Below are 55259 nucleotides of genomic sequence, written 5' to 3'. Positions count from 1 at the left end.
TCACCCTCAGCTACGCCGGGTTCCTCGTGCTCGCCGGCGCCTTGCTGCTCGCCGCCATCGGGTGGTTCCTCCTGGAAGAGGGGTGGTTGCAGACCAACGAATCGGGCCGGTGGCGGATGACTCCGGGCACCACCTTCATCCGCGGCTTCGCACCGCTGGCCGCCCTGGTCATGCTGTTCCTGCTGGTGTTCGGCCTCGTCGGGGGATGGATCCTCGCCGGCCGGATGCTCGCCCCCCTCACCCGGATCACGGACGCCGCGCGCATGGCCACGCACGGATCGCTCTCCCACCGGATCCGGCTGCCCGGCCGTGACGACGAGTTCCGCGAACTCGCCGACGCCTTCGACACGATGCTCGCGCGGCTCGAGGCGCACGTCGCCGAGCAGCGGCGCTTCGCGGCCAACGCCTCGCACGAGCTGCGCACACCGCTGGCGATCTCCAAGTCGCTCCTTGACGTGGCCCGTGCCGACCCGGCCCGCGACATCGACGAGCTGCTCGACCGGCTCAGCACCGTCAACACCCGGGCGATCGACCTGGCCGAGGCGCTGCTCCTGATGAGCCGCGCCGAGCAGCGGACCTTCACGCCGGAGGAGGTCGACCTGTCCCTCATGGCCGAGGAGGCGTGCGAGACCCTGCTGCCCCTCGCCGAGAAGCGGGGCGTGACGGTGGAAACAAGCGGCGAGATCACGCGCACGACCGGTTCACCGGCGCTGCTCGGGCAGTTGGTGGTGAACCTCGTGCACAACGCGATCGCCCACAACCTCCCGGACGGGGGCTCCGTGTGGATCACCACGACGGCGCGCCCGCACGCCGCGGAGCTCACCGTCGAGAACACCGGTGAGCTGCTCTCCCCCGAGCTGGTCGCCACCCTCACCGAGCCGTTCCAGCGCGGCACCGAACGCGTCCACGGCGACCACGCCGGGGTCGGCCTCGGTCTGGCCATCGTGGAACGGATCGTCCAGGTGCACGACGGCACCCTCACCCTCAGGCCGCGCGCCGAAGGCGGCCTTCACATCCGCGTACAACTGCCCGCGGTGCACGCGCAGGGGCAGTGGCAGGCGCAGTCGCCGGCGCAGCCGGGCAAGCAGTGGCCTGCAGTCCAGAAAGACGATCAGTGAGTGAAGCAAGCAGTGAGTGACACGATCAAGGGAGTCGCGCAGGCGCGGGAGTTGGGCGTCCCGGAGGCACAGGAGTTGGGCGAACCGGAGGCGCATGAGCGGGGCAGGGACCGGGCCGAAGCGGGCACGGACAAGGCCCCGGACACGGAGCGCCGGCCGGGTCCGTGGCGGCGCGGTCTCGTGCTCGCCGTGTGCGCGCTGCTGCTCGGCCTGCTCCTGCTGCTGCACGACCACCTCACGGACCGAGCGGGGCTCGGCAGCCTCGTCGAGACGTTCCTGCCGTGGTGCGGCCTGTTCGTGCCGGTGCTGCTCGCCGCCGCGCTGTGGCGCCGTTCCGCCTCCGCGGTGGTCGCGCTGCTCCTGCCGGCCTTCGCGTGGGTGAGTCTCTTCGGCGGGCTGCTCCTGGACAAGTCCGAGGCGGGCGGCGATCTCACCGTGGTCACCCACAACGTCGCCGCCGAGAACACCGACCCGGCCGGCACCGCGCGACAGCTGGCGCGCTCGGGCGCCGACTTGCTGGCTCTGGAGGAACTGTCCGACGAGGCCAGGGGCACGTACGAGAAGGAGCTGGCGCAGGCCTACCCGCACCACACCGTGCAGGGCACGGTCGGCCTGTGGAGCAAGCTGCCGCTCTCGGACACCCGGCCGGTCGACGTGCTGCGCGGCAACGTCGGACCGGCGGCGCAGAAGCGGCAGCGGGAACACCCCGAGCAGGTGCCCGTCGATCCGCCCCGCGCGCTGCGCACCACGGTGGCCACGAAGAAGGGCCCGCTCGCGGTGTACGTGGCACACCTGGGCTCCGTACGGGTCATGCCGCGCGGCGGTTTCTGGACCCAGTCCCGCGACGCCGGGGCGACGAAGCTCGCGCAGGCCGTCGCCGACGAGCAGCTCGAACGCGTCGTGGTGCTCGGCGATCTGAACGGCACCACGGACGACCGCGCCCTGTCCGGCCTCACCTCCCGGCTCACCTCGGCCCAGGCGGACGCGGGCGACGGCTTCGGCTTCAGCTGGCCGGCCGCGTTCCCGATGGCCCGTATCGACCAGATCCTGGTCAGGGGCCTCGACCCGAAGAGCGCCTGGGTCCTCCCGGAAACGGGGAGTGACCACCTTCCGGTCGGAGCCCGCCTGAGCTGGTGAGGCCCCCTCACTCACTCCGGGAGCCCCTCAGTCCAGGAACCCCCTCAGTCCAGGAGCCCCTCAGTCCGGGAGCCCCGCACCTCCCGCCGCAGCTCATACCCCACCCCCGCCAGCCACAGCCGCCCCGCCAAATCCGCGTGGCAGCCGTCCCGTTCGGGCTGGCCGCGCAAGAGGGCTACGGCGGGGGCGGTGAGGCGGAGGGTGCGGGAGGTCAGGGAGGGGCCGGCGGGGCGCACGGTGACGCCCGGGAGGGCCGTCAGGTGGGTGGCCCAGGAGCGGGGGACCTTCACCGTGTAGGTGGTGTCCGTGCCCGTGGACTGTTCCAGGGCGTAGAGGACATCGCCGTAGCGGGCGTGGGCGAGGGCCGAGCGCAGGGCCGACTCCGGGCTCCACAGGCCGGAGTCCACCTGGTCGCAGGCGAAGATGCGGCCGGGGCGTGAGCGCGCGTACGCGAACCAGGTGCCCGCACGGGAGGGCAGCGCGTAGCCGATCGGGTAGCCGCCCGGGAGGCCGTCGCGTACGCAGAGGTAGATGGCGCCCGTCGCGTCGCCTTCGTCCTGGGTGAGGAAGAGGCCGCGAGCGGACAGGAGGTCCGTCAAAGAGGTGCCGTCCGTGATCGTCAACTGGCTGCTTCCTTCCGGGAGTCGGGGCGCGATGCGCGGCGGCCGCGTCCCCCGGTGCGGCCGCCGCGCTTGCATACCGTCGCGGAAGGCGTTGCAATGCCGATGAAATTCCGATGATGCGCGCGGGGACGGGAGGGGCGGCGGGTGAGTCTGCGGCTGGCCGTGCTCGGGCCCGTGCGGGTCACGCGCGGCGGTACGCCGGTGCCCCTCGGGCCCGCGCGGCAGCAGGCCGTTCTCGTGGCGCTCGCGCTGCGGGCTGGTCAGGTCGTCCCGCGGGAGCAGCTCCTCGACGGGGTGTGGGGCGAGCGACCACCACCGACCGGGGTCAAGGTGCTGCCGAGCTATGTGTACGGGCTGCGCAAGCGGCTGGATCCGCCCGGGACCGGTCCGGAGGATTCGGTCATCCGAGGCGAGGCGGGCGGATACCGGCTGCATGACGGTCACATCGCCTTCGACAGCGCTGAGTTGGAAGCACATTTCGGTGCCGCCCGGGCGGCCGCGGCGCCCGCCGACGCCCTCGCGCACCTGGACCGCGCGCTCGCCCTCGTCCGCGGCGATCCGCTCGCCGGGGTGCCGGGCCCCTTCGCCGAGGCCGAGCGTGCGCGGCTGCGGCTGCGGATCCGTGCCGTACGGCTACAGCGGCTCGAAAGTCTCCTGGACATACGGAAGTTCGCGGAGGTCGTGGACGAGCTGGCGGGTCTCGCGGCCGACCCCTGCGACGAGCAGCTCGCCGCCCTGCGCATCCGCGCCCTGCACGGCGACGGGCGGCAGGCCGAGGCCTTGCAGGTGTACGAGGAGCTGCGGGGGCGGCTGCGCGAGGAGCTCGGCGTCGATCCGGGTGCCGAACCGCGCCGGGCGCATCTGGCGGTGCTGCGGCAGACAGGCCCAGGGCCGAGACCGGGCCCCGACCCGCAGCACGCACCCACCGCAGCCCTCGCCCCACGCCCCGTCAACACCCTCCCCGGTGACTCAGGGCATCTCGTCGGCCGTGACGCCGAACTCGCCGAGCTCATCGCCCCGTTCACGCCGGGCGCCGTCACGGTGACCACCGTCCACGGGCCCGCCGGGGTCGGCAAGAGCGCCCTGGTGGTGCGGGCCGCGCGGGAGCTGAGCGCCCAGTACCCCGACGGCTGCCTGTTCGTGGATCTGCGCGGGCACAGCACCCAGCGCCGCCAGACCCCCGAACAGGCGCTGCAGCGACTGCTCAGGTCGCTGGGCGCGTCCAAGGGGGAACTCCCCAGTGATCTGCAGGAGTTGACCGAGGCCTGGCGCGCCGCGACCAGTGCGCTGCGGCTGCTCCTCGTCCTCGATGACGCGCTCGACGCCGGGCAGGTGCGGCCTCTGCTCCCGGCCGGCGCCGGCAGCCGGGTCCTGGTGGCCGGGCGGCACCGGCTCGCGGAGCTCGACGCCGAGTGGCGGGTGGGCCTCGAACCCCTGGAGAGCGCGCAGGCCGTCGCGCTGCTCACACATCTCATCGGCGAGGAGCGCGCCGCCGAGGAGTCCGCCGCGGCCGAGCAGCTCGCCCGGCTCTGCGACGGGCTGCCGCTCGCGCTGCGGATCGCCGGTTCGCGGCTGCAGAGCCGTACCGCCTGGAGCGTGGAGTACCTGGTCGGGCGGATGGCCGGGGACGGGCGGCTGCTCGGGGAGCTGAGCGTGGGCGACCGCAGCGTGGAGGCCGCGTTCCGGCTCTCGTACGACCAGCTCGGCGCGGAACAGCAGCGCGGTTTCCGGGCGTTGGGGCTCGCGCCGACCGTCGAGTTCGATGTGCGCACCGCAGCGGCGATGCTCGGCTCGTCCCCGTACGAGGGCGAGGACCTCCTGGAGAGCCTGGTCGACGCCAGCCTGGTGCAGCAGCCGGGACCGGGCCGCTACCGGCTGCACGATCTCGTCCGGGTGCACGCCCGGCGCCTCGCCGGGACCGCGCCGGAGGAGGCCGCCGCCGTACGGAAACGGGCACTGCGGCTGCATCTGGCGGCCGCGCGGACGGCGAGCAACTGGGGAGCGGCCGGCTTCCCCGGTGGGCCGTACGACGAAGCAGCGACCGGGCCGCCGGGCGAGGGCAGCCGCTTCCGCGGCTGGCGCGAGGCCGAGGCCTGGCTCGACTCCTTCGGCGGCGAACTGCCCGATGTCGTCGGGCACGCCGTCGCCTCCGGCGAGTACGACCTGGCGTGTCGGCTCGCGGAGGCGTACACCGACTACTTCGTACGGCAGGGGCGCTACCACGAGAGCCAGACCGCGCTCGAACTCGCCCTGCCCCACGCCGGCCGTTCCGGCGATCCGCGGATGCCGCTCGCCCTCCGCAATTGCCTCGGATACACCGCCATCTATCAGCGCCGCTACACCGAGGCCCGCGCCCTGTGCACGGAGAGTCTCCAACAGGCAAGGATGCAAGGCCAGAGGGGCGAGGAGGCGCGCGCTCTCACCGGTCTCGGCGCCATCGCGCTCAGCGTCGGCGACGGGCGCCGCGCCCTTGAGTGTCTTGCCGAGTCGGCCGTTCTGTGCGAGGCCCGGCAGGACCACTGGCTCGGGTCGGTGACGCGGCTCGTGCAAGGTCTCACGCACCAGTTCAGGGGCGACGGCGACGCCGCGCTCGCCGGCTTCGCCGCGGCCCGCCGGCACGCCGAGGCGAGCGGCCGCCCCCACTGGCTCGGCCGCATCCTCAGCAGCAGCGCCGACATCCATCTGCACCACGGCCGCTACGCGGAGGCCGCCCGGCTCCTGACCGACGCGGTGCGCCTGGTGGACGAGGCCGGGGATGTGTTCCTGGCGGCCCAGAGCCTGTCGCGGCTCGGCACGGCGGTGCACGGGCAGGGCGATCCCGGCGCGGCGATCGCCCTGCACCAACAGGCCCTGCTTCAGCTGCGGTTGCTTTCTGACCGAACCGAGTTACGGCTGGCTCGAGATGGATATACGTAGCCGTCTCGGCGGTGCGTTCTTGGCGACGGGACGTATCGCCGAGGCCCTGCGGCAGTACGAAGGGGTGCTCGGCGCACCACGGCAGTCACGCCGGGGCACGCCGCGGGGCGCCAAGACCTCCAGCGACCCGGCCGTCTAGGACGCCCGCTCGTCCGGATACGCGGCATCCAGCTCGCGCGGCAGCTGCTCCGCCGCCGTGCTCGGCGTGAAGCGCGCCGCCCGCGCCCCCTCCCGCTGGAGCGCCCGGATCACCGGGCCCGACTGCAGCGGATCCGCGGGCAGCACATGTGCCGCGAACCAGCGTGCGGCCTCGGGCGACGGGGACGGATCGCTGAACTCCAGGCCCGCGTAGTCGTCCAGGGGCGGATCGTAGAGATAGCCCGTGACCAGGCCGTACCGGACCAGGCGGTCGGCCAGGACGTCCCGGTCGTGGACCAGGAGCGGTGCGCGGAACAGCGGGAGCGGGCCCTCGTGGGCGAGGTGTTCGCGCAGCGCCGGGGAGGCCCAGGTGGTGCCGGTCAGCTCGTCCACGCCCACGCGGCGGCGGGCCAGATCGCCGTCGAGCGCGGCGAGCCGCAGCGCCAACTGACCGCGTACGAGCGGTCCGTGGCGGTCGCGCCAGCTGTGCAGATCGACGCGTAACCAGGGGCTGTACGCGGGCAGGTTGGGCGCGCGGGTGCCGCACACGGCCAGGCGCGGGCCTTCGAGGGGCATCCGGTAGCCCGAGCGTTCGAGCAGGCCGAGGCGCTGGGCGGCGCGCCAGACCGGGCGCACCAGGTGCAGGGTGCGGACCGCCGAGCGGGCCAGCGGAAGCAGCGCGGTGGCCACGTCCTCACGCAGCCGCGCGGGCAGCAGCAGATCGTCGCGCAGCCGCTCCAGTTCGCGCCGTGTCCGGGCGTCGCCGACCGCGAGGAAACCGCCCGCCTTGCCCTGCACATGCTTGCCGAGACTGAACACGCCCGCCGTGCCGAAGGTGCCGACCGCCTGCCCGTCGACATGGGTGCCGATGGCGTGGGCGGCGTCCTCGAACAGTGGGATGCCCAACTCGTCGCAGCGCGAGCGCAGTTCGCGGATGCGATCGGGTATCCCGTACAGGTTGGTCGTCAGGACCGCGTCCACTCCGCGCCAGACGGTCTCGGGCACGGCGTCGGGGTCGATGTTCCCGTCCGCCGCCGAGACCGGCGCCTGCACCGGTCGCAGCCCGGCCGCGAGCACCACGAACAGGATCACGTCGTCGTTCACCGGCGACATGAGCACCCGGCCGCCGGGGCGGCACCAGCGGCGCAGCGCCAGATAGAGCGCGAGCCGCGCCGAGGGCGTGAACAGGCACTCCCGTCCCAGGCGCCGCGTCATGTCCGCGGCAAGTCTCGCTCCGTACGGCATGGGCCACTTCCTTCCGTAGAAGCTGCCGGTGCTCTCAGCGTCGGTGCGTGCTCAACGTCGGTGCATGCTCGACGTCGGTGCCTGCTCAGCGTCCGGTGCGAGCCGTCCTCAGGGAGCCCGCCGCCTTCAGGAGCCGGTCCGCGGGCTCGCGCAGGCGGGGGTGGGCGTTGACCGTGTTGCGCAGTCCGCGGACGGGGCGGCGCCACATCCTCAGGGCGGTGGAGACGGGGTGCGGGCGGGTCGCGAAGCCTTCGGCGACGCGCAGTTCACGGGTCTTCAGCCAGTCCTTGTACGTCTTGTCGCCGCGCCCGAAGTCCATGAGCTGCACACCTTGACGGCCTGCCGCTTCGGCCATCCGCAGATGCATCAGCAACCCCGGCGAGTAGTAGTGCAGTTCGGGGTCGTACGTGGTGAACCAAGCGGCGAACACGGTGCGCGAGGTGGGCCCGAAGTGCACGGCGACCGGCCGCTCCCCCGCGTAGAGCACGGACATGACACCCGTGAAGTGCTCCTCGCGCACCGCGAAGAGGTCCTCGACGAGGGCCACGATCCAAGGCTTGGCGAACCGGTCCATCCGGCCGGTCCTGCGGTACTGCGCCGACTTCCAGTCCATCAACTGCCGCAGCATGACCGGATCGCGCTCGTCGTACACGAAGCGCAGCTCACCGTGGTCGCGGGCGAGCCGCCGCTCCTTCTTCAGGGTGGTCTTGGCGAGGCCGGGGTAGGTGGCGCGCAGCCATTCTGCATACGTGCCGTCGCCGGCCTTGAGGTCGACGACGGGCGAGGCGAAGGTGCCGGTGACATAGGGCCCGAACGGCCGCTGCCCGTCGACGAGATGGTCGAACTCGAGGACGGCGAGCCCGCATTCGCGCAGCAGCTGCCGCGCGTTCCAGGTCACGCCAGGGCGGTGCACGAGGCCCTGGCTGTCGGAGAGCCCGAGCCCGATGGCGCGGCCGACGCCGAAGGCGCCGCGTTCGTACGGGAGAAAGCCGACGGCCTCGTTCTTCTGGTGCAGCACCGCGACCCGGGCGGAGGGGCGGTGGCGGCCGATACCGGCAGCGAACTCCGGTGCCAGAAAGGGATTCGCATAGAGCGGCGACTCGTCCATCGCCTTGTGCCAGGCCTTGCGGAGCTCGTCGTTCAGCTCCTGCGGTCTGTGGATCGATATGTCCACGCGGTCCGCCCTCCACGGGTGAGACCGGGGGCGGGCCCAGTGTTGGACACGGCCGAGCAGCGGCGGCCGCCCCCCAGTTCCCCCGGCCCCTGCCGGGCTCAAACGTCGCGAAACCGCATGCAGCCTGTCAAGGCTCTTGAACGCAATGGATTGGCCATGAACAGGCAACGCCGGGCGAAACCGACAGGTGGGGCAGGCGCGGCCGCCTCACGCAAGGAGCTCTTTGGTGAGCGGCGCGGGGAAGTTGACCCTCAACTCGCCCTGATCCAGAAGGGTTTGGAGCCCGTTCTGGGCGTCGTCGACGAGCGCCGCGCCATCGGCACCGGGGTCGGTGAACAAGCGCCGGACCACCTCGCCCGTGGGGCGCTGGGCCCAGGTGCCGACGATCCGGCCGTCGAGCCAGATCGTCGGACCGCCGTTGCCGGCCGTGTCGAAGAGCAGCGGGCGGTGGTCCGGGTCCAGGGAGAAGTCGCGGTGCCGCCAGCCCATCGTGGCGGGGTCGAGGCCGGGCAGGAACGCGGCCCAGGGGGTGACCTCGTCCGGGGTGCGCGGGTCGAGATCCCAGCCTGGCCCCGCCTCCCCCAGATCCACCTGTTCGGGTGCGATCCGCTCAAGCGCGCGCCGCACCTCGCGCAGGCTCCAGCCCGTCCACCACTTCAGGTCCGCCTCTGTTCCGGGTCCGTAGGCGGCGAGCCAGCGGCGCACCAGGTCGGCCTGGGCGTCGGCGGGGTCGAGGTGAGGGAGTCCGGGGGCCGGGTGGTAGCGGAAGCGGCTAGAGGTCCAGCCGCCGACCGGGCGGCCGCGGCGCACCTTGCCCTCCATCGCGAGCAGCCGGAGCAGTTCGCCGCCGATCCGCAGCGTGGACGCGTAGTGCTTGCCCGGGCTGAGCGTGATCGTCGTCTGCAACTCGGGGACGGCCTCCGTCAGTTCGGGTGCGGAGGCCTCACCCAGTCCGGCGAGTACGGTCAGCGCCTTGGCCGCCGTGTCGTCGAGCCAGCGGTCGTCGCGGGCGGGGTCGGCGGCGGCCAGGTGCCTGAGCAGCGTGGCGCGTTCACGCTCGGCCATCGCCTTCGGCGCGGCATGGAAGAAGACGGGGACGAGCTCCGCCGGCACGACGAACAGGGTGCGCCGCATGCAGTGCATCCGCAGCAGGGTGCGGTCCTCGTACAGCGCACGGTCCACATCGGCGGGCGCGGGCACCGCGAGCCGCGCGCAGGCGGAGAGGGTGACCGTGGCGGCATCCGTGGCGTGCAGGCCCACGAGGGCTTCCGCGACGTCCTCGGTCCGGCCCGCCCGGGCGGCGGGGTGCAGGAGATGCCGTACGGCGAGGCGGGCTCGGCGGTCGGCCGGGGTGACGCGGCGGAGGGCGGGCATGGGGGCAGGGTAAGCCGCCGGGCGGGCCCCGGAAGGGAGCAATTCAACGAGACGAGACGAACCGTCTTGTCAAACTGCTCCGTGTGCCGTACCGTCGTCCGCATGGGTTCCCTGTGATCACCGCCGACGCCGCCGCGTAGAGCCTCGCTCCGCGGCCGGCGCCCCGTGCCGTCATCTCGCCTGCCGCGACCCGAAGGGGCCCACGTATGCGTGCGCCATCAGCCCAGCTCTCCGTCCACGACGTCACCCACCAGTACGAGACCGGCACCCGGCCGGTCCTCGACAAGATCACGTTCACCGTCCGGCCCGGCGAGAAGGTCGGCATCATCGGCGACAACGGCTCGGGGAAGTCCACCCTCCTCAAGCTGCTCGCCGGCGAACTCGCCCCCACCACGGGCGAGGTGACCGTCGCCGCACCCGGCGGCGTCGGATATCTCGCGCAGAGCCTCGGCCTGCCGCCGGAGGCGACCGTGCAGGACGCCATCGACGCGGCGCTCGCCGATATCCGTTCCCTGGAACGGGAGTTGCGGTCCGCCGAGCAGTCCCTGGAACGGCTCCAGGGCCCGGACCTCGACACCGCGCTCCAGTCGTACGGAAGGATCCTCGCGCGCTTCGAGGCACGCGACGGATACCGGGCGGACGCCCGCGTCGACCTCGCCCTGGCCGGCCTCGGCCTGCCGGGCCCGGCACGCGACCGCCGACTCGGCACCCTGTCCGGCGGCGAACGCTCCCGGCTCGCGCTCGCCGCGACGCTGGCCGCCGAACCCGAACTCCTGCTGCTCGACGAACCCACCAACGACCTCGACGACCGCGCCCTCGGCTGGCTGGAGGACCATCTGCGCCGCGTGCGAGGCACGGTGGTCGCGGTCACCCACGACCGGGTGTTCCTGGAGAACCTGACCGGCACGATTCTGGAGGTGGACGAGGCGAAGGTGACCCGCCACGGGGACGGCTACCGCGGCTATGTCACGGCGAAGGCCGCCGAACGCCGCCGCCGTGTCCAGGAGTACGAGCAGTGGCGCGACGAGCTCGCCCGCAGCCGCAGACTCGCCGAGACCAACGTGGCCCGCCTGGACGACATCCCGCGCAAGGTGCCGCTCGCGGTCTTCGGGCACGGCGGCTTCCGGGCGCGCGGACGCGGGCACGGCGCGATGGTGCGGATCCGCAACGCCAAAGAGCGTGTGGCACGGCTGACGGCACAGCCGGCCGAACTGCCGCCGGATCCACTGAAGTTCACCGGGGAGATCCGGCGTCCGGAAGCGGAGCCGGCGGACGCGGTGACACCCTCGGCGGAGCTGTCCGGGATCCGTCTGCCCGGCCGGCTCGACCTGCCGTGTCTCCGCCTCGGACCGTCCGAGCGGCTCCTGGTCACCGGGCCGAACGGGGCGGGCAAGAGCACCCTGCTCGGGGTGCTCGCCGGGGAGCTCGCGCCCGCGGCCGGAACCGTACGGGTGCACGGCCGGGTCGGCCATCTGCGGCAGCACCAGGCGCCGTGGCCGGCCGCCTGGCCCGTGCTGCGCGCGTTCGCGTACGGCAGGACCGGGACGATCGCCGAGCACCGCGAACTGTTCCTGTCCCTGGGCCTGTTCGCCCCCGCGGACCTGCGGCTGCGGGTGGGCGAACTGTCCTACGGCCAGCGCCGCCGGATCGAACTGGCCCGTCTCGTCACCGAGGAGGTCGACCTGCTGCTGCTCGACGAGCCGACGAACCACCTCTCCCCCGCCCTCGTGGAGGAACTGGAGGAGGCGCTCGTCTCCTACGAGGGCGCGCTGGTCGTGGTCACGCACGACCGGCGGATGCGCGAGCGGTTCGCGGGGCGGCGCCTGGAGCTGGCGGACGGGAGCCCGGTGCTCGGTGCGTGAACCGGGCGCCGCCCGCCGACAGGGCTCAGCGGGCGGCGATCACCAGAGCCAGACCGATCAGCGCCGGAACGGTCTGGACGAAGAGGATCTTCCGGCTGGCCGTGGTCGCGCCGTATGCGCCGGCCACGGCCACGCACACCAGGAAGAACACCTTGGCCTGGAAGCCCACCGGGTCGGCTGCCACCAGGCCCCACACGAGGCCGGCGGCGAGGAAGCCGTTGTACAGCCCCTGGTTGGCCGCGAGCGCCTTCGTCTCGGCGGCGAAGGCGGCGGTGGTCCCGAAGGCGGCCCGGGCCCGCGGTCCGGTCCACAGGAACATCTCCAGGACCAGGATGTAGGCGTGCAGGACGGCGATGAGCGCCACCACGGCGTCAGCGATGATCGACATACGCATCAGGGTCACACGGGAAACGGCGCACCGCTCACCCGCCGCTCGGCCGGTGCTCAGCCGGTGCACCGCATGGTGCTCAGCCGGTGAACCTCCGTACGTACCGCTTCTGCCAGGGCGTCTCCACCGCGCGGCGGTCATAGCCCCGGCGTACGAAGGCCACGGCCTCGTGCGCCGGGACTCCGTCGAGCACGGCGAGACAGGCGAGCGCGGTGCCGGTCCGCCCCTTGCCGCCGCCGCACGCGAGCTCGACCCGTTCGCCCGCCGCGCGCTCCCACGCCGTACGCAGCTTCGCGGGCGCGTCCGCCGCGGGCAGCCAGAAGTCCGGCCACTTCAACCAGCCGCACTCCCAGGCGACTTCGGGCGGCTCCTTGCCGAGCAGATACAGGCCGTACGTCGGCTCCGGCCCGGCGGGCAGCGGGTTGCGCAGCCCACGGCCTCGCACCAGACGTCCCGACGGCAGTTCCAGCACCCCGGCCGTACCGGGCTCCCAAGACTCCATGCGGCCACGCTAAGGCGCGCCGCTTGACCTTGTCCCTGGGGTAAACCACAGGGTCGTCACCGCCGGGAGGAACCCCTCCCGGTCACGGAGGATGGGGCCATGACGGACCGCGACGGTGACGGGGAATGGGCCGGGGACCCGGACAGGGCCGAGGAGTGGCTGACGATCGGGACGTTCGCGTCCCGCTCGCGCCTGTCGGCGAAGGCACTGCGGCTCTACGACCGCCTCGGGCTGCTCTCGCCGGCCCGCGTCGACCCGGTGAGCGGCTACCGCTTCTACCGGCCCGCACAGGTCGAACGGGCACGGCTCGTGGCGCTGCTGCGGCAGCTCGACATGCCGCTCGCGACGGTCAAGGAGATCGTCGCGCTCGACGACACCCGGGCCGCGGAGGCGGTCCAGGCGTACTGGACCGGGGTCGAGGAGCGCGTCGCCGCCCAGCGGACGCTGGTGCACTTCCTGCGTGGACGGCTGTCAGGGAGGAGTTCGGAGATGTACGAGAAGTTCGAGATCCGCACGATGGAGGTGCCGGAGCAGTTCGTGCTCTGCGAGACCCGGCACACGCTCGCCGGCGATCTGCCCGCGTTCATCGGCGAGTCGCTCGGGCGGCTCGAGAAGGCCGCGCAGGAGTGCGGCGGCATCGCGGCCACACCGTTCGTGGCGTACCACGCCGAGGTCACCCAGGAGAGCGACGGCCCGGTGGAGAGCTGCGTCCCGGTCGCGGACGGGGCCGCCGCACGCGCCTGGGCCGGACACCAGGGCCGGGCGGTGACGGCCCGCACCGAGCCGGCACGGCGCCTCGCGTACACCCGTATCTCCAAAGCGCAGGTGGTGTATCCGCAGATCATCGCGGCGTACGAGGCGGTGGAACGCTGGATCGCGGACCAGGGCCTGACGATCGACGGCCCGTGCCGCGAGGTCTACTTCGCGGACTGGGACACCATCGGCCCGGACGACGAGGCGTGCGACATCGCGTATCCGATCGGCTAGCCGGCAGCCGACCGCATGCCGAAGGGGCCGCCGCGTCGCCGCGACGGCCCCTTCGTTCCTGCCGTCAGGAGATCCGCGTCAGCTTCGAGCCGAAGCCCGGCTCGACGAGATCGGACTGGAGCGCCACCGGTACACGGACCGCGTCACCGATGCCGTCGCCGACCGTGAGCACGCCCACCTGCGTACCCTCCTTCGCCGCGTTCGGGATCTTGCCGTCCGCGACGAGGTCGAGCTCGACCGTGAGGCCCGGCCAGCCGACCGCGTTGACGTCCTTGGTCGCGACGACCGGCGTCCTGCCGCCGAACCTGTCGTCCACGTACCCGACGACATCGCCCTTCTTGACGATCTTCTTCGAGGTGAGCGCGGCCTCCGCGGCCTCCATCAGCTTGCGGCTGTTGGCGGTCACCTCGTCGATGTTCGCGTTGGTGTGCTTCGCGAACTGCGCGAGCGCCGCGCCGATCACGATCTGCTCCTTGCCGTCGACGGTCTTGCGCGAGGCGAAGAGGAGGTTGCCGCCGGCCGCCGTGGTGGTGCCGGTCTTGATGCCGACGGCGACGGTCGGGACGAGGTTGTTGAAATTGCACCAGACCTTGCCGGCCAGCTCGGTTCCGGCCATGCAGTTCGGGTCGCCGCGCCCGTTGGTCGGCGTGTAGTACCGCTCCCCGACGATCTCCTTGAACACCGGGATCTCCATCGCGGCCCGGCCCAGCTTCACCAGGTCCTCGGCGGTCGAGACGGTGGTCTTGTCGAGACCGGAGGCATCCGTGAACGTGGTGTTCTTCATGCCGAGGTCCTTGGCGGCGTCGTTCATCTTCTGCACGAACGCCTTCTCGTCGCCGTCGGAGTCCCAGCGCGCGAGCAGCTTTGCGACGTTGTTCGCGGACGGCAACATCAGCGCCTGGATCGCCTCGCGCTCGGAGAGCGTCTCGCCCTCCTTGACGTCGACGACCGACTCGTTGTCGGCCTTGCCGGAGACGTAGTGCTCCTCGGCCTTCTTGTCGACGGGGATGTTCGCGCCCTTGCCCTCACCCTTGATCGGGTGCTCCCTGAGGATCACGTAAGCCGTCATGACCTTGGCGATCGACGCGATCGGCACGGGCTTCTGCTCACCGGACGTGCCGAAGGTGCCAACCCCTTCGACGTCGAGCGCGGCCTGGCCCTGGTCCGGCCACGGGATCTGCGGCTTGTCGCCCTCGAAGGAGACGGTCGACTGGGCGGTGAGGTTCAACTCCGGGGTCGGCAGCGGGCGTACGGCCTGTACGACTGCAAACACAATCGCGAGCAGCAGGACGAGCGGCGTCCAGATCTTGATCCGCCGGCCGACCGTGCGCAGCGGAGTCTCCGCCGGCGGCGGGGTGTTGGTCAGCTCGGCGAGCAGGTCGAGCGGCGCCTTGGGCGGCAGCGGCTGCTGCGCGGTCCGCTCGGGGCCGGCGTTCACCGGGGACGGCGCGCTCGCCGCGGCCGCCCGGGGAGCGGCCTCCGGCGCGCGGGTCGGGTCGGGCTTGGGTGCGGCGGGGGACTCGGGCCTGCGGGCGGGCCCGTCGAGCGGCTTCAGCGCGATGAACTTGCTGGTGCGCTCGGCGGGGGACTCGGGCTGGGCGCTCTTGGCGGGCGCGTCCGGCTTGGCGTCCGACTTGGGATCGGGCTCGGCGTCCGGCTTGGCGTCGGTGGGGGTGTCCGCCTTGGCTTCGGTGCTCTTGGCGTCCGGCTTCGCGTCCGGCCGTACGGTCCGGAACATGGCCGTCGGCTGGTCGACGGGGGGCGGCAGGGTCTTGAACACGGCCGTGGCCTGGTCGACGGGCGGCGCGGCATCCGCACCGGCTTCGTCCTCGGGCTCGGGCTCGGGCTCGGGCTCGCTCTTGCTGGCTGCGGGCTCGGGCTCGCTCTTGCCGGCTGCGTCCCCGGCTGCGGGCTCGGGCTCGGGCTCGCTCCTGCCGGCCGCATGATCGGCTGCGGCTGCGGCTGCGGCCTTGCCCTCGTCGCCCTCGTCCGCGCGCTCTGCCACGTCGGCGTCGGCGTCGGCGGGTCCGGCGTCGGCGTCGGCGTCGGCGTCGGCGGGTCCGGCGTCGGCGTCGGCGTCGGCGTCGGCGTCGGCGGACTCGACTTCGGGCTCCCCCTCGGGCTCCGACGCGGACTCAGCCTCAGGAGTGGCCTCGGCGTCAGCCTCAGCCTCAGCCGCGTCGTCAGACTCCGGCTCCGGCTCCGGCTCCGGCTCCGGCTCCGGCTCCGGCTCCGGCTCGGCAGCTTCCGCCTCCGCCTCGCTCTCCGACGCGGCCTCGGCCCCGCCACCGGGCTCGGACCCGGCAGCAGCCTCCGGCTCACGCTCGGACTCGGCATCGTCACCCGAGCCCCCGTCATCGCCGGCATCGGAGTCGGCATCGGCTTCAGCCCCCTCCGGCGCCTCCCCCGCCACCCAAGCCGCCACAGCGGCCCGCAGCCGGGCGTGCTCCGCGCCGCCGCCTGCCTCGGCCTCCCCGGCCTCACCCGACGGCTCCCGGCCACCCTCGGCGCCCGCTTCCGCGCCCACATCCGCCCCGGCCTCGGAATCGGACTCGGACTCGGGCTCGGACGCAGCCGCACGCCCGGACTCGCCCGCACGCCCGGCCCCGGCCTCGCGCTCCGGCTCCGAAGCGCCGTTCAGCCGCAGCCCCGCCGTCGAGAAGATCGCCGTCGCCTGATCCGTGCGCGGCTCGCTCTCCCGGGACACGGCGAGGCGCGGGTCCACGGCACGTTCCTCGGGTGCGGCCGAACCGCCCGACGCGGTCGATCCGTTCACGTCCGAAGAACTCCGCTGCTGCGCCCTGTCCGGGGTCTCGCCCGCCACCGATGCCTCCCTAGCTCCGACCTGTACGACCCGTACAGCCTGAACGACCCGTACGAATCACCACTCCGCATGCCCGCAAGGGCATCCCGCCGCCCGGACCCCGGTGTCCGAACCATGTACCAGTGTCCTGTCTGCGGGGTTGGCCCCCTGGCTAGACGAGAACGACATACCTACTGGTTCCCGTACAAAGCCCCCACGCACTCTCGACAGATGAATGTGAGAGGGGTCACCCTGTCATTCATCCACGCGGGGAGGCATGGATGGGCAGGAGCCGCAGAACTATTCCGGAGGAGCTTCTGCTGCTCGCTCTGGACCCGGCCACGGGTACCACAGCGCAGCCGCAGTCGCTCGACCTAGGTCTTGCCGGAGCACAGCTAGTAGAGCTGGCGCTGGCCGGACGGATAGCCCCAGACGGGGATCGTATCGCCGTGGTGTCCCCACGGCCGACCGGAGATCCGACACTGGATTGCGCACTGGAGCTGCTGCGAAGGCGTGGCGCTCCGGTCCGTGCGGTCCATTGGATCGGCGGGCCCCGACTGGGGCTGCGCCAGACGTATCTCTCGCATCTCGAACGGTGCGGCATGGTGCATGCCGTGGCGGGACAGATGTGCGGGGTGCTGCCGACGACGCGCTACCAAGCGACGGAGACGGCGATCAGCCGGGAGATCAGGGCCCGACTGGATTCGGCGATCCGCACCGGCGTACCGCCGGACCCGCGGACCGCGGCGCTTGCCGCACTGGCCCACGCGGTCGGGCTCGGCAAGCACCTCTATCCGGGGAACGAGGGGCGTTCATCGCGCTCCCGGCTCCGCGATCTGATCAGGCACGACCCGATGGGCGGCCTCGTGGCACACGCCGTGATGGACGTCCAGAACGGGGTCGCGGCGCAACCACGCCGCTCCCCGGCACCGGGCCGGCCGCAACAGCAGCAGGTCAGGGCGACCACCGACGGAGGCCGTGTCCCCACACAGCCACGCCGGGGCTCCATGGCACGCGTCGTGGCGCACTAGCTCCATCCACACACACCCGGTTCGGGAGCCGTATCCGATCGCGCGGGGTGGTGGCCGAAGGACATCGGCCACCACCCCGCGCGGTTGCGTTTGGCCTGGTTGCGGCGGGGTCCGCGGGCTTTGAGATGGCCCATTTCCCAGCGCCGGAGCACCAGTTGGTGGCAATCTGCTGAACAAGCAGATACGGAGCGGATATACGCACGATCGGAGCGGGTATCCGTTCGAACAGACCGCTTGCCGGAGAGGTGGCACATCCCGTGGCGTCCAACGTCAATCCCACAGTCAGGCGACGACGCTTGGGCCAGGAGCTGCGCCGGCTGCGCGAGCTCAAGGGCATGACGGCCGAGGAGGTCGCCGAGCGCCTGCTCGTCTCGCAGTCGAAGATCTCCCGGCTTGAGAACGGCCGCCGTTCCATCTCGCAGCGCGACGTCCGCGACCTGTGCGGGGTCTACGAGGTGGAGGACCACCGGGTCGTCGACTCCCTGATGCAGATGGCCAAGGACAGCCGCCAGCAGGGCTGGTGGCACGCCTTCGGCGACATCCCGTACTCGGTGTACATCGGGCTCGAGACCGACGCGGCCTCGCTCAGGGTGTACGACCCGCAGGTCGTGCCCGGTCTGCTGCAGACCCGCGGCTATGCGGAGGCGCTGATCACCGGCGCGCTGCCGGAGACCCAGCAGAGCGACATCGACAAGCGCGTCATGGTGCGCGTACGCCGCCAGGAGCGCATCCACGCGCACGAGAACCCGCTGCGGCTGTGGACCGTCCTCGACGAGGCCGCGCTCCGTCGCGTCGTGGGAAATCCGCAGCTCATGATCGAGCAGCTGGAACATCTCGTGGAAATGTCCCAACTGCCGCATGTGACCGTGCAGGTGATCCCTTTCGAGATGGGTGCGCACCCGGGAGTGAACGGTCAGTACGCGATTCTGGAATTCCCGGACACGGCCGATTCCAGCGTGGTCTACATCGAGGGCGTCACCAGTGATCTTTACCTGGAGAAGGCGAATGACGTCCACAAATACAGCGTCATGTACGAGCATCTGCGGGCGCAGGCGCTGAATGTGGAGCAGACCCGGCAATTCATCACGAAGATCGCCAAGGATTACGCGCGCTGAGGGCGCCCCGGTGCGCTCCGATGGGGCCCCGCGCGCGCACGGGAGCACACGAAATCAGCCAGTGCGGGAAGGCGACGGCAAGGTACACCCTCGCCGCGTCGCGCGGGAAGACCCGCATGGTATATGCCATCCGGTTGAGTGAATGGCCGCGTCATTTACCGATGTTGGCGAGTAGCGTCGATCGCATCGATCACATCCAGAGCTATCAGAAGCCCCAGAGAGCTTCCGGTGACTCACCCGGAGAGATCGAATCACGGAAGATCGGCAGACCGTCACCGGCCCCAGGGGCCTGGGACGGTGACACAGCACTCATCACCAGCAAATTGCGGAGCGAACATGGCAATCAGGGAAGGCGCCACGAACGAGTGGTCCAAGTCTTCATATTCCACGGGAAACGGCGCGTGCGTCGAGGTCAGGTCCCCCGCCCTGCGCGAAGTCGCAGTGCGTGACTCCAAGGTGCACGAGGGGCCTTCCCTCGCGTTCGGGCCCGAGACCTGGACGGCGTTCGTCGGCCAGGTCAGCCGAGGAGCCTTCGACCTCGGCTGAGCCCGTCAGCCCCGTCCTTGAAGAACAGCAGAGGAACAACAACTGCACACGCACCACCGAAGAGCCCTCTCGACTGGCCCGCCGTCCTGGCCGAGGGGGCTCGGCTTTGCCTCCGCACTGCCGCAGCGGCCCGCCGGACTACCGCAGTTGATCGACATACGTGTCCGTCCCCGGCACTGTCGGGATGAACGGAGCCACCAGCTCCACCCGCCCGAGTCCCGACTCCGCCACCTCCTCGTCGCGCCGGGCGAAGTGCCCCTCCCAGCGGTCGCGGGGATCCGCGCCGAGGAACCACAGCAGGGTCAGCCGGGTGTCGACCCCCTCGACCTGCTTCACGTAACTCATCTTGTCCACGGGCAGCGGCGTGGGCCGGAAGATGACGACCATGGCGGCGGGCGAGTCCTTGAGCTTCGCCGGCAGGTGCCGCGAGCGCAGCCATTCGAGCAACTGGTCGCGCTGCTCGGGTCCTTCGGCGTCGATCACCTCGACGACCAGGCCCTGGTACGGGTGGTCGAGCGCGTGGTAGTCGCGCGGGCCCGCCGCACCGTCGCGGTAGACGGTGGCCTCGTGGTCCTGGAACGCCGTGAAGACATGCGTACGGTCCTGATAGACCCGGCCGTCGCGATTGAGCCGCTTGTTGATGCCGACGGTCCACTTCATGTGGTCGTCGTAGCGCCCCTCGGTCACCCAGTACGTGGAGATGTAGCAGCCGGCCGTGACGGGCTGGGCGACCGCGGACTTCTCGGGGTAGCGCATGAGTTGCAGATCGCGGGTGGCCACCCAGCGCTTGCCCGCGTACATCCACGGCATCGCCATCGCGCCGGCGTAGTAGTGGTCGTCTTCGTACCAGCGGTTGTACGCGAACTCGTGGCCCGGATGCGGCTCCACCATCGTGATCAGGGCATGGCCGGGACGCACTCCGTACGGGCCGACCGAGGCCAGCTCCGCGTACACCTCGCTGCGGGTGTCTTCACCCATGACGTTCCCCTTCCCTCCTGCGCTGGGGACAGGCCCTACTTCCTGCCTCCCCCGGCCTTCCTTCCTCCGCTGGACGGCCCTACTCTGACGCCCCGTCAGGAAATGCACCAGACTCGCGTCGGAGGTTGGCCGTGCTGCTCCAGGACAAGACAGTGATCGTCTCCGGGGTCGGCGCCGGGCTCGGCCAGCGGGTGGCCGAGGCCGTGGTGCGCGACGGTGGCAACGCCGTGCTCGGGGCGCGTACGGAGGCGAATCTCGCGAAGTCGGCGGCCGAGATCGACCCCGAGGGCAAGCGCACCGCGTACAAGGCGACGGACATCACCGACGAGCGTCAGTGCGAGGCACTCGCCGCGCTCGCGGTGGAGAGGTTCGGGCGGCTCGACGCGGTGATCCATGTGGCCGCCTGGGACAGCTACTTCGGCGGGCTCGCGGACGCGGACTTCGAGACGTGGAAGGGCGTCATCGACACCAATCTGCTCGGCACGCTGCGGATGACGCGCGCCTGCCTGCCGGCGCTCAAGGAGCGCGGCGGCGCGGTGGTCATCGTCGGCACGCAGTCGGCGATCGCCTCACCCTCGCAGGTGAAGCAGGCGGCATACGCGGCCTCCAAGGGCGCCCTGACCTCCGCGATGTACTCGCTCGCCCGGGAGCTCGGCGAGGACCGCATCCGGGTCAACACCGTGCTCCCCGGCTGGATGTGGGGCCCGCCGGTCGAGGCCTGGGTGCAGTTCACGGCCCACACCGAGGGTGCGCCCGAGGAAGAGGTGAAGCAGCGGCTCACCTCGCGGATGGCGCTGCCCGAGCTGGCCACCGACGGGGATGTCGCGGACGCATGCGTGTTCCTCGCCTCGGACCGGTCCCGCGCGATCACCGGGCAGCAACTCCTCGTGAACGCGGGCGAGATCATGCGCTAGAAGCAGTCGTCGTCGCAGGTCGGAGGCGGTACGGGAGACAACTCCCGTACCGCCTTCGTGCGTTCGGGGACCAGCCGACGATGGTCATGTACGTGAACGACAATCCTCAACCGGAACGATTTTACTGTCCCTTGACCTTACGTCCTGTTGTCGCGGCCCCTTGCGCGAACCCACCATGAGCGGGCTGCGGCTGGCGACGGACCCCTGGAGGGGACACATGGAAAGTCTCGACTGGGTCGTACTCGGTGCCTACTTCCTCGTGATGGTGGGCATCGGACTCTGGTCGAAGAAGCGCGTCGAGAACATCGCCGACTTCTTCACCGCCCGCGGCCGTATCCCGTGGTGGCTCTCGGGCATCTCGCACCACATGTCCGGCTACAGCGCGATCATGTTCGTGACCTTCGCGGCGGTCGCGTACAACGACGGTGTCACCGTCTACTTCTGGTGGCCGCTGACCATCGGACTCGGCGTCGGCGTCGGCGCGTTCCTCTTCGCTCCCCGCTGGAACCGGCTGCGTGCCAAGCACGGCGTGAACTCCCCGCTCGCCTACCTGGCCGTGCGCTACAACCTGCCGACGCAGCAGGTGCTCGCGTACTCCGGAGCGCTGCTCAAGGTCGTGGACATCGCCGCCAAGTGGGTCGCGATCGCCGTGCTCCTGCAGGGCTTCGCGGACATCCCGCTCGGCTGGGGCATCGCGATCACCGGTGTCTGCACCATGTTCTACATGGCCTTCGGCGGACTGTGGGCCGATGTCCTCACCGACTTCGGCCAGTTCATCATCCAGGCCATCGCCGGCTTCGCGATGCTCTTCGCGGTCCTCGCCCATCTCGGCGGCTTCGGCTCGCTGTTCACCTTCTGGGGCGATCTGCCCGAGGGCCACTCCGATCCGGTCAACGGCTCCATCACCACCGGCCTGATCATGGCGTTCCTCGTGGTCAAGACCTTCGAGTACAACGGCGGCATGTGGAACCTGGCCCAGCGCTACATGGCCGCGCCCACCGGCTCGCGCGCCAAGAAGTCCGCGCTCCTGTCCAGCGCCCTGTGGCTGGTCTGGCCGTTCATCCTCTTCGTCCCGATGATCGCCGCGCCCCTGATCGTGCCCGGTCTCGAAGGCGGCGAGGGCGCGTACATCGCGCTCGCCAAGGAGCTCCTGCCGACCGGCATCATCGGTCTGGTCCTCGCCGGGTTCTTCTCCCACACCATGGCGATGGTCGCCTCCGACTCCAACGTCATCACCGCGGTCATCACCCGCGACCTCGCCCCGGTCATCGTGAAGAAGGTCCGCTACTTCACGCAGGCCCAGCAGCTGCTCTTCGCCCGGATCACCACGGTCGCGTTCGTCGCCGTCTCGATGACGATCGCACTGACCGCTGATCCGAAGGGCTTCATCCTCACGGTCGTGGTCTCGATCGTCGCGGCCACCATGGGTCCGATCTCGATACCGCTGATGCTGGGACTGCTCCCCTGGTTCAAGCGCACCGGACCGACGGCGGCGCTGGTCTCGTGGGCCGGCGGTCTGGCCGTATGGGCGTGGCTGTACTGGGGTGTCGAGGACGCCAGCCAGACGATCACGGTCTCCAGCCCGCTGGTCACCTCCCTCGTCCTGTACGTGGTGATCGGCCTGGTCAAGCCGGAGGGCAGCCCGGATCGCGAGGCGATCGTCGACTCCCTGGACGACGACCCGAGCGATGCGGAACGCGAGGAGCTGGAGCGGAAGTTCCTGGCGGACCCGGTCCTGATCCCGGGGCAGTCCACGGTCTCCGCGGAGGAGCGGTCGAAGGCGCGGAGCTAGTCGCCGATCGCGGGGCGCGCCGCTCGTGGAGATTCCCGCGGGCGGCGCGTTGCGTTGCATTGCGGTGGGTCCGATGACAGGCATGGAGGCAGCTCAAGCACCACTCCCCCACGTATGAAGGCGGACCCCCATGCCCAGACGTTCCCTGGCCCTGCGCGCCCTCCTCGCCGGCTGCTCGGCCGCGCTCGCGCTGACCGCGCTGCCCGCCGCGGCGCACGCCGCCCCCGCCGACGAGGGCGAACTGGTCGCGCAGTTCGAGCGGCTGCTCTGCCCGCCCGAGGAAGAGCTCGCGGCCAAGCCCGTCGGCGCGGAGCGGCTCAAGGCGCTCGACTCCTGGCAGTCGATGCAGCCGTACGACTGGCAGGGCGGGATCTCCGCCTACCGGGAGGCGCGCCAGCGGGTCTGGCCGCTGCACGGCGGCGATCTCAACGAGGCGAACCGGACGCTGATCTGCGGCGACCCGACGGCCTTCGGCGAGCACGTACGCAATGCGATCCTCGACCGCAAGGGCGATCTCAAGGACGGCTGTGCCACCGAGGAGGGAGTGCAGCGTTTCTGGGAGTACAAGGCCATGACGCTGCAGGCCGTGGAAGACGAGGACTGGGCCGCGCTGGACCGGCTGATGCCGAACTGGCGCAACCCGGTGGAGTTCGTCCGGTCCTACCACCTGACGCCCTGCACCGAGCTCGTCGGACGGGCGTGACGGCGGCGGTCCCCGGCGGTCAGCCGCGCGGGTAGCGGGCCAGCCAGCCCGGGGCGGAGGTACCCGGTCCGTGCAGGGCCGCGGACTGGGTCATCTCCATGGCGAAGTCGTCGGACAGCTCCAACAGGGCGGCGCGGCCTTCGAGTTCGGTCAGCCAGGCCGGCGGCAGCGCCGTCTCGCCGTGCATGGCGCCGAGCAGGGCGCCGGCCAGGGCCGCGACCGCGGACGAGTCGCCGCCGTGGTTCACGGCCAGGCGCAGACCGTGCCGTATGTCCTCGCAGACCAGCGCGCAGTAGACGGCCGCGGCGAGCGAGGACTCGGCCGTACGTCCGGCCGCGAGGGCGTCCACACGGCCGGGGGTCGGCATGCCCTGCCGTACGGAACCGAGGGCCTGCTGCAGCGCGTCGGTGACCGGCTGGTGCCCGGGCCGGGTGGCGACCAGCGCGAGCGCACGCTGCACCGCCGCGTCCAGGGACTCCCCGCGGGCGAGCGCGTGCACCAGGACGGCGAAGGCACCGGCGCTCAGATACGCCGTGGGGTGGCCGTGCGACTGGGCCGCGCACTCCACGGCGAGCTGCAGGACCAGCTGCGGCTCCCAGCCGACGAGCAGCCCGAACGGCGCGGAGCGGGTCGCGGCCGAAGGCCCGCGCTCCATGGGGTTCTTGGGCTCCTGGAGCGTGCCGAGCCGCTCGTCGCCGAAGCCCGCGAGCAGCGCACGGTCCGGGTCGCGCCGCGCGTACAGCCATTCCTCGCGCGCCAGCCAGCCGTCGTCCTTGCGGCGCTCGTCCGGTCCCCATTCGTTCTGGGTGACGGCCCAGCGCCGGTACGCGCGGTGCAGATCGGTCGGCGGATGCCAGGCGCCGGTGTCGCGGCGTACATGCGCCCGTATCAGCCCGTCCACGGTGAAGAGTGTGCTATCCAAAGGATGGTTCCCCCGCCGATGGGGCGGGGCCGCGCCGACGGCCAGGTCGGCGCACATCAGGGAGGGCAACCCCGGTGTTGGAAAACCCCTACGACGGAATGCGACTCATTCCGTACGGTCGAGTCTCTCAGCTTCATGAGGACTCGGAATCCGATGCTGACCAGTTCGACAAGATGGCAGCGTTCGCCGAGCGCCATAACGTGACGCTGGTCGGGAAATACGAACCGGACCTCGACATGTCCGGGACAGAGTTCTCCAAGCGCAAGGTACGCAAGTACATCTCTGCGGTTGCGGACGGCGAGGCAGACGGAATCCTCGTGATGCGCCTTTCTCGTTGGGGACGCAACGACACCGAGAACCGCGTCTATGAAAAGGAACTGAGCAGCGCGGGCGGGATCCTCGTATCCGTCATGGAGTCGGAAGACCCCAACACCCGCGCGGGGCGCCTCCGTCGAAAGATGGCCTATCTCCTCGACTCGGAAGAGTCCGAGACTCGCGGCGATTACTGGAGAGACACCCACGAGAAGCGACGTGCGAACGGTCGTCCGCACAACGGGTCCGCACGCTTCGGGTACATGCGGTGCCCGGAATGCATCGTTGTTGAGGAAACACTCAAGAACGGAAGCGTGCACCGCCGTTACGCCAAGTGCAAAGCATGTAAAGGGATTCTGGTTGTGGATCCTGCGCGCGGGCCGTACGCCGCCGAGTTTATGAAGCGGTGGGTAAACGGTGAGGGTGCATCTGCGCTCGCGCTAGAAATGTACGAGCGCGGTGTGCGCTCTCTCGCCGGAAAGAAGATGGGCGTATCCCAATGGTTCGCCGCTCTGGACTCCGGATTCATTGCCGGACTCCTCAGGGGGCGCACGCTTCCCCTTAAGCACCCGCTCTACAAGAAGCGGTATCCCAGCAACCGGCCGGAGCATTACGACCGGTGGCAGAAGGGCGAACACGCAGCGCTCGTTTCACTGGAACTCTGGGAGGCATACAAGCGCAAGCGCCGCAGCCAGTCTCCGGAAAAGGCAAGTCGCAGCGACAAGGGCAAGTATTCGGTATCAGGTCTCCTCTGGTGCGCCAGCAACGACAAGAGCGGGGGACCCTGCGGAGGGAAGTACAAGGCCGGAACGACCTACAGCGACTCGACCCGCACGGAGAAGGTGAAGATGTTCAACTGCCGTCACGCACTCGATGCGCCAAAGACGTGTGCGGGGGCACAGGTACGCCTTACGTCCGTGGAGTCCGCCGTCCTGCAATGGCTCGAAGAACAGCGCACCGGCGAGACTGCCGCGCTTGCCGAGGAGGCCGCCACGGAAGTCCGAGACACTGCGGAAGCACGTCTCAAAGAACTTCGCCCCAGACTTGAAAAGGCACAGGCCAAGTTGGATAACTTGCTCGACCTGAAGCTAGAGGGCGAGATTGATGGCGCGACCTACGAGCGGAAGCAAAAGGAACTGGTCGCACAACGCGATATGTACGCAGCTCAGATCGCTGATGCCGAAGACCGGCACCGTTCGGCAAGTACGCCTCACATGGAGGCAATCGGTAATCTCGTAGACCGCTGGCACGATCCAAAAATGAAAGTTTCGGTCAAGCAGGCCAGCTTGCGCTCCGTGATCCGAGAGATTCGCATTCACCGGACACCGAGGGGGTATCCGTCGCGGATTGAGATTGTGCCCTCCTGGCCGCATCAACCCGCCGAATCTCAGGAAGCATGATGCGCCAGAACTGAGCCCAACACTCTTCCTTAGTAGCGGCCTTATCTTCCATGACCTGGAGGGTAGGGCCGTTCTCCATGCCCAGGGGAGCCGCGTTCACCGGAAAGACTTGAAGGTCCGATATGAATATCGGCAAGATTGGGACCGGGGTATCAATTTCAACACCCCAAGCATTGATTTAAACGCTCGCCCATGGATCTTGCACCGCGAAAAGGTCACCCATTCACTCGGGAAAGGTCATCCGAACTTAGTTCGGGTGTGAGCGGTTCGGGTACCCCTACTGCTGGATCTATCCTGGACATGAGAAAAGGCCCCGACTTCCCGGAAGGGGCCTATCTCTGAACCATGACCATCTGTGCCGTGCCGAGCACTTCTTCATAGTAGGGCATCTCTGGGCGGCACGGTATCGCACACGTACGGAGCGATGCCCAATGGGAAACAAGCGAACAGACCCCGCTCAACCCCGCACTAATTCGAAGAAATCCGAGGAGTCGGAGCCGAAGCCTTACGTGCGGTGGCAGTTCCTGGTGCCGAGCTGGATGCTCTCCATCCCGGTGAGCAATGGCGCACTAAGGGTGTACCTCGCTTACCTCAGCCAGTTATTCAAGACCGAGCGCCTGGCCGCCTCACCGCCACCCGTCTACATCCCAGACAAGGAACTCGGTGTGTTCATCGCCGCCGAATGGGATGCAACCCTCCTCCCCATTCCGCCATCGCTATCGAAGACCAAGCGATGGAAGAAGGAACTCGTAGACAAGGGCTGGCTCCGCCCGGCGCCCCGAGGGCAGGGCTACTACGTCCGCACCACCCCGCCCGAGGCGGGTTGGTACCACCTCGAAGAGCTCAAAGCCGCGCTCATCAAGGACGGTCCCGACCGCGTACGTCGTCCGCCCCTGCGTAGGGAAACACGTCGCATTCTCCGCGAGCAGTACGGCAACAGGAACGCGAAGTGGCCGACGGGACTCGGCGGAAAGAGGCCCGGAGCCGGTCGGCCGCCGAAATCAGTTGGGTCACCAGTGGACCAAGTAGAAATCAATGGGGTCACAGGTGACCCAAGCGAAAATCAGAAGGATCACCACCGACCCGAGGGGGCACCAAAAGCCACCTCTGACCTGGGGTTTTGTGGTTCTAAAGAAGGCTCTAAAGAGCCTTCTAAGCGCCGGGGCGGGGCGCAGAGCGCCCCCGCCGCCCCGGCGCACATCCTGACGGATGTCCAAAACAACATCCCCACCCCCCGGACACCGGAGACTCCCTACCTCAGTCCAGGGATCATGAGGCTCACCGCGCTATCTGGCATCGGCGTCGGCGAGGAGCTGGCTCCAACGTGCACTGACCTTGAAGTGACCTTCGTGGACACCCTGAAGGAGTGGGAGCGGGACCCGGACGGGAGGGACTTCGACGAGGTGCCGGAGTGGTTCGCGGGTCTCGTCAGTGAGCCCGCGCTTCCCGACCATGCTGTGATCGCGGTGGCGGTCGTGGCCGGTTCGCTCAGCCTCTCCATCTACGCAGCGACCGAGATCGTGTGCGAACACACCGGGCTCCCATTCCCGAAGTGTTGGACGCCCGAGGAGGAAGAGGAGGAGGACACGGTCCCGGATCCTTGGTAGGCATGAGCGCTCTAGCCCCACCATGGACACCATGCACGCGATGACGACGACGGAGGCCGGTCGACGGCTGTACGAGTTCGTGAGCGTCCGACCTGAGAGGTACCTCTGGTCAACCGAGGCATATCCGATCCTGACGTCATGGGGGCTGACGAAGAGTCAGGCGGCCAAGAGCTTGCAGAAGTCCGGGCTCTACCCGCTTAGGGTTCGGTCGGGGCGAGTGAGGTGGATGGTGTCGAAGCCAACCCCGTGGACCCCGGACCGGGTGCCGGGCAAGCGGCCGTCGCCTCGGTCTCGTCGGTGCCCTTTGTGCCGCTCAAGGTTCCAGGGGGCGGACCGGCACCCGGACCCGATGCAATGGGGCTGAGCGCCCGCGTGCGGGCATGACAAAGCCCCGGCGTCTCGGAACGCCGGGGCTACTCCGTGGAGCGCTTAGCTGCCCGCTACAGCCTCCGCATACCGCGCGTAGGCGGCACGCTCGCTCTTGGTGCCATCGGCCAGCACCCGACACAGGCCCAGCACGTCCCGGTGCTGCACACGGGTCGCGTAGAGCATGTACCTGTTGCCGTGCCGCTTCACGGTCAGACCGTCAAGTCCGTCGCCCTCACAGAGGTGACTGTGCAGAGCAGCGGGCAGCCACAGACCGAATGCGGTCTCGTTCTCGTGCTCGTCGTCTTCGTCGGCCGCGCTCGCCGCGTACGTCTCGCTTGCATCCTGTACGTCAACGTCTTGACGTACATCCGGAGTCGGCCCGCCGGTCACGTCCTGGTGCTCAACGACCGGAGTCTCAGAAGGGGTCTCAGTCTGCGCAGTGGCCTTGATCCGGAATGCGGTGGCACGGCTGATGTCGTGCTTGGTCATGACCTCACGGGCGGACATGCCAGCCGCGAAGTCAGCGAGCACGGCGTCACGGTCACCCTTGACCGGGCGGCCCCAACTGCCGCCGCGTGCCTCGCGACTGGCACGCGCGGAGGCGCGCCGCTCGCGCTGGAAGATGAGTTCAACCTCGCTGAGGAATCCGAGCATGGCGATAGCCATGTCCGTCTGCGGCCCGGGGTTGCGGGTGTCGAAGGGGATGGGGCCGCCGAGCACCACGAGGAACACGCCCTTCTCGATCAGCTCGTGTGCCAACGACAGCATCTTGTGCATGGTGCGGCCGAGCCGGTCGAGAGAGTCGAGCATCAGTACATCTCCGGGGCGGAGCTGCCCGAGCACGTCGGCCAAGCCCTCACGCTCGAAGTCGGTGCCCGTCTTCTTGTCGACGTAGATCCGCTCGTCAGGGACACCAGCGGCGGCCAGCCGGTCAAGCTGCCGGGTGAGATCCTGCGCTGTGGTGGATACGCGGGCGTAGCCGTAGACGTAGCCGGTCGGGGTGCCCGTCTCAGAAGTCTCAATGTTCACCATGGGGCAGACCTAAGCATGAATCAGGGGGTCTCACAAGTAGGTCCGTGACGCCACAGATGCGATGCCGCCGGGGAGTGTGTGCAAAACCGGACACATCGCCACCTGATTCTGCACTCCGGCACCCCAAATGAGACCCGTCTCATAAGCAAGAATCTGAGACCCCCTCGAAGCGCACGCTCACCACCACCCCGGACACCGGCACAACGTTCGCCACCTTCACGCCCAACGATCAGCACGACCATGCCGACGACGACCACGAGCAGCACCACGCACGGATGCGTGACGGCCATGACGCCGACGATGTGCACGACGATGCCGACGGGTCGCACGGTGCAGCCGGAAGAGCCAGGAGAGAGGAAACAGAACGCGCCGCTGCGGACGGCCGAGACCGAGCAGGAAACCCCTGATACCTAAATAGAAAACGCAATTCAGATATCGATCCGTAAATGGGGCCCCGGCTGAGGGGCGTACATCCGTGCCTACGTGGGCCCCGTGGGCGTTGAACCTGGCATGCACACGGATGAACTGCCGAACGGCACCCTGACGCGGGACCTCTTCGAGCGCATCGCGTCGGCGCTGATGGATGTGGCCTACGTCGCCAACGAGACCGGCGTCAGCTTCACGACGGGCGATGTGGTGGACAAGGTCGAGCGGGCTCTACCGGCTGACTACCCGGTGCCCGAGCAGTGGACCATGACGCGTCGTCACATGATCTTGAGCATGGCGGCTGAGTTGATGAACGAGGAGCAGCGCACTCAACCGCGCGCGGCTTTCGACTGCTGACACCAAGAAGCCCCCGCTCCGGCGGGGGCTCTTGGTTCCGTGACGTCGTCACTCGTCATTGATCAGGTTACCCAGCTTCGGCATAGAGAAGTACGCCCGACGACTCGCGGAGGATCACGTGTTCCACCTTCGGCGTCCGGTCGTCCAGGGTGTTGACCGCTTCGAGGAGTTCACCGAACGCGCCCCCGTCCGGGGTGGACTCGCTCGGGTCGTCGAGATCGGCGAGGAGCGAGAGAAGCGGGTCAGACTCGGCGATGCGCTGCCGCTTCTGCCCGCCGTGGGTGTGCAGCTCATCGAAGAACCGGCCATAGTCGATCGGCTCCGGTGTGCGGCCGTACTCGCCGACGGTGAGTGTGCTGTGCTGATCGGTCAGGATGGTCATGCTGATCTCCGTTCGGAAGTGGCGCGGCCCTGTCGTTCGCTCCGCTTCCTGCCCCGCATCGAGGGGTGGATCCAGAAGCGGGCGAAGACCTCGGCGAGGAGCGCGCGGTACTGCTCGTCTTCGACACCGGTCTCCTGCCATAGCCTGTGCGCGGTGTTGAAGGCTTCGCGAACCTGAGCATCCGTCATGTCGGCGAACGCATCGGCACGTCGCAGTTTGGGCATGCCCCCATCTTCCCGTGGATCACCACGAGTTACCAGCGAATCCGGACATATATGCCCACCCGGGGTCGCCGGCGAGGCCCTTTCAGTTACGCACAGTGAACAATGCGCTCTCGCCCTTCAGGTGTCGGTCAGCACCTTGCCGATCCTCACGCACCGGGCGCAGGCGTATCCCCAGACGGTGTGCCGCAGCCCGCTGCGGGGCCCCCAGCACACCGGGCAGTAACCCGTATCCGTGTGCCAGATCTGCGCAATGGCGTTGAGATCGTGTTCGGGCAGCTTCGGCACCGGGTCGCCGTCGTAGAGCACCCCGCGCCCCGTGGACACGTACGCGCGCCCGTGCCCCCACACCGTCGCCACGCGCCGGATGATGCCCCGGTGTTCCAGCTCTTCGATCACCTTGCGCGCGGTGTGGGCGTTGGTGCGGTAGATCTTCCGCAGGCGTTCTTGCCCGCCGTAGGGCTCACCGGGCAGCCACCGGCCGAGCCTCGCCGACTCAATGTCTGCGATCTCCAGCCACCTGCCCCGCTGACGGTCCGTCATGACCCGTCATGCTAGGTCTCATGCCGGGAGAGAGCCATGCGCACAAGATCAGCCGAAGGCATTTGCCGGAGGGGTCCAGCGCGGCCCGTGGTCGCCGTCTGCGGGGTTGCTCGCGTCCGCAACGAGCAGCCGCTCACCTCGGCATTCGGCGACCGCCAGCGCATCCCGCAGAGCCTCGGTCAGCCGCGCCACGAGGAAGGCAAGCTCCGTCTCAGTGGCGCCGTTGCTGACGATCTCGGCGGTGCGTTCCAAGATCGTGTGCCCCATGGTGAGTTGCTGGCTCTCGACCTCATCGGCGAAGGCCGAGAGCCAGCCTGTGCCCTCCTGTGCATAGCAACGGCGGCCGTCCGGCCCCGACCACGGAAGGGCGCGTAACTCGCTCGCACGGGCATTCATTCCTGTGCCCCGCGCGAGACGACTTCGGCGAGCTTGAGCGCTACGGGTGCGGAAATCGCCCCCAGGTCGATCAAGGCATAGGAGTTCTTCGTCTTGGCCCCGGGGCGCGGCCGGAAGCCCAAGTCAGTACCCGGGAACGAAATCCCGGCACTGCGCAACGCGGTTGAGAGCGCGGCGCGTGCCTCCTCTGCATCCTGCATTCGCTCGGTCATGCGCCCATCCTTCGGCGCCTCGGTCGGCGGTGGCGAGGAACATGCGCCTTGTCGGGTAAATGATCACCGGCACGCGTCCGCCCACTCCGTCAGCTTCGCTCGGGCGTCCGCACCGAAGAGCGCCCGCGCTTCGTACCCGGAGAATTCTTCGAGATACGCAGACACGTCACGGCGGTCTCGGAACATCATTACGCCGGTCTGAATCTCGACCGTCGCCAATCGCTCGTCATAGACGGAGAAGACGTTCAACGGTGCGGGGACGGGTTCGCGCGACACCAGTGGGAGAACTCCAATGGTGACGTTGGTGAGTTGTGCCAGCGCGGCCAGGTGCTGAATCTGCACACTAAGCGCCTCGGGCGACACAAGGGGCCAGCGGGCCGCTTGTTCGGTGAGGATGAACGTAAAGCGCTTCGACTTGTCGTAGAGAACTTCCTGCCGCTCTACCTTCTTGGCAACGGTCTTGCGCCGCTGAACCTCGGGAACGTCCGCAAGGCTCGCCCGGATGTATTCGGGGGTCGCAAGTAGCCCCGTGATCATCGTTGGCAGGAAGTACCGGAAGACCGTTGACGACTGCTCGAATGCCGCTAGGTCGTTCTGCCGCTTGTCGAGACCCCGGCGCATCAACGCCCAGTTGTCTTGCCACTCCGTGTTGGCGAGACGAGCGAGTGCCGCTATTTCGCTGACCAGTTGGGCGGGCGCATCGAGGGCGCGGAGGATCAGTTCCACATCGACCAGCGTGGGTGTCAGCTTGCCGCTTTCGATGTTCGAGATTTTCGTCTGACTCATGGCGCAACGCTGAGCGAGCCGGGTTTGTGTCCACCCGGCCCGCTTGCGCAGATCCTTAAGCGTTTGTGCCAGGTCCGCTCTGCTGCGGCCTAGCTCCTGCGGATCAAACGTCAAGGCCCTTCACGTACTCCTCGAAGGGCACCGACTCGGCGAGTGCGATGCGCTGGTATTCGAGATACGGAGACACGTCACCCTCGAATAGCTCGCGGCTGATCTGAGTTCCGTCCGGCGCATAGTTCATGAGCACCACTTCGGACGTGTCGAAGAGCCAGAAATCCTCGACCCCGTCGAGCGGGTTCTCTCGGTCGGTCACGTCGAGAATCCGGATGTCCTCACCGGCCCGCGAGTGCGGCAGGTAGTACATGAACTCGTAGGCGAGATAGTCGCTTAGCGGGCGCGTGACGATGTGCACCCGCCCTTTGGACTTCCCCTCTGTTCGCACCCGGCGCAAGTCGGCTACGTACTCATCGGTTTCCATGTAGGCGTGCAGGTCGATTCGCTCGCCCGCGAGGAACGCGGCGATTTCGTCGGCCTCTTGGGGCACGCGGTATTCCGGCAGTGTCTCCAGGCGCCAGGCTTCGCGCCGGAAGTCGCGGAATTTCGCGGCCCACGCCTCACCATCCAAGAGCACGTACAGCCTCCTTGAGAATGGCCTCGGGAATCTCGACCAGCGCCTCACCCTGCGGGGGCTGGAAGGCTTCGGAGATATCGCCTTGCACAACTATGGAGCCGCTCTTCGTGCGATAGAGGTTGGGGCAGTCGTTCTTGCTGCACTCCGGGTCGTCGACGTTGCCGGTAAGTCGGGTCAGCTCTTCACGCGCCACGGTGGAACCCCCTTGTGTGCGACCCCAGTTGGGCCGGTTGCTTCGACGGTACGGGGGCGGTGCACGGCCGTCTATGCGGCAACGGCAATATTCGCGTGGTCGGGTAAGGATCACGCTGAGAGCCCTAAGATCAACGGGAGTTGATCGAAGGGAAGCCCATGGAAACGGATGCACGCGCGATCCTGCGCATGCAACAAGCCATGACGCAGATGCACGCCATCTTCAGCGAACACGTCCTCGGGGAGGGGTCTACGAACGTCACCCTCACCGCGCGGCAGCTAGACCTCTTGGCTTGTGTGCTGGACGACGAACCAGGGCCGGTAGCGGCGGGGCTGAGACTGATCCTCGACCTTGACGAGCGGGTTTGCCCAGGTCAGCAGGGGTGCAAGCACTCCGAGGGGGGAACCACCCTTTAGACATCACACTGAACAGCGTCAGCTGCGTGGCCGCGGTCACCGCGCCGCGGCGGCCGTACGCGGGGGCCGGTTCGAGCAGGCCGTCCGCGCCGTGGGCCGTGCGCAGCCGGTCGAGGGCGAGTGCGGAGACGGGAGCCCCGAGGGCGTCGCCGAGCGCGGAGCCGAGGAGGGTGCCGCGCACCCGGCTGCGGAAGTCCTGCTGCTCGACGCGTCCCCACACGGCAGTCCCGGCACTCACCGCAGCCCCCCTCACGCCTCCCTCACCGTCCGCAGCACTGTAATCGAACGCCCGGCCAGAGATCAGAGCCCGGACCGATGGGGATTCTCACGCTTCAGCCCTCTTACGACCGGCGTTCACCAGCCGTTTTCGCGGGGCCCGCAGCATCCGCCCCATGAAGATCTCGCACATGCTCTCCGCCGCCGTCGCCCTGGCCCTCACGGGCGTCGCCCCGGCCCCGGCCGCCGTCGCCCACGACCGCGGTCACCACCGGGCCGCCATCCCCTTCACGGAGGCGACGGTCACGGCGGCCGAGGACGGCTCGTATGTCGTCGAGTGGCAGGCGCCGGGGGTACGCCGGGTCGCCGTCGAGGCGAACGGCGAGGTCGTCGCGCGCGGCGGCGCCTCCGGCCGCGTCACGGTGCGCGGACTGCCGGCGGCGGACCGCCAGTGGTTCACGTTCGACGCCGGCCGGGGCCACTCCCTGCGCCTGGCCGACCGCCTGATCCCACTGGACGGGACGGTCAACTTCCGTGACGCGGGCGGCTATCGCACGGCGGACGGCCACTGGGTGAAGATGGGCGAGATCTACCGCTCGGACTCCCTGGAGAAGCTCACGGACGCGGACCTCGCCAAGCTGCGGCGCCTGGGCATCCGCGTGGACTACGACCTGCGCATGGCCTCCGAGCGCGCGGCGGCCCCGGACCGCGTCCCGGCCGGCACGCAGTACGTGGTCGCGGACGTCCTCGCGGGCTCGGAGGCCTTCGTCACCATGCCGAGGACGGAGTCCGAGGCGGTCGCGATGATGGTCGAGGGCGAGAAATTCATGGTCGGCGGCGACACCGCCAAGACCGCCTACCGCACGGTCTTCGACGGTCTCGTCGAGGGCGACGGCGCCCTCTTCCACTGCACGGCCGGCAAGGACCGTACGGGCTGGGCGGGCGCGGCCCTCCTCACGGCACTCGGCGTTCCGCGCGCCACGGTCATGGCGGACTACCTGGCCTCGAACGACTACCGCGCCGAGGCCAACGCGGCGGCGCTCGCCCATATGACGCCCGCGCAGGCGAAGGTCTACAAGCCGCTCCTTGACGTGCGGCCCGAGTACCTGAACGCCGGCTTCGCGGAGGTCTCGGAGAGGTTCGGCTCGTTCTCGGCGTACGAGAAGCAGGGCCTGGGCTTGAGCGCCAAGGAACTGCGGGAACTGAAGAGGGAGTTGCTGGTGGGCTGATCCCCGCGCTGATGCAGGCCGCCCTCCCCCGGGAATCTAGAGGGAGGGCGGCCTGTGTGGTTCAGTCCGCTGTCACTGGTCGATGCCCCAGCGCAACGAACCGATCCGGCTTTCCTCGACCGCGCCGCTGAAGACCCGCACCTCGTCCACGGCACCGTGCAGGTACTCGCCCCAGCCGTCGGCCGTCCTGGCCCGGCCGACCTGGAGTCCGCCGGTGCTCTTCCACGACTTCGACAGGTTCGCCCGGGATTCCGGGTCCCGGCCGCCGTCGACGTACAGCGTGATCTGGTCGGCGGCGTCGTCGTAGACGACCGTCACCTCACTGCCCGAGCCGATGCCGCCGTCGGGCGCCGAGGACACGGCGACCACGGTCTCCCCGGCCTCCGGCGTATCGGCGTCCGGCATCACCAGCTGCCACTGGCTGACCGACGGGTCGTAGCGGACCTTGAACGCGTCCCTGTGCTCGCCGGCCTGAGAGAGCACCGTCATCGGACGGTCGGGGGCCGAGTCCGCCAGGCGTACCGTGGCGCTGACCGTGAAGCTGTCGTCCGTGTCTACGGCCGGGCGGTCCGTCGCGGCGTACCCGTTCCTGCCGTCGAGTTCGAGATGGCCGGCGCCTTGGAGGGCGGGGCTCCCTGCCTCTTCGCAGAAGGGGTCGTCCGGTCCACAGGTCACGGGACGGTGGATCGAGGCACCTTCACCGAGGGTCAGCGATTCACCGCCGTGCAGCTCCGGGCTGCCGCCGTCCACCGCGTTCTCCAGCGCCCAGTGGCCTCGCTCGGCGGCCTTGCGCGCGGCGAGCTCCGTCACCTCGGTGGGAACGACCACGCGGTCGTGTACGCGTACGCCGCCGATCTCCCCCTGCCAGCGGTCCCGGTAGCCGTCCTTGCCCCGGGCGCGGCCGATCTGGAAGTTCCCGCTCGTCGCGGAGGCTTCGGCCCGCTGTCCGTCGCCCACCGCCCGGCCGTTGACATAGAGCGTGGCCAGGCCGGTCTCGGCGTCGTACAGGCCGAGCACGTGGGCCCACTCGCCGGTCTCCGGAGCACCACCGGTGGCCCGGGCGCCCCCGAAGTCGAAGGACCAGACCGGCGCTTCGGCCGTCGTGCGCAGTCCCAGAGTGAAGGCCCTGCCGTCCGCCGCGTCCTGGGACGCCACGGTCATGGCGCGGTCGGTACGGCCGGGCCGCACCCAGGCGCTCACCGCGAAGGTCTTCGACGTGTCGACGATCTTCGTGTCCGGCGTGACGAAGCCATGGCCTCCGCCGTCGAAGGACGCGGTAGTCGTGAGGGCCGTGCCCTGGGGCGCGGGGGCGCCGAAGGCGACTCCGGTGCCGACGCGGGCCCCCGGGCCGGTGACCGCGGCGGCGGTGCGGGAGCCGGCCGGGTCGGCCAGGTTCCATTGGGCAATCGGTGACCGGCCCGCCTTCACCATGAACTCGTATGTGGTGGGCATGCTGCGGCGCCCGGAACGGTCCACGGCGGAAACCGCGACACTCTTCGGGCCGGCGCTCAAGGGCAGGTACGTGAAGGAAGCAGGGCCACCCAACCCGTCGGCGTTCACCGTGGGGTAGGGACCGTCGAGGAACTCGTACCTGTACGCCACGACGTCGTCGGACGGCGAGTCCGCAGCGAACTTTCCGTAGTCCGTGGAGGTTAACAGCCGTCACTGACACAACAGTTGACATTTTCTGACACACGGTCATCACATGTCGGCGCCGGGGATCACCGGGCAGGGCAGCGCCCGGAACCCTTCAGTCCACCAGCCCCGAAGCCGCCTGCGCGAACGCCCGCACCCGTTCCGACTCCGCGCCCGCGCGCCAGACCAGCCCCCACCGCACCGGGGGCATGCCGTCCAGCGGTACGTACGCGACGTCGGGGCGGGTGAAGTAGCGGCGGGTGTGGGCGCCGGTGAGGGCCGTGCCCGTGCCTGCGCCGACCAGGGTGAGGAGTTCGTTCAGGGTGGCTGCCGTCGGGCCGAGAGGGATCGGTGTGCCCGCGGGGGTGCGCGGCGGGGAGAGGTCGTCGCGCAGCGAGGGCGGCAGCGTTTCCGGGTGCTGGAGGAGGGTGACGCGGGCGAGCGACTCGGCAGGCAGGCTCGGGGAGTCCTGGCGGGCGAAGGGGTGGCCGGCCGGGACCGCGAGCATACGGGCCTCCGACACCAGGACCGGGCCCTCGACCAGGTCCGGCAAGTCGAAGGGGTGCCGGGTGAGCGCCAGGTCCGCCTCGCCCGCGCGCAGCCAGGGGGCGACGTCCGTGAACTGGGCTTCCCGGATCCGGACTTCGCAGTCGGGGTGCTGTTCGCGGAAGGTCTGGGCGATGCCCACGACCAGCTGGCCGGCCGCCGGGCCCGTGAAGGCGACCGTGAGGGTGCCCGTCAGGCCACGGCCCGCGGCCACCGCGCGGGCGACCGCTTCGGTGATCCGGTCCCATGCGGGGCCCACCGCCTCGGCCAAGTCACGCCCCACGGAAGTCAGTTGAACGCTGCGGCTCGTCCGGTCGAAGAGGCGCACCCCGATACGGCGTTCCAGCTTGGCGATCGTCTGGCTGACGCGGGCCGTCGAGAGGTGCAGTCGCTCGGCCGTGCGGCCGAAGTGCAGCTCCTCGGCGAGCGTGAGGAACGCCTCCAGTTCGTGCCGCTCCAACATGATCGCCCCCTGGATCGTTTCCCCTCGCTTAACGATCGTTGCACAGACGCGCATTGATGCCACCGGCGGCCCCCAGCAGGATCAGTGGTGCCGAAAGAACCCGGCACACCCACTCCGACCTGCTGCTACACCAAGGAGCCTCCATGTTCGTCACCGAGCACGCCGCACTCGCCGCCCCCGCCCACGACACCGCCGCGGTCGTCGCCGAGCTGCGGGACCGTACGGAGATCGTCGACGCGCTGTACCGGTTCGCGCTCGGCCAGGACCTCAAGGACAAGGAGCTGTTCGCCTCCGCCTTCGCCGAGGACGCCGAGCTGGACTTCCGCCCGGCGGCCGCCAAGTGGGGTGCGGCGCCGCCGGTGATGGCCGGGCGGGACACCATCGTCACCACGATCCTCGGGCTGTTCACCGGCCGGGTGGACACCACCCACCAGATCACCAACCCGCGCGTCACCGTCGACGGCGACACCGCCCGTCTCACCGCCCTGGTCGAGGCCCAGCATCTGCTGACCGCCGACCACTCCACGTATGCGCTGCTCAAGAACCCGTACGACGTGGAGCTCGTGCGCGCGTCAGGCTCCGGTGACGGGGGCGGTCGCTGGCTGGTCAGCAGGATGGTCATCCACAACACCTGGTTCCTGGGTGAGCCGACGGCCATCTTCGGCTGAGCCCACCGCCGTCCTCGGCTGGGGCCCGATCCTCCACCCCCACCCGTATGCACAAGAAGGGTTCAACCCTCATGAAGTTCGCCGTCATCGGCGGGACCGGACGCGTCGGTCAGCACATCGTGCGGTCCCTCCTCGCCGAAGGGCACGAGGCCGCAGCGCACTCCAGGTCCACAGGCGTCGATCTGGCCACGGGCGAGGGACTGCGGTCCGCGCTCGCCGGCGCCGACGTCGTGATCGACGCCGCGCAGTCGGCTGCCGCCGACGAGTCCGCCGTCGCGTTCTTCCGCACGGCGGCAGGACAGGTGCTGAGCGCCGCCGCAAAAGCGGGTGTCCGGCATGCGGTGCTGCTGTCGGTGGTGGGCGTGGGAACGCTGCCGGGGCACCCTTACTACCGGGCCAAGTCCGAGCAGGAGCAGCTCTACCGGAGCGGCCCCCTGCCGTACTCCGTCGTCCGCGCCACCCAGTTCTTCGAGTATCTCGACGAGATCCTCTCCTGGACCTCGGACGCCGCCGCCGGCACCGTACGGCTGCCGTCCACCCCGCTGCAGCCCGTGGCCGCGGCCGACGCGGGCCGCTTCGTGGCGCGGCTCGCCGCCGGGGATCCGCTCGACGGGATACGGGAGGTCGCCGGGCCCGAGGTGCTGCCGCTCGACGAGCTGGGCCGGACCCTGCTCGCCGCACGCGGCGACGCACGCCGCGTCCTCACCGACGAGACGGCCGGCCCCTTCGCATCCGCACCCGGCCGGCGGGACACCGCGGCCGAGGGTGCGCACCTGACCGCGACCCGTCTGAAGGACTGGCTGACCTCCTGACTGCCCGGTCCGCCCATGGCAGGGTGAAGATCTGTCAGAGACGGACTGTCGCGGACACCGTGTTCGGCCTCGACGAGGTCCTGATCCGCAAGTCCGCCGTCGGCCACAACCGGGACGAGGCGGGTGTCCAGCACCCGGCCGCTCCCCGGAAGGCCTCCCACCAGTGCTGCCGTACAGCGATGCCCGGGCCCGGGAGCCGGCGGGCCGGTACGGGGCGGATCCACGCGCGGCAGTAGACGGCGCGGTCGGCCTGCCCAGGCGGGTGTCCGCCCCCGGTGACCAGGGAGTCCAGGTTCGTACAAGGTTGTTGAAGGGTCGGTCCGCCACGATGCCGTCGGACGGCGTGTCCGCACAGCCGTCGGTCAAGCACCGCTCCACAGGTCGACACCAAGGGGGACCCAGACCATGAAGAAGACTCGCTCCATGCGGGCCCGCGCAGCGCTCTCTGTCGGAACCATCCTTCTGTCCAGTGCGGGAATCGGGCTGGCCACGACGTCACCCGCAGCCGCGGCCGACTGTGTCCTGTCCAACAACGCAGGGGTCGGCCTGCCCACGTCGTCCAAGAGCTACTGCTCCGTCACAGTGGGCCGCAAGGCTCAGTGGTCGTTCGGGCCGGACAGCTCCTGCAAGAAGTTCACACCCGGCCAGACACGTACCTTCCTCGCCCCCTACCCGTTCTCCGGCTGGTCCGGCCTCAAGGCCTGCGCGGTCTGACCGCGTCCCGCTCACACCGGCCGGGCCTCGCAGCCCGGCCGCCACCATGGGGCATCTCCGTCCGCTCTCGGATGCGTCAGTCAAGGACCGGCAACAACTCCGGCAAATGCCCATCCGAAGCCTCCGCCGCCCGTACCCGTTCCTCGGGGACCTCGCCGTAGAGGGTCGTGCGGGGGCGGGACGGGCGGCCCGCTTCCGTGGCGATGGCGATCAGGTCCTTGACCGAGCGGTACGAGCCGTAGGACGAGCCGGCCATCCGCGAGATGGTCTCCTCCATCAGCGTGCCGCCCAGGTCGTTGGCCCCGGAGCGGAGCATCTCCGCCGCGCCCTCCGTGCCCAGCTTGACCCAGCTGGTCTGGATGTTGGGGATGTGCGGGTGCAGGAGGAGGCGGGCCATGGCCGTGACCGCGCGGTTGTCGCGGTCGGTCGGGCCGGGGCGGGCGATGCCCGCCAGGTACACGGGTGCGTTGGTGTGGATGAAGGGGAGCGTCACGAACTCCGTGAAGCCGCCGGTCTCCTGCTGGATCCGCGCGAGCGTACGGAAGTGTCCGAGCCAGTGCCGGGGCTGGTCCACATGCCCGTACATCATCGTGGACGAGGAGCGGATGCCCAGCTCGTGGGCCGTCTTGACGACCTCGATCCAGGTGGCCGTGGGCAGCTTGCCCTTGGTGAGCACCCAGCGGACCTCGTCGTCGAGGATCTCGGCGGCCGTGCCGGGGATCGAGTCGAGGCCCGCCTCCTTCGCCACCGTCAGCCACTCCCGGATCGAAAGGCCCGTGCGCGAAGCCCCGTTGACGACCTCCATCGGCGAGAAGGCGTGCACGTGCATGCCCGGGACGCGCTTCTTCACGGCACGCGCGATGTCGAAGTACGCCGTGCCGGGCAGGTCGGGGTGGATGCCGCCCTGCATGCAGACCTCGACCGCGCCCACGTCCCAGGCCTGCGCCGCGCGGTCGGCGACCTGGTCCAGGGAGAGCGTGTACGCGTCGGCGTCGGTGCGGCGCTGGGCGAAGGCGCAGAAGCGGCAGCCGGTGTAACAGACGTTGGTGAAGTTGATGTTGCGCGTGACGATGTAGGTGACGTCCTCGCCGACCACGGACTTGCGCAGATCGTCCGCGATCCGGGTCAGGGCGTCGAGGGCCGGACCGTCCGCGTGCAGCAGCGCCAGCGCTTCGGAGTCGGTGAGCTTCGTCGGGTCGTCGGCGGCCGTGGCCAGCGCGGACCGTACGTCACCGTCCAGGCGCGAGGGCACCATCCCGGGCGCCGCGGCCTCCCTGAGCGCCTCCCAGTCCCCGTACACGACATCGAAGTCCTCGCGCCGGTCGCCCGTGCGGCCCTCGGTGTCGATCGTGGCGTGCAGGTCCGTACGTCCGGCGGAGGTGAAGCCCTCGTCGGGCTCCTGCCACGGCCGGCCCACGACGGGTGCGTCCGGGATCGCGAGCCCGGTCGCGGGATCGGCGAGCGCCCTTACGTGGGGAAGGACACGCGGGTCGAGCCACGGCTCGCCGCGGGTCACGAACTCCGGGTACACGCACAGCCGTTCGCGCAGCTCGAAGCCGGCGGCCGAGGAGCGCTCGGTCAGCTCGTCCAGCTGCGGCCAGGGCTTCTCCGGGTTCACATGGTCGATCGTGACCGGCGAGACCCCGCCCCAGTCGTCGATCCCCGCGCCGATCAGGCGCTCGTACTCGCCCGCGATCAGATTCGGCGGTGCCTGCAGATTCCCCGACGGGCCCATGATGTGCCGCGCGACGGCGACGGTCGCGACCAGCTCGTCCAGCTCCGCGTCCGGCATCCCGCGCATCGCCGTGTCCGGCTTGGCGCGGAAGTTCTGGATGATCAGCTCCTGGATGCCGTGGTACGCCCGCGCCACCCGCCGCAGCGCGAACAGCGACTCCGCGCGCTCCTCGTACGTCTCGCCGATGCCGATCAGGAGCCCGCTGGTGAACGGCACGGACGAACGCCCGGCGTCCTCCAACACCCGCAGCCGCACGGCCGGTTCCTTGTCGGGCGAGCCATAGTGGGGCATTCCGGGCTCGGACCACAGGCGTTCGGCGGTGGTCTCCAGCATCATGCCCATCGAGGGCGCGACGGGCTTGAGCCGCTGGAAGTCGGTCCAGGAGAGCACCCCGGGGTTGAGGTGCGGCAGCAGACCCGTCTCCTCCAGGATCCGGATCGAGATGGCCCGTACGTACGCGATGGTGTCGTCATAGCCGTGCGCGTCCAGCCACTCGCGGGCCTCGGGCCAGCGGTCCTCGGGCTTGTCGCCGAGGGTGATCAGGGCTTCCTTGCACCCCATCTCGGCGCCGCGCCGCGCGATGTCGAGCACCTCGTCCGGGGACATGAACATCCCGTGCCCGGCCCGGCGCAGCTTGCCCGGCACCGTCACGAAGGTGCAGTAGTGGCATTTGTCCCGGCACAGACGGGTCAGCGGTATGAACACGCTCTTCGAGTACGTGATGACCCCGGGCCGTCCGGCCGCCTCCAGCCCCGCGTCCCGCACGCGCGCCGCCGACGCGGTCAGGTCGTCCAGGTCCTCGCCGCGCGCCTGGAGCAGCACGGCCGCCTCGGTGACGTCGAGCGCCACACCGTCCCGCGCGCGCTTCAGAGCGCGGCGCATCGCATTGGCAGTAGGGGCCGTGGCCTGCTGATCAGTCATGGACCGAGCATACGAGCGCCCGCCGACAACTGTTCGAGAGCTGTTGATCACAGGGTGGGTCGGCTCGGGGTGGGTCGGCTCGGGGTGGGTCGGCTCGGGGTGGTTCGGCTCGCTCACAAGTACCTTCCGAATTCGTCCAGCGCCTTCAGCACGTCGGTCTCCCCGCGCGGCGGCAGTTGCAGGATCACCTCGTCCACTCCAACCGCCGCGTAGTGCTCCAGCTTCCCGGCGTCGGGAACGACCGCCGTGACCGCGGCATACGGCTCCTCGGGGGCCCGGCCCGCCCGCTCCCAGACCTCCCTCAGTTCCCCGAGCCGCGCGGCGAGCCCGCTGCCGCCCACCGGCATCCAGCCGTCCGCGAACTCCGCGATCTCCCCGTACAGACGCGGCCCCGGCGCACCCCCGATCAGCGTCCTCGGCCCGACGAGCGCACGGCCCGGCCGCGCGGCCGGCTTGGGGTGCACGTCACTGGCCGCCACACTGCCGAACTCCCCGTCGTATGACGTAGGTTCCGCGCTCCACAGTGCCCGCATCAACGCCATCCGGTCCCGTACGAGCGCCCGTCGCGTCGGCCAGTGGACGCCGTGGTCGGCGGCCTCCTCGCGGTTCCAGCCGTATCCGATGCCGAGCGTGAGCCGGCCGCCGCTCAGGTGGTCCAGGGTGGCGATCTGCTTGGCGAGGTCGACGGGGTCGTGCTGGCCGATGAGCGCGATGTTGGTGCCGAGGCCGAGCCGTGAGGTGACGGCCGCGGCCTGGGCGAGCGCCACGAAGGGGCTGAGCATCCGGGCGCACTCCGGCGGCATCTCACCGCCGGGGTACGGCGATTCACGGGACACGGGGATATGGGTGTGCTCGGGGAGATAGAGCCCCGCGAAGCCACGCGCCTCCAGCTCGCGCGCGAGCCGCACGGGCGTGATCGTCTCATCGGTCAGATACAGGGTCGCCGAGATCCGCATGGGGCTTCCTAACCCTGGGGGGTGGTCAAGTCCATACGCAGGGGCTGCCTGATGCGTCACCCGTACGCGGACAGTCCCCTCCGGCCCGTACGCGGACAGTCCCCTCCGGCCCGTACGCGGACAGTCCCCTCCCGCCCGGGGGCGGACAGTCCCCTCCGGCCCGTACGCGGACAGTCCCCTCCCGCCCGGGGGCCGAAGCCCTTCTCAGGCTATCGGCGCCCACTGACAACGCAGCCCACGCCTCACACCCAACACCCCCCACGCCCCACCCCCCACGCCCCACGCCCCACAGACGGATGTTCACCCGCCACACAACTCCCGCCCCTTGCACCGCACTTCAGCCCTGACTACGAAGGTCACACCACGCACCACACCTCCGACCACCACCGGGAGAACGGCATGTGCGAGGCACACGACACAGGGAACTGCACGGAACACTCCGCCGGGCACGGCGGTGAACACCTCATGGGCAGACGCGCGTTGCTGGTGACGGGCACGGCCACCGCGCTTACGTTGGGGACCGTGACCTTCGCCAGCGCCGAGGAGCGCCAGCCGCCGAACGAGTCCGGCGAGGAGACCGAGGTGGTGCGCGGCACACTGCCCACCGGCTCCCCCGACTTCGTCTATCTGCCCGTCGAGGTGCCGCGCGGCGTGCGCGAGATCCATGTCGCCTACACGTACGAGAAGCTGCCCGTGCCGCCCGGCACACAGGGCAACGCGCTCGACATCGGCATCTTCGACGAACGCGGCACCGAGCTCGGCGGACGCGGGTTCCGCGGCTGGTCGGGCGGTGCGCGCACCGAGTTCTTCCTCCGCTCCGACGACGCGACCCCCGGCTACATCCCGGGCCGCATCCGCCCCGGTACGTGGCATATCGCGCTCGGCCCGTACACGGTCGCGCCGCAGGGACTCCCGTACGAGGTGACGATCACGCTCAAGTACGGGGAGCAGGCGCCGACCTCGAAGCCCGCCTATCCGCCGGAGCGTGCGAAGGGGCGCGGGCGTGCCTGGTACCGGGGCGACTGCCATATCCACTCCTGGTACTCGGACGGAAAGCGGACCCTGGCCGAGATCGCCGCGGCCGCCCGCGCCGCCGGTCTGGACTTCATCAACTCCTCGGAGCACAACACCCACTCCGCGCACGCCCATTGGGCCCCGGAGGCCGGTGACGACCTGCTGATCCTGACCGGCGAGGAGATCACCACGCGCAACGGGCACATCGTGGCGCTCGGCATGGACGGCGGCACCTTCGTCGACTGGCGCTACCGGGCGCGCGACAACCGTTTCGGCCACTATGCGCGCGAGGTGCGCCGCGCGGGCGGTCTGGTCGTGCCCGCGCATCCGCACGCCACCTGCATCGGCTGCAACTGGAAGTTCGGCTTCGGCGAGGCGGACGCGGTGGAGGTGTGGAACGGTCCGTTCACGCCCGACGACGAGGTCTCGCTGCAGTCCTGGGACAACACCCTGCAGGCCGACCCGCGCAACTGGACCCCGGCGATGGGCAACAGCGACGCCCACTCCCCCGCGGACCGCATCGGCACCCCGCAGACGGTGGTGCTCGCGGACGATCTGACCCGTGAGGCGATCCTGGCGGGCATCCGCGCGGGCCGTTCGTACGTGGCCGAATCCGCCGCCGTCTCGCTGGACTTCTCCGCGGCGGGCGGCCGCGGCAGGCACGCCGGGATCGGCGGGCGGCTCGACGTCGACCGGGACGACGAGGTGACGGTCCGCCTGGCGGCGAAGGGCGTCCCGGGCTGCACGATCCGCTTCGTCACGGACCAGGGCACCCTGTTCACCTCGGCGGTGGTGCCGGAGTCCGGGGAGCTGACGGCCGAGTGGCGCACGACGGCTTCGTACGCCTCGTATGTACGGGCGGAAGTCCGCCGCCCCGCTCAGGTGCCCCAACTCCCGGGTCCGCTGGCGGCGTTCACGAACCCGATCTTCCTGGGGCCCTAGCCGGGCGTGCCCGGGTCACGGAGGGCGGCCCCTCCGTGACCCGGGTCCTCTCAGGCGTCGTCCGGGGTCAGAAAGGCAAAGGTCGAGCCGAGGTGCGCCCCGCCGAACAGCTGACGTATCACCACGCAGCCCATCGCCTCCAGATGGGGCGTCTGGGACAGGTCGCCGGCGTCCAGCGGGGCGGCGCCGACCTCCTGGATCAGCTTGCGGGTCACGGACTTGCCCTCGGCGGCGCCCGCGAACGGCACGGCGAGCGGCCGCCCGCCGTACACCGGCGGGGTCTTCCACACATCACTGAAGGCGAGGTTGAACGCCTTCACCACATGGCTGCCCGGCGCGAGTTCGGCCGCGCGCTCGGCCATGGACCGGCCTTCCCAGGTGACTTGGGACCAGTCCTCGGTGTCGACGGAGTTGCCGACGTCGACGACCGTCTTGCCGGCCAGCGTCCCCTCCCCCGCCCCGGCCGCCGCGAGGGTGCTCTCCAGGCCTTCCCGCAGTACGGCGAGCAGGATCACGTCCCCATACGCGGCGGCCTCACGCAGCGTGCCGGCCCCGGCGGCGCCCAGGCTCTTCGCGAGGTCGGCCGCCTTCTCCGGGGTCCTGCCGCCGATGAACACCTCGTGCCCGGCCTCGATCCAGCGCCCGGCCAGCGCCTCGGTCATCCGCCCCGCACCCAGCACACCGATCTTCATCTCGCCCTCTGCGACGCGTAGTTGACCAGAGTTGAGTAACCAAGCCGGACCCTAGGCATGCACGGAGCGCCGACGGGGGCATTCCGCTCCCGCCGGGACGGCTGAGACGAAATCGGCCTCCCGGGGCCTCTCGGGAAGTGAGGCGGCTCACTCCCGCTGGACTTCAAGCGCGCTTGAGGAAGCAGGCTGTGGATCGCCGGGGGCGGGAACAGTCCGCTCCCCGGCTGCCCTCAACTTCCGTTCAGGAAAACGAACATGGCCACGCTGCTTCACATCGACACCTTCCTCAACGGCGAGCACTCGCACTCCCGCGCCGCGACCGCCGCGTTCCGCCGTACCTGGGAGAGCGAGCACCCCGGGGGCAAGGTGATCTACCGGGATCTCGACACGGACCCCGTGCCGCACCTCCAGGCCGGGGCGTACTACGCGGGCTTCGTCGATCCCGCCGCGCAGTCCCCCGCCGAGCGGGCCGCCTTCGCGCTGCGCGCCCGTCCGATCGAGGAGGCCGAGGCGGCGGATGTGATCCTTCTCGGCGCCCCGATGTACAACTACGCGATCCCGTCCTCCCTCAAGGCCTGGATCGACCATGCCTTCGCCGTGGGCCGCACCGCGCACACCGAGCAGCGCACCCTCGCGGGCAAGCGCGCGGTGGTGGTCACCAGCAGGGGCGGCTCCTACCGCGAGGGCACCCCGCAGCACGGCAACGACCACGTGCAGAACTACCTGGGCCTCGCGCTCGGCGAAGGCCTCGGCATGGAGGTCGACTTCATCGTCCCCGAACTGACGATGGCACCCGCGGTGCCGGAGATGGCAGAGCTGATCCCGCTGTTCGAGCGCTCCCGCGAGGAGGCCCTCGCGACGGCCGAACGCCAGGCGAAGGACCTGGCCATGCGCCTGGCCGCCTGAGCATGGAGGGGCTCCGCGGGGCCGGGAGACAGGCGCGGCCCCTGTGGGGCGGACTGGTGGCGAGTGCGGCATATGCAGTGCCACACTCGCCGCATGGCTGCCGATCATCCCGTTCCCCCGCCCGGCGAGGGCCCCGCAAGCAGCGCCTCCGCCTCCATCGAGAAGGCGGCCCAGCGACGGATCGAACGGGACGGCCTCGACGAACTCCTCGCGGGCTTCGACGAGGCCAACGGCCCCGCGGATCCTGTCGCGGTGGCTGCCAAGCGGACCAGACTCGGCGCCTAGGCGTCCGCCCCGCGGCGCGGGCCGCACAGCAAGGCCACGAGAGTGAGGGCTGCCGTGAGGAGGAACGCCGGGCGCAGGCCGTGGAGTTGGGCGAAGGCGCCGAGGAGTGCGGGGCCCGCGATCGTGCCGAGGCCCAGGAAGAAGACCGTGACGGTGAAGCCGGCGGCGGGCCGCTCGGGAAAGACCCGGTAGCTCCACACCGCGAGCAGCCCGGAGCCGGCCATGAAGCAGGGGCCGTACAGGAGCGCCGAGAGCCCGACCGCGGGCAGCGCACCCGGGGCGAGCCCGAGCAGGGCGACCGCCACGGCGATCCCGAGGAACAGTCCCCCGTGCACCCGGCGCAGCCCGTACCGCGCCAGGGCGTGCCCCGTCAGCGCCCCCGCCGTGCCGGCCGCGCCGATCAGGGACCAGAACAGGGGCGCCGTGGCCGCTCCCGTGTCCGCCGCACCGGTGATCACCTCGACGGCGAAGGACCAGTAGACCGCGCCGACGAGCCCGTACAGGACGGCGGTGAGCAGCAGGGGCAGGGCGCTGCGCCGATACGGGAGGCGGTGCGCCCGGTGGCCCGTGCCCTTCCGTCCCGAACCGCGGGGCAGCACCCGCGCGTTACCCTTCCGTCCCGAACCGCGGGGCAGCACCCGCGCGTTGCCCTTCCGTCCCGAACCGCGGGGCAGCACCCGCGCGTTGCAGACCGTCGACACCAGCGCCGCCACCGCGAAGGCCAGCCAGGCGTACCGCCAGCGGGTCCCGTGCGCGAGCAGGGCCAGCGGGCCCGCGAGCACCACGGCGAAGGCCGTGCCGCTGGAGATGGCGCCCATCACGTGTTCGCGGCGCCCGGCGGGCACCATGCGGTCGACCGCGTCGGAGTAGGGCGCCCAGGCCCAGCCGGAGCTCGTACCGGCGAGGATCAGGCCGGCGACCAGGAGCCAGGGCCCCGGGGCGAACGCCACACAGCCCATCCCCACGGTCGCGCTGATCCCGCCGGCGAGCACCAGCGGGCGCGGCCCGAACCGGGTGACGAGCGCGCCCACCATGAGCAGCGCGGCCAGATACCCCACGTACGTGGCGCTGCCGATCAGTCCGAGCAGGGAGACGGAGAGCCCGAATTCCGCGCGCAGTTCGGGCAGGAAGAGCCCGTACCCGTACCGCGCGAAACCGAAGGTCACGCCGATCGCCGAGATCCCGGCGAGGGCGAGACGGCGGGCGGGGTCGGGGGCGCCGGTCGTGTGTCGTGTCGCGCGACGGCGAAGGTCCGTAAGTGCCATGCCTCCACCGTCGGGCCACACCCCCACCCACACCATTGGCGAAAACGTCAGGCTCCCCTAGATTTGCGCCATGACGGTTCGCGTGGTCGTGACGCTCCTGGAAGGAACCTCCCTGTTCGAGCTGGCCGTGCCGTGCGCGGTCTTCGCCGGCAAGGGATACGAGCTGACGCTGTGCTCCACCGCCCCCGGCGGCGTCCAGCACGCGCCCGGCGGCCTGAGCCTCTCGGCCGAGCGCGGCCTGGAAGCGCTGCACGAGGCGGATCTGATCGTGGTCCCCGCCTGCCTGATGGACGGCTACGAGCCGCCCGCCGACCTGCTCGAAGCCCTGCGCGCCGCGCACGCCCGCGGCACCCGGATCGCCGCGCTCTGCTCGGGCGCGTTCGTGCTCGCCGCGGCCGGCCTGCTCGACGGACGCCGGGCCGCGACGCACTGGATGTACGCGGAGGAGCTGCGCCGCCGCCATCCCGCCGTGGAGGTGGACGACCGTTCCCTGTACGTGGACGAGGGCTCGGTCCTCACCAGCGCGGGCACCGCCGCCGCCATCGATCTGTGTCTGCACATCGTGCGCGGCGACTACGGCACGGCGGCCGCCGCGGAGGTCAGCCGCTTCATGGTCGTGGCCCCGCACCGCGAGGGCGACCAGAGCCAGTACGCACCGCCGCCGGCCGCGCTGCCGCGCCCGCCCCAGGGCCTCGCCCCGGTGCTCGACTGGGCGGTGGCCCGGCTGCACCAGCCGCTCACGATCGGCGAGTTGGCCTCCCGGGCGGGCATGAGCACCCGGACCTTCGGCCGCCACTTCGCGGCGGAGGTGGGCGTCACCCCGCTGAAGTGGCTCAACCAGCAGCGCCTGGCCCGCGCCCGCGAACTCCTGGAGACCACGGACCTGGGCGTGGACGCGGTCGCCGAACGCAGCGGTCTCGGCAGCGCCGACAGCCTCCGCCAGCACTTCCACCGCGCCCTGTCGACCACCCCGGCGGCGTACCGCCGCACGTTCCGCGCGGCGAAGGACCGGGCAACGGCACCCGTCACATGAGCGCTCAGGCCTCCGGACGGGACGGGTTCCAGAGCCGATCGGCCTCGCCGCGGGCGAGATGCTCCTCGTAGATGCGCACCTTCTCGCGCATCACGGCCAAGGTCTCGTGCAGATCCGCGATCCGGGCCTCGACCTGCCGCTCATGCGCCCGCAGCACCTCGAGCCGCTCGCGTTCGTTGCCGGGACCCTGCCGGGCCAGCTCGATGTACTGCCGAATCGCGGCCAGCGGCATGCCCGAGGAGCGCAGCTTGGTGCAGATCGCCAGCCACTCCAGGTCTTCCTCGTGGTAGACCCGGCGGCCGTTGGACAGCCGGCGTACCGGGTTGGCGAACAGGCCCTCCCGCTCGTAGAACCGCAGCGCGTGCACGCTCAGCCCACTGCGCGCCGCCACCTCACCGATGCTCAGGTCCATGAGTGCGCCCCCGCTCGCCCCGCCAAGCTCTCGATCCCCCGCCGAGCTCTCGATCCCCCGCCGAGCTCTCGATCTCCCCGCCGAGCTCTTGATCTAGACCGGACTCTAGCTTCTAGCGTCGGACCCTCGGCCGGTCGGCAGGACCGGCGCTGAGGAGCAGGGGACAGCATGAGCGTGTGGTTCGTCACCGGTGCGTCACGTGGGCTCGGCGCGTTGATCACCCGGGAGGCGCTTGACCGCGGGCACCGCGTGATCGCGACGGCGCGGGACGCGTCCGCGGTGGAGCGGGCGTATCCGCAACGGCCGGACGGGCTCCTCGCAGTGAGCGCGGACGTGACCGAACCGGGGCAGCCGGCGGCGGCGGTGGAGGCGGGTCTGGCCGCGTTCGGCCGGATCGACGTCGTGGTCAACAACGCCGGTTACGGCCTGGTGGGCGCGGTCGAGGAGACCTCCGACAAGGCCGTACGCGCGCTCTTCGACGTGAACGTGTTCGGCGTGCTCAACACCCTGCGGGCCACACTGCCGACGCTCCGTGCCCAGCGCTCCGGGCACGTCCTGAACATCGGCTCCGTGGGCGGCTTCGCCACCGCGCCGGCGGTCGGTCTGTACGGTGCGTCGAAGTTCGCGCTCGAAGGCATCTCCGAGGCGCTGCACGGCGAACTCGCCCCGCTCGGAATCCGCGTGACCGTCGTCGAGCCGGGCGGCCTGCGCACGGACTTCCTCAGCGGTACGAGCATCCGGGTCGAACCCGCCACCATCGCCGACTACGCCGCCGGTGCGGGCCCGGTCCGCGAGGCCCTGGCCCAGGCCGACGGCCGCCAGCCGGGCGATCCGCTGAAGGCGGCGAAGGCGGTCGTCGACCTCACCGAGGCCGACGAGCCGCCGCTGCGCCTGCAGTTGGGAGCGGACGCGGTCGACCGGGTCGAGGCGAAACTGGACCTCGTACGACGGGAGCTCGACGACTGGCGCGACGTGGCGCTCTCCATCCGTATCTGAGCTCCACCCGTATCTGAGCTCGGTCCGCCCTCTGAGCTCTCGGAGCTCGGTCCGCCCTCTGAACTCAGTCCGCCACGACCAGCGCCGGCGTCTCCTTCGTCAGGACCTCGCCGCGGAAGAACGCCGGGCTGCGGCGCTCCGTCACGAACATGATGACCAGGCCGAGGGCGAGCAGCCCCACGCCGATCACGAAGACGGAGCCGACGCCGAGGACCGAGGAGCCGCTGCCGTACGCCGGGTCCCACATGTCGTACAGCGTCTTGCCGAAGACGGCCGCGAGCAGCACGCCGCCGAGCAGCGGGAAGGCGCCCTTGAAGACGAAGTCGCGGGCCGAGCGGGTCAGTTCGCGGCGGAAGTACCAGGCACAGGCGAAGGCCGTGATCGAGTAGTAGAAGCAGATCATGAGGCCGAGCGCGTAGATCGTGTCGACCAGGACCTTGTCGCTGACCAGGGTCATCACCGCGTAGAAGACACCGGTGGCGATACCCGCGAGAACGGTCGCGCGGCCGGGGGTCTTGAAGCGCGCGTGGGTCCTGCCGAGCGAGGGCGGCAGGGCCTCGTACGCGGACATCGCGAGGACCGTGCGGGCCACCGGGATGAAGGTGGTCTGCAGGCTCGCGGCCGCGGAGGCGAGCACCGCGAGGAAGAGCAGGATGCCGAGGCCGGGGCCCATGACCGGGCCCGCGAGGGCGGCGAAGACATTGTCCGAGGTCTCGGGGTTGGCAAGGCCGAGGCCCTTGTCACCGGAGCCGACGGCCATCTGCGCGGCGATGCCGGTCGCGAGGTAGGAGCCGACGAGCACGACCATCGAGACGAGGGCCGCGCGGCCGGGGGTCTTCTCGGAGCCGATGGTCTCCTCGTTGGCGGTCAGGCAGGCGTCCCAGCCCCAGTACATGAAGATCGACAGCGACAGGCCCGCCGTGAAGGCGGCGAACGAGCCGACCGCGAACGGGTTCAGCCACGACCAGGAGAAGTCGACGCTGGTGGCGAACGAGTCCGCCTTCTGCAGCGCCATCACGACGAAGAGGACGAGCACCAGGAGCTGGAGTCCGACGAGCGCGTACTGGACGCCCTTGGTCGCGGTCATGCCGCGGTAGCTGATCGCGGTGGCGACGGCGATGAGGGTCAGACAGGTGACGATGTGGACGGCTTTGTTGCCGTCGAGGGCGGCGATCTCCGGATTGCCGGTGATCTCGCCGGCCAGGAGCCAGAAGTACGAGGTGGCCACGCCCGCCAGGTTCGACAGGACGATGATCGTGGCGACCACCAGGCCCCAGCCGCACATCCAGCCGATCCGCGGCCCGAAGGCCTTCACGGTCCAAGTGAAGGAGGTGCCGCAGTCCGGCACGGCCTTGTTGAGCTCGCGATAGGCGAAGGCCACGAGGAGCATCGGCAGGAACCCGGCGAGGAAGATCGCGGGCATCTGGACGCCGACCTCGCCCGCGGTGGAGCCGAGGGTCGAGGTGAGGCAGTAGACGGGCGCGACCGTGGAGATGCCGATGACGGCACTGCCCGTCAGGCCGACCGAATTCCGGCCGAGCCCCTTGGCACGGACACCGTCCTGCCCGCCGCCGTCGGTGGCGACCGTCCGTACCGCGTCTCCGGCCTGGGGCCGGGCATCCAGCTGCGTCATGAACAGGACGTTAAGCGCTGCGGTTTCCACATCCGGAAGCTGAGACTCCCCTGTCTCAGCATTGCATTGCGCAGGACATAAGGGATGTGAACCTTTGGATGAATGACAGTAAACGGCCTGAGCCTGTTGTAGCCAGGCACAGCCCACCGTGTTCGATATACGGAAACCGCGCGAGCGTCCCTTTTGCCCCGTTTCAAAATTTTCCGGCCAGGTTTACAACAGTGCTGTTATATTAGCGCTGTGACATCTACGGATCCCACCGCATCCCCCGGCCCGGACCCCACCGCCGTCCCCGATCCCACCGCCGTCCCCGATCCTTGGCACGCCCTGCACGAGCTCCTGGCCGCCATGGACGCCGAGATCGAGCAGGTCTACATCGAGCGGGGCATCGAGGGCGTGCGGCCCCGGTTCGCCTTTCCGCTGATCCGTCTCGCCCACACCGGCCCCCTCACCATCCGCGAGCTGGCCGCGTCCCTGGGCCGCTCGCACTCCGCGATCAGCCAGACCGTCGCCGCCATGCGCAAGGAAGACCTCGTCACGTCCGAGCCGGGGCCCGACGCCCGGACCCGGCGGATCGATCTGACCGAGCGGGGCCGGTCCCTCGTCCCCTTCCTGGAGGCGGAGTGGCGCGCCACCCACGCGACGGTCGCCGAGCTGGACGGCGAGATCCCCTACGCGATGACCGCCGTCGTCGAGGACATACGGCGGGCACTTGAGCGCCGCCCGATGCGGCAGCGCGTACGAGACCATCTCGTCGAGCCGGCGCGGCGAAGCGAGCCACCGCGGCGCAGCGAGCCGGCGCAGCAAAGCCAGTCGACGCAGCGAAGCGAGCCGCCACGATGAGTCGGGCCGCCGCGCGCAGCGGACGGATACGCGTCCGGTTCCTCGACACCCGTCCGCTGCGCGGCAGCGCGCCCTTCCGCGCTCTGTGGATCGGCACGTCGGCGGCGCAGCTCGGCGGGCAGATCGCCACCGTGGCGGTACTCGCCCAGGTCTGGGAGCTGACCGGCAGTCCCGTGGGGACCGGCGCGATCGGCCTCGCCACCGGTCTGCCGATGGTGCTGTTCGGGCTGCTCGGCGGCACGCTGGCCGACACCGTCGACCGCCGCGCGCTGGTGCGGGCCACCACCGTGGGGCAGTTGGTGGCCTCGGCGGGACTCTGCGCCCAGGCCCTGGCCGGCAACACCAGCACGGTGCTGCTGCTCACCCTGGTCGCCGCGGTCACCAGCTGCGGTGCCCTCGGAGCCCCTGCCCGGCGGACCTTCCCCGCCCGGCTGCTTCCCGGTGATCAGGTCGCGGCCGGTCTCGCCCTGAACAACGTCTCCTTCCAGGCCTCGATGCTGGCCGGTCCCGCGCTGGCGGGGCTGATCATCGCCCGCTGGGATCTGCCCGCCGCGTACGCCGCCCAGGCGGCGGCCACGGCCGTCTCGGTGCTCACGGTGCTCCGCCTGCCCGCCATGCGGCCCGAAGGTGCGGACGCGACGGACCACGGCCCTCGCCCGAGGCGTGGCGTCCGTCCGAAGCGCGGCGGCTGGTCAGTGGTCCTGCGCCGCCCGCGGCTGTGGGGCTCGATGGCCACCGACCTGTCCGCGACGCTGCTCGCCATGCCGATCGCTCTCTTCCCCCTGGTCAACGAGACCCGCTTCGGCGGCAACCCGGAGACCCTCGGCCTGTTCCTCTCGGCCGTCGCCGTCGGGGGCATCACCGCCGGCCTGCTCTCGGGCACGGTGACGCGCTGGAGCCGGGCGGGCCTGGTGCAGCTGTCCGCGGCCGGCGTCTGGGGCATCGCGCTGGCCTGTTTCGGTCTGGCGGGCCCGCTGTGGCTGGCACTGACCTGCCTCGCTGTGGCGGGCGCTGCCGACACCGTCTCCGTCATCACGCGCGGCGCCCTGGTCCAGCTGGAGACTCCGGACGCCTACCGGGGACGGGTCTCGTCCATGGAACACGTCATCGGAGTCGCGGGCCCCGAACTCGGCAACTTCCGCGGCGGCCTGCTGGCCTCCGCCACCTCCGCCACCTCGTCCCTGGTCTTCGGCGGCCTCTCCGCCGCCCTCGCGGTCGCCGCCGTGACCGCGGCCAACGCGCCCCTTCGCGCCTACCGCATCCCGGCTCCCCGTACGGAGCCGGTACCTGCCGCAAGCGGCTAGCGGCAGGCGATCTCCCGGGCGCCCCAAGCCAGTTGAGGCCTGCGCGCCTTACGCCGCACCGTGGCGCGAAGCCCGCCCGGAGCCCTATCTTCACGAGCCATGCCGACCCCGCCGCCCCTGCCGACCCTCCCCGGCCTCCCGCAGAACACCGCCGTCCTCGCCTTTCTGCGGGCGCAGGCCGCCCCTCCAGGACCGGTACGGACGTACGACATCGACGCCTGGGAACTGCACACGCACCCCGACCTCATGGAGCGGATCGGCGCACTCGCTCCGTACGGGCAGCTCCACTCCGCGTACGGCGTCCCCGTTCTCGCCTACGAAGGGGTCGCGGCGGCCGTCGCGCTGGGCACGGAGACGCTGCTGCTGCGGCTTCGGGCCCACCCGCCGCAGCTCGCCGAGTCCGCGCCCTGCCCCCCCCCCATTACCTTTTTCGTAGCCCCGCAACGGGGTTACCGGCCTTCGGAGTTGGCATGACTACCTCCCCTTGT

The 55259-nt window shown here is 70.2% G+C and carries 54 protein-coding genes and 2 pseudogenes (1 of these 56 running past the window's edge); 29 read left to right on the top strand and 27 right to left on the bottom strand.

Going from position 1 to position 55259, the window contains the following annotated elements; translation table 11 throughout:
* Nucleotides 1-1118, top strand: the 3' portion of a protein-coding gene (locus H9Y04_RS41465) for a sensor histidine kinase (RefSeq protein WP_308801930.1). It extends 37 nt beyond the left edge of the window; only the last 1118 of its 1155 coding nucleotides appear in the window; its start codon lies off the left edge, out of view; the stop codon is at nucleotides 1116-1118.
* Between the two features lie 180 nt (nucleotides 1119-1298).
* Nucleotides 1299-2255 carry an endonuclease/exonuclease/phosphatase family protein gene (locus tag H9Y04_RS41460; protein ID WP_308801947.1) on the top strand — a complete coding sequence of 319 codons (957 nt, stop codon included), beginning with the start codon at nucleotides 1299-1301 and terminating at the stop codon, nucleotides 2253-2255.
* Nucleotides 2256-2299: 44 nt separating this feature from the next.
* Here H9Y04_RS41460 and H9Y04_RS41455 read toward each other — a convergent pair whose 3' ends face one another.
* Nucleotides 2300-2878 carry a hypothetical protein gene (locus H9Y04_RS41455; protein WP_187819442.1) on the bottom strand — a complete coding sequence of 193 codons (579 nt, stop codon included), beginning with the start codon at nucleotides 2876-2878 and terminating at the stop codon, nucleotides 2300-2302.
* A gap of 144 nt (nucleotides 2879-3022) precedes the next feature.
* Here H9Y04_RS41455 and H9Y04_RS41450 point away from each other — a divergent pair, with 144 nt between their 5' ends.
* On the top strand, nucleotides 3023-5794 hold the full coding sequence (locus H9Y04_RS41450; protein ID WP_187819441.1) for an AfsR/SARP family transcriptional regulator: 2772 nt from the start codon (nucleotides 3023-3025) through the stop codon (nucleotides 5792-5794).
* Nucleotides 5781-5933 carry a hypothetical protein gene (locus H9Y04_RS46300; protein WP_214662171.1) on the top strand — a complete coding sequence of 51 codons (153 nt, stop codon included), beginning with the start codon at nucleotides 5781-5783 and terminating at the stop codon, nucleotides 5931-5933. The genes H9Y04_RS41450 and H9Y04_RS46300 overlap by 14 nt, the downstream gene beginning before the upstream one ends.
* On the opposite strand, the gene H9Y04_RS41445 is transcribed toward H9Y04_RS46300, so the two are convergent.
* The 3 genes from H9Y04_RS41445 to H9Y04_RS41435 all read right to left on the bottom strand — a co-directional run bounded on the left by H9Y04_RS41445 (nucleotide 5930) and on the right by H9Y04_RS41435 (nucleotide 9725).
* A complete protein-coding gene (locus H9Y04_RS41445) occupies nucleotides 5930-7177 on the bottom strand; it encodes a DegT/DnrJ/EryC1/StrS family aminotransferase (protein WP_187819440.1) in 1248 nt (415 codons plus the stop codon). The two genes, H9Y04_RS46300 and H9Y04_RS41445, sit on opposite strands and share 4 nt — an antisense overlap.
* Nucleotides 7178-7262: 85 nt before the next feature.
* Nucleotides 7263-8351 carry a GNAT family N-acetyltransferase gene (locus tag H9Y04_RS41440; RefSeq protein WP_187819439.1) on the bottom strand — a complete coding sequence of 363 codons (1089 nt, stop codon included), beginning with the start codon at nucleotides 8349-8351 and terminating at the stop codon, nucleotides 7263-7265.
* 207 nt (nucleotides 8352-8558) lie between these two features.
* On the bottom strand, nucleotides 8559-9725 hold the full coding sequence (locus tag H9Y04_RS41435; RefSeq protein ID WP_187819438.1) for a winged helix DNA-binding domain-containing protein: 1167 nt from the start codon (nucleotides 9723-9725) through the stop codon (nucleotides 8559-8561).
* Between the two features lie 206 nt (nucleotides 9726-9931).
* Between H9Y04_RS41435 and H9Y04_RS41430 the strand changes: the two genes are divergently transcribed.
* The gene (locus H9Y04_RS41430; RefSeq protein ID WP_187819437.1) at nucleotides 9932-11587 is read left to right on the top strand and encodes a TlrC/CarA/OleB/SrmB family ABC-F type ribosomal protection protein; all 1656 of its coding nucleotides are present in this window, start codon (nucleotides 9932-9934) and stop codon (nucleotides 11585-11587) included.
* A gap of 25 nt (nucleotides 11588-11612) precedes the next feature.
* On the opposite strand, the gene H9Y04_RS41425 is transcribed toward H9Y04_RS41430, so the two are convergent.
* A complete protein-coding gene (locus tag H9Y04_RS41425; protein ID WP_187819436.1) occupies nucleotides 11613-11975 on the bottom strand; it encodes a DUF1304 domain-containing protein in 363 nt (120 codons plus the stop codon).
* Between the two features lie 79 nt (nucleotides 11976-12054).
* Nucleotides 12055-12477 carry a protein-tyrosine phosphatase family protein gene (locus tag H9Y04_RS41420; protein ID WP_187819435.1) on the bottom strand — a complete coding sequence of 141 codons (423 nt, stop codon included), beginning with the start codon at nucleotides 12475-12477 and terminating at the stop codon, nucleotides 12055-12057.
* A gap of 99 nt (nucleotides 12478-12576) precedes the next feature.
* Between H9Y04_RS41420 and H9Y04_RS41415 the strand changes: the two genes are divergently transcribed.
* On the top strand, nucleotides 12577-13464 hold the full coding sequence (locus H9Y04_RS41415; RefSeq protein ID WP_187819434.1) for a MerR family transcriptional regulator: 888 nt from the start codon (nucleotides 12577-12579) through the stop codon (nucleotides 13462-13464).
* Between the two features lie 64 nt (nucleotides 13465-13528).
* On the opposite strand, the gene H9Y04_RS48030 is transcribed toward H9Y04_RS41415, so the two are convergent.
* Nucleotides 13529-16288: a D-alanyl-D-alanine carboxypeptidase family protein gene (locus tag H9Y04_RS48030; protein ID WP_187819433.1), complete on the bottom strand. Its 2760-nt coding sequence runs from the start codon at nucleotides 16286-16288 to the stop codon at nucleotides 13529-13531.
* A gap of 260 nt (nucleotides 16289-16548) precedes the next feature.
* On the opposite strand from H9Y04_RS48030, the gene H9Y04_RS41405 reads away from it, so the two are divergent.
* From H9Y04_RS41405 to H9Y04_RS41395, 3 genes are all read left to right on the top strand, one after another.
* Complete coding sequence (locus H9Y04_RS41405; RefSeq protein ID WP_187819432.1) at nucleotides 16549-17298, top strand: GOLPH3/VPS74 family protein; 750 nt, start codon at nucleotides 16549-16551, stop codon at nucleotides 17296-17298.
* Between the two features lie 257 nt (nucleotides 17299-17555).
* Nucleotides 17556-18413, top strand: a complete 858-nt coding sequence (locus tag H9Y04_RS41400) for a helix-turn-helix domain-containing protein (RefSeq protein ID WP_187819431.1) — start codon at nucleotides 17556-17558, stop codon at nucleotides 18411-18413.
* Between the two features lie 336 nt (nucleotides 18414-18749).
* On the top strand, nucleotides 18750-18959 hold the full coding sequence (locus tag H9Y04_RS41395) for a DUF397 domain-containing protein (RefSeq protein WP_187819430.1): 210 nt from the start codon (nucleotides 18750-18752) through the stop codon (nucleotides 18957-18959).
* A 138-nt stretch (nucleotides 18960-19097) separates the two neighbouring features.
* Here H9Y04_RS41395 and H9Y04_RS41390 read toward each other — a convergent pair whose 3' ends face one another.
* A complete protein-coding gene (locus H9Y04_RS41390; RefSeq protein ID WP_187819429.1) occupies nucleotides 19098-19937 on the bottom strand; it encodes a hypothetical protein in 840 nt (279 codons plus the stop codon).
* A gap of 131 nt (nucleotides 19938-20068) precedes the next feature.
* Between H9Y04_RS41390 and H9Y04_RS41385 the strand changes: the two genes are divergently transcribed.
* The 3 genes from H9Y04_RS41385 to H9Y04_RS41375 all read left to right on the top strand — a co-directional run bounded on the left by H9Y04_RS41385 (nucleotide 20069) and on the right by H9Y04_RS41375 (nucleotide 23346).
* Nucleotides 20069-20851 (top strand): SDR family oxidoreductase, encoded by a 783-nt coding sequence (locus tag H9Y04_RS41385; RefSeq protein ID WP_187819428.1) that lies wholly within the window; start codon nucleotides 20069-20071, stop codon nucleotides 20849-20851.
* 217 nt (nucleotides 20852-21068) lie between these two features.
* Entirely contained in the window at nucleotides 21069-22643 is a 1575-nt protein-coding gene (locus H9Y04_RS41380) for a sodium:solute symporter family protein (RefSeq protein ID WP_187819427.1), read from the top strand.
* A 130-nt stretch (nucleotides 22644-22773) separates the two neighbouring features.
* The gene (locus H9Y04_RS41375) at nucleotides 22774-23346 is read left to right on the top strand and encodes a hypothetical protein (protein WP_187819426.1); all 573 of its coding nucleotides are present in this window, start codon (nucleotides 22774-22776) and stop codon (nucleotides 23344-23346) included.
* Between the two features lie 19 nt (nucleotides 23347-23365).
* On the opposite strand, the pseudogene H9Y04_RS41370 reads toward H9Y04_RS41375, so the two are convergent.
* Nucleotides 23366-24286: pseudogene (locus tag H9Y04_RS41370) on the bottom strand (ADP-ribosylglycohydrolase family protein); the annotation flags it as partial.
* A gap of 56 nt (nucleotides 24287-24342) precedes the next feature.
* Between H9Y04_RS41370 and H9Y04_RS41365 the strand changes: the two are divergent.
* The gene (locus H9Y04_RS41365) at nucleotides 24343-25980 is read left to right on the top strand and encodes a recombinase family protein (protein ID WP_187819425.1); all 1638 of its coding nucleotides are present in this window, start codon (nucleotides 24343-24345) and stop codon (nucleotides 25978-25980) included.
* A 431-nt stretch (nucleotides 25981-26411) separates the two neighbouring features.
* The gene (locus H9Y04_RS41360) at nucleotides 26412-27587 is read left to right on the top strand and encodes a hypothetical protein (RefSeq protein WP_187819424.1); all 1176 of its coding nucleotides are present in this window, start codon (nucleotides 26412-26414) and stop codon (nucleotides 27585-27587) included.
* A gap of 429 nt (nucleotides 27588-28016) precedes the next feature.
* On the opposite strand, the gene H9Y04_RS41355 is transcribed toward H9Y04_RS41360, so the two are convergent.
* The gene (locus H9Y04_RS41355) at nucleotides 28017-28988 is read right to left on the bottom strand and encodes a recombinase family protein (protein WP_187819423.1); all 972 of its coding nucleotides are present in this window, start codon (nucleotides 28986-28988) and stop codon (nucleotides 28017-28019) included.
* A 510-nt stretch (nucleotides 28989-29498) separates the two neighbouring features.
* Between H9Y04_RS41355 and H9Y04_RS41350 the strand changes: the two genes are divergently transcribed.
* Nucleotides 29499-29771: a hypothetical protein gene (locus H9Y04_RS41350; RefSeq protein WP_187819422.1), complete on the top strand. Its 273-nt coding sequence runs from the start codon at nucleotides 29499-29501 to the stop codon at nucleotides 29769-29771.
* Nucleotides 29772-29838: 67 nt separating this feature from the next.
* Here the strand turns inward: H9Y04_RS41350 and H9Y04_RS41345 are convergent, their stop codons facing one another.
* From H9Y04_RS41345 to H9Y04_RS41310, 8 genes are all read right to left on the bottom strand, one after another.
* Nucleotides 29839-30153, bottom strand: coding sequence for a hypothetical protein (locus H9Y04_RS41345; protein WP_187819421.1), 315 nt, complete (start codon nucleotides 30151-30153; stop codon nucleotides 29839-29841).
* On the bottom strand, nucleotides 30150-30377 hold the full coding sequence (locus H9Y04_RS41340) for a hypothetical protein (RefSeq protein WP_187819420.1): 228 nt from the start codon (nucleotides 30375-30377) through the stop codon (nucleotides 30150-30152). The genes H9Y04_RS41345 and H9Y04_RS41340 overlap by 4 nt, the downstream gene beginning before the upstream one ends.
* Before the next feature lie 117 nt (nucleotides 30378-30494).
* Nucleotides 30495-30917 carry a helix-turn-helix domain-containing protein gene (locus tag H9Y04_RS41335; protein WP_187819419.1) on the bottom strand — a complete coding sequence of 141 codons (423 nt, stop codon included), beginning with the start codon at nucleotides 30915-30917 and terminating at the stop codon, nucleotides 30495-30497.
* A 48-nt stretch (nucleotides 30918-30965) separates the two neighbouring features.
* Nucleotides 30966-31184: a hypothetical protein gene (locus tag H9Y04_RS46295; RefSeq protein WP_214662169.1), complete on the bottom strand. Its 219-nt coding sequence runs from the start codon at nucleotides 31182-31184 to the stop codon at nucleotides 30966-30968.
* A 125-nt stretch (nucleotides 31185-31309) separates the two neighbouring features.
* Entirely contained in the window at nucleotides 31310-31525 is a 216-nt protein-coding gene (locus H9Y04_RS41325) for a hypothetical protein (RefSeq protein WP_187819417.1), read from the bottom strand.
* 63 nt (nucleotides 31526-31588) lie between these two features.
* Nucleotides 31589-32425 (bottom strand): helix-turn-helix domain-containing protein, encoded by an 837-nt coding sequence (locus H9Y04_RS41320; RefSeq protein WP_187819416.1) that lies wholly within the window; start codon nucleotides 32423-32425, stop codon nucleotides 31589-31591.
* Nucleotides 32415-32942, bottom strand: a complete 528-nt coding sequence (locus H9Y04_RS41315; protein WP_187819415.1) for a DUF6879 family protein — start codon at nucleotides 32940-32942, stop codon at nucleotides 32415-32417. The genes H9Y04_RS41320 and H9Y04_RS41315 overlap by 11 nt, the downstream gene beginning before the upstream one ends.
* A complete protein-coding gene (locus H9Y04_RS41310) occupies nucleotides 32926-33135 on the bottom strand; it encodes a hypothetical protein (RefSeq protein WP_187819414.1) in 210 nt (69 codons plus the stop codon). Before H9Y04_RS41310 ends, H9Y04_RS41315 begins: the two co-directional genes overlap by 17 nt.
* Nucleotides 33136-33293: 158 nt before the next feature.
* Between H9Y04_RS41310 and H9Y04_RS47200 the strand changes: the two genes are divergently transcribed.
* Nucleotides 33294-33551: a hypothetical protein gene (locus H9Y04_RS47200; protein WP_236072094.1), complete on the top strand. Its 258-nt coding sequence runs from the start codon at nucleotides 33294-33296 to the stop codon at nucleotides 33549-33551.
* Here the strand turns inward: H9Y04_RS47200 and H9Y04_RS47195 are convergent.
* Nucleotides 33487-33789, bottom strand: a pseudogene (locus H9Y04_RS47195) (ADP-ribosylglycohydrolase family protein); the annotation flags it as partial. The gene H9Y04_RS47200 and the pseudogene H9Y04_RS47195 sit on opposite strands and share 65 nt — an antisense overlap.
* A gap of 154 nt (nucleotides 33790-33943) precedes the next feature.
* On the opposite strand from H9Y04_RS47195, the gene H9Y04_RS41300 reads away from it, so the two are divergent.
* On the top strand, nucleotides 33944-34996 hold the full coding sequence (locus H9Y04_RS41300; protein WP_187819412.1) for a tyrosine-protein phosphatase: 1053 nt from the start codon (nucleotides 33944-33946) through the stop codon (nucleotides 34994-34996).
* Nucleotides 34997-35068: 72 nt separating this feature from the next.
* Here the strand turns inward: H9Y04_RS41300 and H9Y04_RS41295 are convergent, their stop codons facing one another.
* Together H9Y04_RS41295 and H9Y04_RS41290 are read right to left on the bottom strand one after the other, a co-directional pair.
* A complete protein-coding gene (locus tag H9Y04_RS41295; protein ID WP_236072077.1) occupies nucleotides 35069-36448 on the bottom strand; it encodes a LamG domain-containing protein in 1380 nt (459 codons plus the stop codon).
* 298 nt (nucleotides 36449-36746) lie between these two features.
* On the bottom strand, nucleotides 36747-37640 hold the full coding sequence (locus H9Y04_RS41290; protein WP_187819411.1) for a LysR family transcriptional regulator: 894 nt from the start codon (nucleotides 37638-37640) through the stop codon (nucleotides 36747-36749).
* 143 nt (nucleotides 37641-37783) lie between these two features.
* Between H9Y04_RS41290 and H9Y04_RS41285 the strand changes: the two genes are divergently transcribed.
* The 4 genes from H9Y04_RS41285 (at nucleotide 37784) to H9Y04_RS41270 (ending at nucleotide 39834) form a co-directional block, all read left to right on the top strand.
* Nucleotides 37784-38308, top strand: coding sequence for a nuclear transport factor 2 family protein (locus H9Y04_RS41285; RefSeq protein ID WP_187819410.1), 525 nt, complete (start codon nucleotides 37784-37786; stop codon nucleotides 38306-38308).
* A gap of 71 nt (nucleotides 38309-38379) precedes the next feature.
* A complete protein-coding gene (locus tag H9Y04_RS41280) occupies nucleotides 38380-39120 on the top strand; it encodes an SDR family oxidoreductase (RefSeq protein ID WP_187819409.1) in 741 nt (246 codons plus the stop codon).
* A gap of 23 nt (nucleotides 39121-39143) precedes the next feature.
* Nucleotides 39144-39356: a hypothetical protein gene (locus H9Y04_RS41275; RefSeq protein ID WP_187819408.1), complete on the top strand. Its 213-nt coding sequence runs from the start codon at nucleotides 39144-39146 to the stop codon at nucleotides 39354-39356.
* Between the two features lie 169 nt (nucleotides 39357-39525).
* Nucleotides 39526-39834, top strand: a complete 309-nt coding sequence (locus H9Y04_RS41270; RefSeq protein ID WP_187819407.1) for a hypothetical protein — start codon at nucleotides 39526-39528, stop codon at nucleotides 39832-39834.
* Between the two features lie 76 nt (nucleotides 39835-39910).
* Here H9Y04_RS41270 and H9Y04_RS41265 read toward each other — a convergent pair whose 3' ends face one another.
* Both H9Y04_RS41265 and H9Y04_RS41260 read right to left on the bottom strand, forming a co-directional pair.
* A complete protein-coding gene (locus H9Y04_RS41265) occupies nucleotides 39911-42490 on the bottom strand; it encodes a bifunctional FO biosynthesis protein CofGH (RefSeq protein ID WP_187819406.1) in 2580 nt (859 codons plus the stop codon).
* 113 nt (nucleotides 42491-42603) lie between these two features.
* Nucleotides 42604-43446 carry an LLM class F420-dependent oxidoreductase gene (locus tag H9Y04_RS41260; protein WP_187819405.1) on the bottom strand — a complete coding sequence of 281 codons (843 nt, stop codon included), beginning with the start codon at nucleotides 43444-43446 and terminating at the stop codon, nucleotides 42604-42606.
* 465 nt (nucleotides 43447-43911) lie between these two features.
* Here H9Y04_RS41260 and H9Y04_RS41255 point away from each other — a divergent pair, with 465 nt between their 5' ends.
* Nucleotides 43912-45402: a CehA/McbA family metallohydrolase gene (locus H9Y04_RS41255; RefSeq protein WP_236072079.1), complete on the top strand. Its 1491-nt coding sequence runs from the start codon at nucleotides 43912-43914 to the stop codon at nucleotides 45400-45402.
* Nucleotides 45403-45452: 50 nt separating this feature from the next.
* Here H9Y04_RS41255 and H9Y04_RS41250 read toward each other — a convergent pair whose 3' ends face one another.
* Nucleotides 45453-46094, bottom strand: coding sequence for an NADPH-dependent F420 reductase (locus H9Y04_RS41250; protein ID WP_187819403.1), 642 nt, complete (start codon nucleotides 46092-46094; stop codon nucleotides 45453-45455).
* Between the two features lie 255 nt (nucleotides 46095-46349).
* Between H9Y04_RS41250 and H9Y04_RS41245 the strand changes: the two genes are divergently transcribed.
* Together H9Y04_RS41245 and H9Y04_RS41240 are read left to right on the top strand one after the other, a co-directional pair.
* Entirely contained in the window at nucleotides 46350-47000 is a 651-nt protein-coding gene (locus tag H9Y04_RS41245; RefSeq protein WP_187819402.1) for an FMN-dependent NADH-azoreductase, read from the top strand.
* Nucleotides 47001-47093: 93 nt separating this feature from the next.
* Nucleotides 47094-47285, top strand: coding sequence for a hypothetical protein (locus H9Y04_RS41240; protein WP_187819401.1), 192 nt, complete (start codon nucleotides 47094-47096; stop codon nucleotides 47283-47285).
* Here the strand turns inward: H9Y04_RS41240 and H9Y04_RS41235 are convergent.
* Complete coding sequence (locus H9Y04_RS41235) at nucleotides 47282-48550, bottom strand: MFS transporter (RefSeq protein WP_187819400.1); 1269 nt, start codon at nucleotides 48548-48550, stop codon at nucleotides 47282-47284. The genes H9Y04_RS41240 and H9Y04_RS41235 overlap by 4 nt on opposite strands.
* A gap of 82 nt (nucleotides 48551-48632) precedes the next feature.
* On the opposite strand from H9Y04_RS41235, the gene H9Y04_RS41230 reads away from it, so the two are divergent.
* Nucleotides 48633-49583 (top strand): GlxA family transcriptional regulator, encoded by a 951-nt coding sequence (locus H9Y04_RS41230; RefSeq protein WP_438818218.1) that lies wholly within the window; start codon nucleotides 48633-48635, stop codon nucleotides 49581-49583.
* 4 nt (nucleotides 49584-49587) lie between these two features.
* On the opposite strand, the gene H9Y04_RS41225 is transcribed toward H9Y04_RS41230, so the two are convergent.
* Nucleotides 49588-49995, bottom strand: a complete 408-nt coding sequence (locus H9Y04_RS41225; RefSeq protein WP_187819398.1) for a MerR family transcriptional regulator — start codon at nucleotides 49993-49995, stop codon at nucleotides 49588-49590.
* A gap of 168 nt (nucleotides 49996-50163) precedes the next feature.
* Between H9Y04_RS41225 and H9Y04_RS41220 the strand changes: the two genes are divergently transcribed.
* Complete coding sequence (locus H9Y04_RS41220; protein ID WP_187819397.1) at nucleotides 50164-50991, top strand: oxidoreductase; 828 nt, start codon at nucleotides 50164-50166, stop codon at nucleotides 50989-50991.
* A 64-nt stretch (nucleotides 50992-51055) separates the two neighbouring features.
* On the opposite strand, the gene H9Y04_RS41215 is transcribed toward H9Y04_RS41220, so the two are convergent.
* A complete protein-coding gene (locus tag H9Y04_RS41215; protein ID WP_187819396.1) occupies nucleotides 51056-52624 on the bottom strand; it encodes an APC family permease in 1569 nt (522 codons plus the stop codon).
* Between the two features lie 240 nt (nucleotides 52625-52864).
* Between H9Y04_RS41215 and H9Y04_RS41210 the strand changes: the two genes are divergently transcribed.
* The 3 genes from H9Y04_RS41210 to H9Y04_RS41200 all read left to right on the top strand — a co-directional run bounded on the left by H9Y04_RS41210 (nucleotide 52865) and on the right by H9Y04_RS41200 (nucleotide 55245).
* Nucleotides 52865-53467: a MarR family winged helix-turn-helix transcriptional regulator gene (locus H9Y04_RS41210; protein ID WP_308801921.1), complete on the top strand. Its 603-nt coding sequence runs from the start codon at nucleotides 52865-52867 to the stop codon at nucleotides 53465-53467.
* The gene (locus tag H9Y04_RS41205; RefSeq protein ID WP_187819395.1) at nucleotides 53464-54771 is read left to right on the top strand and encodes an MFS transporter; all 1308 of its coding nucleotides are present in this window, start codon (nucleotides 53464-53466) and stop codon (nucleotides 54769-54771) included. The genes H9Y04_RS41210 and H9Y04_RS41205 overlap by 4 nt, the downstream gene beginning before the upstream one ends.
* Before the next feature lie 99 nt (nucleotides 54772-54870).
* Nucleotides 54871-55245, top strand: a complete 375-nt coding sequence (locus H9Y04_RS41200; protein WP_187819394.1) for a hypothetical protein — start codon at nucleotides 54871-54873, stop codon at nucleotides 55243-55245.
* Nucleotides 55246-55259 lie beyond the last annotated feature (14 nt).

Origin of the sequence: Streptomyces polyasparticus (genome assembly GCF_014493765.1) — a bacterium.
GTDB classification, from domain to species: domain Bacteria; phylum Actinomycetota; class Actinomycetes; order Streptomycetales; family Streptomycetaceae; genus Streptomyces; species Streptomyces polyasparticus.
The sequence above is the reverse complement of the archived record's forward strand: the minus strand, read 5'-3'. Positions and strand labels throughout refer to the sequence as shown.

Coding starts and splice junctions, on each gene's coding strand:
- H9Y04_RS41225 (WP_187819398.1), bottom strand. CDS start 49,995: ATGGACCTGAGCATCGGTGAGGTGGCGGCGCGCAGTGGGCTGAGCGTG.
- H9Y04_RS41335 (WP_187819419.1), bottom strand. CDS start 30,917: ATGACGGACCGTCAGCGGGGCAGGTGGCTGGAGATCGCAGACATTGAG.
- H9Y04_RS41445 (WP_187819440.1), bottom strand. CDS start 7,177: ATGCCGTACGGAGCGAGACTTGCCGCGGACATGACGCGGCGCCTGGGA.
- H9Y04_RS41435 (WP_187819438.1), bottom strand. CDS start 9,725: ATGCCCGCCCTCCGCCGCGTCACCCCGGCCGACCGCCGAGCCCGCCTC.
- H9Y04_RS41355 (WP_187819423.1), bottom strand. CDS start 28,988: ATGGTGAACATTGAGACTTCTGAGACGGGCACCCCGACCGGCTACGTC.
- H9Y04_RS41215 (WP_187819396.1), bottom strand. CDS start 52,624: ATGACGCAGCTGGATGCCCGGCCCCAGGCCGGAGACGCGGTACGGACG.
- H9Y04_RS41390 (WP_187819429.1), bottom strand. CDS start 19,937: ATGGGTGAAGACACCCGCAGCGAGGTGTACGCGGAGCTGGCCTCGGTC.
- H9Y04_RS41405 (WP_187819432.1), top strand. CDS start 16,549: ATGGGCAGGAGCCGCAGAACTATTCCGGAGGAGCTTCTGCTGCTCGCT.
- H9Y04_RS41235 (WP_187819400.1), bottom strand. CDS start 48,550: ATGGCACTTACGGACCTTCGCCGTCGCGCGACACGACACACGACCGGC.
- H9Y04_RS41265 (WP_187819406.1), bottom strand. CDS start 42,490: ATGACTGATCAGCAGGCCACGGCCCCTACTGCCAATGCGATGCGCCGC.
- H9Y04_RS46300 (WP_214662171.1), top strand. CDS start 5,781: ATGGATATACGTAGCCGTCTCGGCGGTGCGTTCTTGGCGACGGGACGT.
- H9Y04_RS41245 (WP_187819402.1), top strand. CDS start 46,350: ATGGCCACGCTGCTTCACATCGACACCTTCCTCAACGGCGAGCACTCG.
- H9Y04_RS41260 (WP_187819405.1), bottom strand. CDS start 43,446: ATGCGGATCTCGGCGACCCTGTATCTGACCGATGAGACGATCACGCCC.
- H9Y04_RS41340 (WP_187819420.1), bottom strand. CDS start 30,377: ATGCCCAAACTGCGACGTGCCGATGCGTTCGCCGACATGACGGATGCT.
- H9Y04_RS41375 (WP_187819426.1), top strand. CDS start 22,774: ATGCCCAGACGTTCCCTGGCCCTGCGCGCCCTCCTCGCCGGCTGCTCG.
- H9Y04_RS41430 (WP_187819437.1), top strand. CDS start 9,932: ATGCGTGCGCCATCAGCCCAGCTCTCCGTCCACGACGTCACCCACCAG.
- H9Y04_RS41220 (WP_187819397.1), top strand. CDS start 50,164: ATGAGCGTGTGGTTCGTCACCGGTGCGTCACGTGGGCTCGGCGCGTTG.
- H9Y04_RS47200 (WP_236072094.1), top strand. CDS start 33,294: ATGGAAACGGATGCACGCGCGATCCTGCGCATGCAACAAGCCATGACG.
- H9Y04_RS46295 (WP_214662169.1), bottom strand. CDS start 31,184: ATGGGGCACACGATCTTGGAACGCACCGCCGAGATCGTCAGCAACGGC.
- H9Y04_RS41240 (WP_187819401.1), top strand. CDS start 47,094: ATGGCTGCCGATCATCCCGTTCCCCCGCCCGGCGAGGGCCCCGCAAGC.
- H9Y04_RS41290 (WP_187819411.1), bottom strand. CDS start 37,640: ATGTTGGAGCGGCACGAACTGGAGGCGTTCCTCACGCTCGCCGAGGAG.
- H9Y04_RS41380 (WP_187819427.1), top strand. CDS start 21,069: ATGGAAAGTCTCGACTGGGTCGTACTCGGTGCCTACTTCCTCGTGATG.
- H9Y04_RS41205 (WP_187819395.1), top strand. CDS start 53,464: ATGAGTCGGGCCGCCGCGCGCAGCGGACGGATACGCGTCCGGTTCCTC.
- H9Y04_RS41295 (WP_236072077.1), bottom strand. CDS start 36,448: ATGCCCACCACATACGAGTTCATGGTGAAGGCGGGCCGGTCACCGATT.
- H9Y04_RS41415 (WP_187819434.1), top strand. CDS start 12,577: ATGACGGACCGCGACGGTGACGGGGAATGGGCCGGGGACCCGGACAGG.
- H9Y04_RS41280 (WP_187819409.1), top strand. CDS start 38,380: ATGAAGTTCGCCGTCATCGGCGGGACCGGACGCGTCGGTCAGCACATC.
- H9Y04_RS41285 (WP_187819410.1), top strand. CDS start 37,784: ATGTTCGTCACCGAGCACGCCGCACTCGCCGCCCCCGCCCACGACACC.
- H9Y04_RS41425 (WP_187819436.1), bottom strand. CDS start 11,975: ATGTCGATCATCGCTGACGCCGTGGTGGCGCTCATCGCCGTCCTGCAC.
- H9Y04_RS41420 (WP_187819435.1), bottom strand. CDS start 12,477: ATGGAGTCTTGGGAGCCCGGTACGGCCGGGGTGCTGGAACTGCCGTCG.
- H9Y04_RS41250 (WP_187819403.1), bottom strand. CDS start 46,094: ATGAAGATCGGTGTGCTGGGTGCGGGGCGGATGACCGAGGCGCTGGCC.
- H9Y04_RS41200 (WP_187819394.1), top strand. CDS start 54,871: ATGCCGACCCCGCCGCCCCTGCCGACCCTCCCCGGCCTCCCGCAGAAC.
- H9Y04_RS41345 (WP_187819421.1), bottom strand. CDS start 30,153: ATGACCATCCTGACCGATCAGCACAGCACACTCACCGTCGGCGAGTAC.
- H9Y04_RS41270 (WP_187819407.1), top strand. CDS start 39,526: ATGAAGAAGACTCGCTCCATGCGGGCCCGCGCAGCGCTCTCTGTCGGA.
- H9Y04_RS41255 (WP_236072079.1), top strand. CDS start 43,912: ATGGGCAGACGCGCGTTGCTGGTGACGGGCACGGCCACCGCGCTTACG.
- H9Y04_RS41350 (WP_187819422.1), top strand. CDS start 29,499: ATGCACACGGATGAACTGCCGAACGGCACCCTGACGCGGGACCTCTTC.
- H9Y04_RS41395 (WP_187819430.1), top strand. CDS start 18,750: ATGGCAATCAGGGAAGGCGCCACGAACGAGTGGTCCAAGTCTTCATAT.
- H9Y04_RS41300 (WP_187819412.1), top strand. CDS start 33,944: ATGAAGATCTCGCACATGCTCTCCGCCGCCGTCGCCCTGGCCCTCACG.
- H9Y04_RS41325 (WP_187819417.1), bottom strand. CDS start 31,525: ATGACCGAGCGAATGCAGGATGCAGAGGAGGCACGCGCCGCGCTCTCA.
- H9Y04_RS41360 (WP_187819424.1), top strand. CDS start 26,412: ATGGGAAACAAGCGAACAGACCCCGCTCAACCCCGCACTAATTCGAAG.